Annotated in this window: 52 protein-coding genes, 3 tRNA genes and 2 pseudogenes (2 of these 57 only partly in view); 25 read left to right on the top strand and 32 right to left on the bottom strand. The window is 70.8% G+C overall.

Going from position 1 to position 56208, the window contains the following annotated elements:
• The 11 genes from ACIGYR_RS26815 to ACIGYR_RS26865 form a co-directional block, all read right to left on the bottom strand.
• Positions 1-1065: the 5' portion of a tyrosine-type recombinase/integrase gene (locus ACIGYR_RS26815; protein ID WP_399603915.1), read on the bottom strand. It extends 213 nt beyond the left edge of the window; only the first 1065 of its 1278 coding nucleotides appear in the window; its start codon is at positions 1063-1065; its stop codon lies off the left edge, out of view.
• A gap of 80 nt (positions 1066-1145) precedes the next feature.
• Positions 1146-1379 carry an excisionase family DNA-binding protein gene (locus ACIGYR_RS26820; protein WP_399603912.1) on the bottom strand — a complete coding sequence of 78 codons (234 nt, stop codon included), beginning with the start codon at positions 1377-1379 and terminating at the stop codon, positions 1146-1148.
• Between the two features lie 444 nt (positions 1380-1823).
• Positions 1824-3299: an ATP-binding protein gene (locus ACIGYR_RS26825; protein WP_399604148.1), complete on the bottom strand. Its 1476-nt coding sequence runs from the start codon at positions 3297-3299 to the stop codon at positions 1824-1826.
• Between the two features lie 2 nt (positions 3300-3301).
• Positions 3302-4180, bottom strand: a complete 879-nt coding sequence (locus ACIGYR_RS26830) for a bifunctional DNA primase/polymerase (protein ID WP_399603909.1) — start codon at positions 4178-4180, stop codon at positions 3302-3304.
• An 89-nt stretch (positions 4181-4269) separates the two neighbouring features.
• Entirely contained in the window at positions 4270-4737 is a 468-nt protein-coding gene (locus ACIGYR_RS26835) for a hypothetical protein (RefSeq protein WP_399603907.1), read from the bottom strand.
• Positions 4738-5146: 409 nt separating this feature from the next.
• Positions 5147-5464 carry a hypothetical protein gene (locus tag ACIGYR_RS26840; RefSeq protein ID WP_399603904.1) on the bottom strand — a complete coding sequence of 106 codons (318 nt, stop codon included), beginning with the start codon at positions 5462-5464 and terminating at the stop codon, positions 5147-5149.
• Positions 5465-5466: 2 nt separating this feature from the next.
• Entirely contained in the window at positions 5467-5817 is a 351-nt protein-coding gene (locus tag ACIGYR_RS26845; protein WP_399603901.1) for an RRQRL motif-containing zinc-binding protein, read from the bottom strand.
• The gene (locus tag ACIGYR_RS26850; protein ID WP_399603898.1) at positions 5814-6425 is read right to left on the bottom strand and encodes a GGDEF domain-containing protein; all 612 of its coding nucleotides are present in this window, start codon (positions 6423-6425) and stop codon (positions 5814-5816) included. Before ACIGYR_RS26850 ends, ACIGYR_RS26845 begins: the two co-directional genes overlap by 4 nt.
• Complete coding sequence (locus ACIGYR_RS26855) at positions 6422-7534, bottom strand: conjugal transfer protein (RefSeq protein WP_399603896.1); 1113 nt, start codon at positions 7532-7534, stop codon at positions 6422-6424. The genes ACIGYR_RS26850 and ACIGYR_RS26855 overlap by 4 nt, the downstream gene beginning before the upstream one ends.
• The gene (locus tag ACIGYR_RS26860) at positions 7531-7977 is read right to left on the bottom strand and encodes a Pycsar system effector family protein (protein ID WP_399603893.1); all 447 of its coding nucleotides are present in this window, start codon (positions 7975-7977) and stop codon (positions 7531-7533) included. The genes ACIGYR_RS26855 and ACIGYR_RS26860 overlap by 4 nt, the downstream gene beginning before the upstream one ends.
• Positions 7974-8237, bottom strand: coding sequence for a DUF6284 family protein (locus ACIGYR_RS26865; RefSeq protein ID WP_399603891.1), 264 nt, complete (start codon positions 8235-8237; stop codon positions 7974-7976). The genes ACIGYR_RS26860 and ACIGYR_RS26865 overlap by 4 nt, the downstream gene beginning before the upstream one ends.
• A 457-nt stretch (positions 8238-8694) precedes the next feature.
• Between ACIGYR_RS26865 and ACIGYR_RS26870 the strand changes: the two genes are divergently transcribed.
• The 7 genes from ACIGYR_RS26870 to ACIGYR_RS26900 all read left to right on the top strand — a co-directional run bounded on the left by ACIGYR_RS26870 (position 8695) and on the right by ACIGYR_RS26900 (position 14243).
• Positions 8695-9453, top strand: coding sequence for a GntR family transcriptional regulator (locus tag ACIGYR_RS26870; RefSeq protein WP_399603888.1), 759 nt, complete (start codon positions 8695-8697; stop codon positions 9451-9453).
• Positions 9450-10133 carry an AAA family ATPase gene (locus tag ACIGYR_RS26875; protein WP_399603885.1) on the top strand — a complete coding sequence of 228 codons (684 nt, stop codon included), beginning with the start codon at positions 9450-9452 and terminating at the stop codon, positions 10131-10133. Before ACIGYR_RS26870 ends, ACIGYR_RS26875 begins: the two co-directional genes overlap by 4 nt.
• A gap of 379 nt (positions 10134-10512) precedes the next feature.
• The gene (locus ACIGYR_RS26880) at positions 10513-10692 is read left to right on the top strand and encodes a hypothetical protein (protein WP_161289271.1); all 180 of its coding nucleotides are present in this window, start codon (positions 10513-10515) and stop codon (positions 10690-10692) included.
• Positions 10693-10702: 10 nt separating this feature from the next.
• Positions 10703-10996: a Dabb family protein gene (locus ACIGYR_RS26885; protein ID WP_391845740.1), complete on the top strand. Its 294-nt coding sequence runs from the start codon at positions 10703-10705 to the stop codon at positions 10994-10996.
• 175 nt (positions 10997-11171) lie between these two features.
• Positions 11172-12008 (top strand): RNA polymerase sigma factor SigF, encoded by an 837-nt coding sequence (locus ACIGYR_RS26890; RefSeq protein ID WP_399604146.1) that lies wholly within the window; start codon positions 11172-11174, stop codon positions 12006-12008.
• Between the two features lie 359 nt (positions 12009-12367).
• Complete coding sequence (locus ACIGYR_RS26895) at positions 12368-13309, top strand: RNA polymerase sigma factor SigF (RefSeq protein WP_391845742.1); 942 nt, start codon at positions 12368-12370, stop codon at positions 13307-13309.
• Positions 13310-13739: 430 nt separating this feature from the next.
• Positions 13740-14243, top strand: a complete 504-nt coding sequence (locus ACIGYR_RS26900) for a hypothetical protein (protein WP_399603881.1) — start codon at positions 13740-13742, stop codon at positions 14241-14243.
• 25 nt (positions 14244-14268) lie between these two features.
• On the opposite strand, the gene ACIGYR_RS26905 is transcribed toward ACIGYR_RS26900, so the two are convergent.
• Positions 14269-14466, bottom strand: a complete 198-nt coding sequence (locus ACIGYR_RS26905; RefSeq protein ID WP_391845746.1) for a hypothetical protein — start codon at positions 14464-14466, stop codon at positions 14269-14271.
• 216 nt (positions 14467-14682) lie between these two features.
• Between ACIGYR_RS26905 and ACIGYR_RS26910 the strand changes: the two genes are divergently transcribed.
• The 4 genes from ACIGYR_RS26910 (at position 14683) to ACIGYR_RS26925 (ending at position 19174) form a co-directional block, all read left to right on the top strand.
• On the top strand, positions 14683-15177 hold the full coding sequence (locus ACIGYR_RS26910) for a MarR family winged helix-turn-helix transcriptional regulator (RefSeq protein WP_391845748.1): 495 nt from the start codon (positions 14683-14685) through the stop codon (positions 15175-15177).
• Positions 15178-15190: 13 nt separating this feature from the next.
• Positions 15191-17728: an MFS transporter gene (locus ACIGYR_RS26915; protein ID WP_399603879.1), complete on the top strand. Its 2538-nt coding sequence runs from the start codon at positions 15191-15193 to the stop codon at positions 17726-17728.
• A 104-nt stretch (positions 17729-17832) separates the two neighbouring features.
• The gene (locus tag ACIGYR_RS26920; RefSeq protein ID WP_399603877.1) at positions 17833-18654 is read left to right on the top strand and encodes a YceI family protein; all 822 of its coding nucleotides are present in this window, start codon (positions 17833-17835) and stop codon (positions 18652-18654) included.
• 49 nt (positions 18655-18703) lie between these two features.
• Positions 18704-19174, top strand: coding sequence for a PPOX class F420-dependent oxidoreductase (locus tag ACIGYR_RS26925; RefSeq protein ID WP_391845754.1), 471 nt, complete (start codon positions 18704-18706; stop codon positions 19172-19174).
• A gap of 28 nt (positions 19175-19202) precedes the next feature.
• Here ACIGYR_RS26925 and ACIGYR_RS26930 read toward each other — a convergent pair whose 3' ends face one another.
• The 8 genes and pseudogenes from ACIGYR_RS26930 to ACIGYR_RS26965 form a co-directional block, all read right to left on the bottom strand.
• Positions 19203-19961 carry a TetR/AcrR family transcriptional regulator gene (locus ACIGYR_RS26930; RefSeq protein ID WP_399603874.1) on the bottom strand — a complete coding sequence of 253 codons (759 nt, stop codon included), beginning with the start codon at positions 19959-19961 and terminating at the stop codon, positions 19203-19205.
• 127 nt (positions 19962-20088) lie between these two features.
• A complete protein-coding gene (locus tag ACIGYR_RS26935) occupies positions 20089-21474 on the bottom strand; it encodes an MFS transporter (protein ID WP_399603871.1) in 1386 nt (461 codons plus the stop codon).
• 50 nt (positions 21475-21524) lie between these two features.
• Positions 21525-23750 carry an ArnT family glycosyltransferase gene (locus ACIGYR_RS26940; RefSeq protein WP_399603869.1) on the bottom strand — a complete coding sequence of 742 codons (2226 nt, stop codon included), beginning with the start codon at positions 23748-23750 and terminating at the stop codon, positions 21525-21527.
• Positions 23747-25262, bottom strand: a pseudogene (locus ACIGYR_RS26945) (glycosyltransferase). Before ACIGYR_RS26945 ends, ACIGYR_RS26940 begins: the two are co-directional and overlap by 4 nt.
• Positions 25263-25276: 14 nt before the next feature.
• A complete protein-coding gene (locus ACIGYR_RS26950) occupies positions 25277-26959 on the bottom strand; it encodes an ATP-binding protein (RefSeq protein WP_399603867.1) in 1683 nt (560 codons plus the stop codon).
• On the bottom strand, positions 26956-27696 hold the full coding sequence (locus ACIGYR_RS26955) for a response regulator transcription factor (protein ID WP_399603864.1): 741 nt from the start codon (positions 27694-27696) through the stop codon (positions 26956-26958). Before ACIGYR_RS26955 ends, ACIGYR_RS26950 begins: the two co-directional genes overlap by 4 nt.
• Before the next feature lie 94 nt (positions 27697-27790).
• On the bottom strand, positions 27791-28663 hold the full coding sequence (locus tag ACIGYR_RS26960) for a DUF2797 domain-containing protein (protein ID WP_399603861.1): 873 nt from the start codon (positions 28661-28663) through the stop codon (positions 27791-27793).
• Positions 28664-28844: 181 nt separating this feature from the next.
• Complete coding sequence (locus tag ACIGYR_RS26965; RefSeq protein WP_399603858.1) at positions 28845-29606, bottom strand: hypothetical protein; 762 nt, start codon at positions 29604-29606, stop codon at positions 28845-28847.
• Between the two features lie 1112 nt (positions 29607-30718).
• Between ACIGYR_RS26965 and ACIGYR_RS26970 the strand changes: the two genes are divergently transcribed.
• The gene (locus tag ACIGYR_RS26970; protein WP_399603856.1) at positions 30719-31018 is read left to right on the top strand and encodes a hypothetical protein; all 300 of its coding nucleotides are present in this window, start codon (positions 30719-30721) and stop codon (positions 31016-31018) included.
• Between the two features lie 150 nt (positions 31019-31168).
• Here ACIGYR_RS26970 and ACIGYR_RS26975 read toward each other — a convergent pair.
• Positions 31169-31241: transfer RNA gene (locus tag ACIGYR_RS26975), tRNA-Arg, on the bottom strand.
• Between the two features lie 217 nt (positions 31242-31458).
• Positions 31459-31549: transfer RNA gene (locus tag ACIGYR_RS26980), tRNA-Ser, on the bottom strand.
• A 164-nt stretch (positions 31550-31713) separates the two neighbouring features.
• On the opposite strand from ACIGYR_RS26980, the gene ACIGYR_RS26985 reads away from it, so the two are divergent.
• Together ACIGYR_RS26985 and ACIGYR_RS26990 are read left to right on the top strand one after the other, a co-directional pair.
• Positions 31714-32184 (top strand): SSI family serine proteinase inhibitor, encoded by a 471-nt coding sequence (locus tag ACIGYR_RS26985; protein WP_399603854.1) that lies wholly within the window; start codon positions 31714-31716, stop codon positions 32182-32184.
• 232 nt (positions 32185-32416) lie between these two features.
• A complete protein-coding gene (locus ACIGYR_RS26990) occupies positions 32417-37447 on the top strand; it encodes a PAS domain-containing protein (RefSeq protein ID WP_399603852.1) in 5031 nt (1676 codons plus the stop codon).
• Positions 37448-37640: 193 nt separating this feature from the next.
• On the opposite strand, the gene ACIGYR_RS26995 is transcribed toward ACIGYR_RS26990, so the two are convergent.
• The 6 genes from ACIGYR_RS26995 to ACIGYR_RS27020 all read right to left on the bottom strand — a co-directional run bounded on the left by ACIGYR_RS26995 (position 37641) and on the right by ACIGYR_RS27020 (position 43135).
• A complete protein-coding gene (locus ACIGYR_RS26995; RefSeq protein ID WP_391845796.1) occupies positions 37641-39296 on the bottom strand; it encodes a long-chain fatty acid--CoA ligase in 1656 nt (551 codons plus the stop codon).
• A 113-nt stretch (positions 39297-39409) separates the two neighbouring features.
• Positions 39410-40003 (bottom strand): SigE family RNA polymerase sigma factor, encoded by a 594-nt coding sequence (locus ACIGYR_RS27000; RefSeq protein ID WP_399603849.1) that lies wholly within the window; start codon positions 40001-40003, stop codon positions 39410-39412.
• Between the two features lie 147 nt (positions 40004-40150).
• Entirely contained in the window at positions 40151-41317 is a 1167-nt protein-coding gene (locus tag ACIGYR_RS27005) for a lipid-transfer protein (RefSeq protein WP_391845800.1), read from the bottom strand.
• The gene (locus ACIGYR_RS27010) at positions 41314-41712 is read right to left on the bottom strand and encodes a MaoC/PaaZ C-terminal domain-containing protein (RefSeq protein WP_391845802.1); all 399 of its coding nucleotides are present in this window, start codon (positions 41710-41712) and stop codon (positions 41314-41316) included. Before ACIGYR_RS27010 ends, ACIGYR_RS27005 begins: the two co-directional genes overlap by 4 nt.
• Positions 41709-42629, bottom strand: coding sequence for a bifunctional MaoC family dehydratase N-terminal/OB-fold nucleic acid binding domain-containing protein (locus ACIGYR_RS27015; protein ID WP_399603846.1), 921 nt, complete (start codon positions 42627-42629; stop codon positions 41709-41711). Before ACIGYR_RS27015 ends, ACIGYR_RS27010 begins: the two co-directional genes overlap by 4 nt.
• 194 nt (positions 42630-42823) lie before the next feature.
• Positions 42824-43135, bottom strand: a complete 312-nt coding sequence (locus ACIGYR_RS27020; protein ID WP_399603843.1) for a hypothetical protein — start codon at positions 43133-43135, stop codon at positions 42824-42826.
• A gap of 345 nt (positions 43136-43480) precedes the next feature.
• Between ACIGYR_RS27020 and ACIGYR_RS27025 the strand changes: the two are divergent.
• The 3 genes and pseudogenes from ACIGYR_RS27025 to cutA all read left to right on the top strand — a co-directional run bounded on the left by ACIGYR_RS27025 (position 43481) and on the right by cutA (position 45333).
• Positions 43481-44346: pseudogene (locus ACIGYR_RS27025) on the top strand (bifunctional DNA primase/polymerase).
• Positions 44347-44402: 56 nt separating this feature from the next.
• Positions 44403-44645: a hypothetical protein gene (locus tag ACIGYR_RS27030; RefSeq protein WP_391845812.1), complete on the top strand. Its 243-nt coding sequence runs from the start codon at positions 44403-44405 to the stop codon at positions 44643-44645.
• Between the two features lie 370 nt (positions 44646-45015).
• A complete protein-coding gene (gene cutA / locus ACIGYR_RS27035; protein WP_399603840.1) occupies positions 45016-45333 on the top strand; it encodes a divalent-cation tolerance protein CutA in 318 nt (105 codons plus the stop codon).
• Here cutA and ACIGYR_RS27040 read toward each other — a convergent pair.
• Positions 45330-46604, bottom strand: a complete 1275-nt coding sequence (locus tag ACIGYR_RS27040; protein WP_399603838.1) for a helix-turn-helix domain-containing protein — start codon at positions 46602-46604, stop codon at positions 45330-45332. The two genes, cutA and ACIGYR_RS27040, sit on opposite strands and share 4 nt — an antisense overlap.
• Positions 46605-46849: 245 nt before the next feature.
• Here ACIGYR_RS27040 and ACIGYR_RS27045 point away from each other — a divergent pair, with 245 nt between their 5' ends.
• The 3 genes from ACIGYR_RS27045 to ACIGYR_RS27055 all read left to right on the top strand — a co-directional run bounded on the left by ACIGYR_RS27045 (position 46850) and on the right by ACIGYR_RS27055 (position 48693).
• Positions 46850-47077, top strand: a complete 228-nt coding sequence (locus tag ACIGYR_RS27045; RefSeq protein WP_399603836.1) for a hypothetical protein — start codon at positions 46850-46852, stop codon at positions 47075-47077.
• 184 nt (positions 47078-47261) lie between these two features.
• Positions 47262-47627, top strand: a complete 366-nt coding sequence (locus ACIGYR_RS27050; protein WP_399603834.1) for a hypothetical protein — start codon at positions 47262-47264, stop codon at positions 47625-47627.
• A gap of 265 nt (positions 47628-47892) precedes the next feature.
• Positions 47893-48693 (top strand): hypothetical protein, encoded by an 801-nt coding sequence (locus tag ACIGYR_RS27055; RefSeq protein ID WP_399603831.1) that lies wholly within the window; start codon positions 47893-47895, stop codon positions 48691-48693.
• Between the two features lie 279 nt (positions 48694-48972).
• Here ACIGYR_RS27055 and ACIGYR_RS27060 read toward each other — a convergent pair.
• Both ACIGYR_RS27060 and ACIGYR_RS27065 read right to left on the bottom strand, forming a co-directional pair.
• Positions 48973-49061: transfer RNA gene (locus ACIGYR_RS27060), tRNA-Ser, on the bottom strand.
• A gap of 206 nt (positions 49062-49267) precedes the next feature.
• Entirely contained in the window at positions 49268-49663 is a 396-nt protein-coding gene (locus tag ACIGYR_RS27065; protein WP_399603829.1) for a hypothetical protein, read from the bottom strand.
• A 199-nt stretch (positions 49664-49862) separates the two neighbouring features.
• Here ACIGYR_RS27065 and ACIGYR_RS27070 point away from each other — a divergent pair, with 199 nt between their 5' ends.
• The 4 genes from ACIGYR_RS27070 (at position 49863) to ACIGYR_RS27085 (ending at position 53698) form a co-directional block, all read left to right on the top strand.
• The gene (locus ACIGYR_RS27070; protein ID WP_399603827.1) at positions 49863-51092 is read left to right on the top strand and encodes a helix-turn-helix domain-containing protein; all 1230 of its coding nucleotides are present in this window, start codon (positions 49863-49865) and stop codon (positions 51090-51092) included.
• Between the two features lie 55 nt (positions 51093-51147).
• Complete coding sequence (locus ACIGYR_RS27075; protein ID WP_399603824.1) at positions 51148-51588, top strand: hypothetical protein; 441 nt, start codon at positions 51148-51150, stop codon at positions 51586-51588.
• A 638-nt stretch (positions 51589-52226) separates the two neighbouring features.
• Positions 52227-53342, top strand: a complete 1116-nt coding sequence (locus tag ACIGYR_RS27080) for a hypothetical protein (RefSeq protein ID WP_399603822.1) — start codon at positions 52227-52229, stop codon at positions 53340-53342.
• Positions 53339-53698 carry an ASCH domain-containing protein gene (locus ACIGYR_RS27085; protein ID WP_399603820.1) on the top strand — a complete coding sequence of 120 codons (360 nt, stop codon included), beginning with the start codon at positions 53339-53341 and terminating at the stop codon, positions 53696-53698. Before ACIGYR_RS27080 ends, ACIGYR_RS27085 begins: the two co-directional genes overlap by 4 nt.
• A gap of 1720 nt (positions 53699-55418) precedes the next feature.
• Here ACIGYR_RS27085 and ACIGYR_RS27090 read toward each other — a convergent pair.
• The gene (locus ACIGYR_RS27090) at positions 55419-55910 is read right to left on the bottom strand and encodes a GntR family transcriptional regulator (protein WP_399603816.1); all 492 of its coding nucleotides are present in this window, start codon (positions 55908-55910) and stop codon (positions 55419-55421) included.
• Positions 55911-56079: 169 nt separating this feature from the next.
• On the opposite strand from ACIGYR_RS27090, the gene ACIGYR_RS27095 reads away from it, so the two are divergent.
• Positions 56080-56208, top strand: the beginning of a protein-coding gene (locus ACIGYR_RS27095; protein WP_399603814.1) for a hypothetical protein. 231 nt of this gene lie beyond the right edge of the window; only the first 129 of its 360 coding nucleotides appear in the window; its start codon is at positions 56080-56082; its stop codon lies off the right edge, out of view.

Below are 56208 nucleotides of genomic sequence, written 5' to 3' on the forward strand. Positions count from 1 at the left end.
GGCGGCGGTGTGGCGTGCATCGTGTAGACGGCCGTCCCGCACCCCCGCGTGGTCAAGCAGCCCCTTCCAGTCGTCGTAGTCCGTACGAGGGGACGTGCCCCGACCGGTCGGCGTCGCGAACAGCCATCCTTCGTCTGTCCAGTCGTCGCCGGCCGCCGCGCGTTCGGCCTGTTGCTTGGCCTGGTGGGTGCGCAGGAGGTCTACAAGCTGTGAGGGCAGGCCCACGGCTCGCCGACCGGCGCGAGACTTCGTGTCGGCCGTCTCCGGATTGGTCCGCTGACGTTGCGGGCAGTACCCGGCTTTCCTGCCGCACATGTCCCCGCACCCGTGGGCGTAGCGCGGCCGGCGGCGGCTCCGCCGGACCATCAGCACCCCTCGGTCAAGGTCCACATCCGACCACTTGAGGCCGAGTGCCTCGCCCTGCCGGAGGCCGAGGGCGAGCGCGACCGCCCATCGTGCGGAGTTCCGCCGGTCGTCGGCCGCTCGCAACAGCCGTTGCACCTCTTCGACGGTGTACGGCTCGATCTCCTCTTCGCTGAGGCGGGGTGCCTTGGCGAGTTGGACAGGGTTCCGGGCGAGGTGGCCACGCCGTACCGCCTCGTTCAACGCGGTCCGGAACGTGCGGTGAATCTGATGGATCGTCCCCGCCTTACGGCCGTCGGCCACCATGCGCCCGTAGAAGTTCTCGATGGACTCCGGCTTCAGCTTGTCCAGCCGGTGAGCGCCAAGGGCGGGGATCAAGTGCTTCCGCACGGCGACGCCGTACCCGACCATCGTGTTCTCGTTCACCGCGAGCGGGGCGATGTTCTCGACCCAGTGAGTGAGCCACGTCTTGACGGTCCACGGGCGACCCGCCTTCCTGATGGCCTTCGCGTCGCGCTGTCGCTCTAACTCACGGACTGCGGCGGTCACCTCAGCGCGGGTCTTGCGTTCGACGTGGCGGCGGTCCGGCTTGCCATCGTCACGGATGCCTACGGTTACGCGGCCGTGCCACTTACCGTCACTGCCCTGGTAGATGGAGCTGCGGCCGTTGGGCTGTCGGGTGCGCTTCTTGTCTTCCGCCACGGGCGGACTCCTCAGGTAGGGGTGGTTGGAAACGACCGGAGCGCCACCCCTGGTGGGGTGACGCTCCGGCGGAGGATGAGTCAGGCTGCCGGCCGCTCAGCGCGGCGGCGGGCGAGGTAGGCGGCCGGAGCGTCGGCGGGGACGCGACGGAGTCCGCCGACCATCAGGGACTCCAGCTCACCGCTGCGGATGAGGGCGAAGCAGGTGGTGCGACCGACACGGAGGCAGCGGGCAGCCTCTTCGACGGTCAGGAGAACGGGGGCCAGGTCCCTGGCCTCGGCCGGTTGGGCGATTTCCACGCTGGCGATACTCACGCGAGATCTCCTCGGGGCGGGGTGGCCTGTGCTGTCCGAAGCGGCGATTTCTGCGTCATCGCGTCACCTGCGTCGATCAGGCGTCTGGCCTGCGGGTTCTGGTGACGCAGCGGGGCGGGTCCTGCGTCACCGATGACACGGGCGCTTGTCACGGGGTGACGTTGATGACGCGGGATGACGCAGGATTCGCCGTCTGCGTCACGGCTATCGCCGCAGTTCAGCGGCCGCCTGTCGGGCCCGTGGTGACGCAGTGACGCAGATCTTCCCTACTTAGGAAAAAGAAAGGGGTGGTGTCTGTGGGTCTTTTACGTCCGCTCAAGGCTTGAAGAACGAGCCGCTTCGCGGCGCGACCTGTGCAGGGCGGCTGTCGCCGCCGAACGGCAAGAGGAGCACCCCCCCCGGCGGGGCGTGCTCCTCTTGCTTGTCCGCCCGCCGGCGGTGCGGTCAGAACGCGGTCTGCTGCTCGGGCGGCGGGGGCGGGGCCTGGCGGGTGATCTCGATGTAGCGGGCGGCGCTGGTGCGGCCCCAGTCGACCAGGACGCCCCGCGCGGCAAGGGTGGGCTGGATGCGCCTGAGCCGGTCGGAAAGCACCTTGCCGGTGGTGGGCCAGCCCTTGGGCAGGGGGCGGCATTCCTCGCCGCTGTAGAGGGTGCTGAGGGCGTGCAGCCACTCCGCCGACGTCATCCGCACGTCCTCGCCCGGGGCCAGTTCCTCGGCGCGCTTGAGGACCGTCTGTGCCAGCAGGTCGCCTTCGATCACGTCGTCGTTGAGGTCGTCCAGGCTGGCCCGGTATGCCTCCAGCGTCCCGAAGCCGGTGGCCGCGTCGAGCTGCGCGCACAGGTGCGCGAAGTCGGCCATCCGCAGATCGGTAGGGGTCTCGGCCTGCACCGCGCGGACTTTCACGGTCAGGTCGAGCAGGGAGCCGAGGACGACGGGCAGGATCTCGGCGTACTCCGCCCACAGCTCCGCTTCGGTGCGCCGCACCCGGGGGCGTTCCAGGCGCAGGGTGAGGAGCCGTTCGGCGAGGTCGGGGCGGATCACGCCGACGTCGATGCCGGTCAGCAGCATCGGGCGGCGGTAGCGGGAGCGGACGACGTCGCCGTCGGTGAACAGTGCGCGCTTGATGCTCTCGGCTCCGGTGATGACGCAGCACATGAGGTCGGACAGGTCCGGGGGCAGGTGGGAGAGGTTGTCCAGGGCGGTGATCCATCCGGCCGCGACCGCTGTGATCATGTTCTCTTCGTCCTTGGGGGCGCGGCGCAGGTCGCCGGTCATGCCCTCGATGATCCGCACGAGCATCCGGCCGCCGGTGGACTTGCCGGCGCCCTGCGGGCCGGTGAGGAACGGTGCGGGGACGGGCACGGACGGCTCCAGGCAGCCGATGAGCCACGCGATGGCGAGGGCCTCGGTCTTGGCGTCGGCGAAGTTGCACAGCCGCATGAGCAGGTCGATGCCCTTGCCGTTGGTGTCCTTGGCGGGCAGGGGGAGTTCCCCGGTGAGCTGGGTGCGCCGCCAGCACACCTCTTCGGGGTCGGGGATGCGGGTGTCCCAGCCGGTGGGGTGGATGCGGACGGATTGGCCGTCGTCGCGGCCGAGGTCGAGCCAGGTGGCCCCGTCGAAGCCGGGGGCGACGCGGATGTGGGTGGGCTGTACCTGCTCGGTGAGGGCGAGTGCCTCGATCAAGTCCAACGCCTCCTTGAGGGCGGTTCCGTTGAAGACGCCGACCCCGTCACGGAAGAGGCCGACCATGAGTTCCTGCCGGTGGCTCCCGGTCGTGCCCTGGGAGCGGATCGGGCGGGCCACGGGGTGGCCGGTGCGCTGCGCGTACACGGTCCCGTCCACGGTGCGGAAGTACCGGAAGTGGGACTGCGCGTAGTCGGTGATGACCTTGCGGGCGGGGTTCTTCTCCTCGTCGGACACGGTCACAGTCCCAACGTGGTCAGGGCGTTGGTCCACGCGTCCGTGCAGTGCCGAGGGGACTCGCCCTTGGCCTGCGCGGCGGTGAACAGCCGTCCGATGTGGGTGTCGGTGAGGCAGCCGCACCGGCCGTGCGTCGACAGCACCGCGAGGAACGTCCGGTAGACGGTCGCGTGCACCGCGCTGCGGGCCTCGGTGATGCGCTGCACGGCCATGGCGATACCGCGTTCCAGGTAGGCGGGAGTGCGGTGCGGGCACTCCCCGCCCCCGGGCCCCGCCGGCACGGTGACGGCGTGCGGCGCCGGCCTGACCGCAGGCGGCTTGCTCACCGCGAGGGCACGCACGGGGTCGGGCAAGTCGACCATGTGGCCGGTGCCGGGCCCGAGGTAGCGGGCGTATGCCATGGACGACTTGATGTCGACACCGGGCCGGACCGCGTTGCGGGACGTCATGGCGCCCCGGTAGATCCAGTGCTCACCGCGCGTCGTGGGCACGGTGCGGGTGGCGGGTAGGGCGGTGAGGGCCCATGCGATGGCGTCGGTGTCGTCCAGGTCGACCACGGTCAGTCCGGCGCCGCCGGGGTGGTAGCCGACGCACACCGCACGTCGCCAGGCCGCCGCCCACGGGGGCGAGACGATGACGGCCGGGTCGGTGGTTGCGGCGGCCCACGCGTGGCAGACGCCGGGGCACGAGCAGGGGCCGGGGGTCTTCATGTTCGGCCGGCCGCCGCACGCGTTGCCGGCACAGGCCGGGCAGTTACCAAACGGCACCTTCCCGGCCCGCAGCGGCAGCACGGGCACGCCCTTGGCGGCGAGCATGAGCGCGGTGTCCAGCACGGGCGACCGGTGGCCGGTCCCTCGCCGAACAGGGGTCAGTTGGGTCATGCTGGAAGACCTCCACAGGTCAGTCAGTGGCAGGTGGACAAGGGCGGCCCCGGTTCTTTGGCGAGATGCGGGGGCCGCCCTTGGCGTAGCTAGCCGTGGAAGTGGTTGCGCTTGATGACGGCTTTGCGGATGTTGACCGTGGTCCCGCCCCGGTGGCCGTTCGTGCTGAACACCTGCACGGCGATCCATCCGCCGAAGATGACGGCGGCGAGGGTGATGAGCTGGGTGATGAGCGCGGTGAGCGCGGTGATGAACGTGGTGAGCAGCAGCAGTCCGCCGCACACGGCGAGGAACCCGACGCCCCCGAGGGCGACGTTGACGGCCGCGCGGGAGACGGGCGGCTTGGCCGCGATCGGTTCGGGATGCATGGGGCTGATGGCGTAGCCGGTGATGACGCGCCCGTCGGGCAGGACGATGCTCGCCACGGCCGGCGCCGCGTGCGGCTGCACGGCCGCGACCGGGCCCGGGTGGACGACCGGCACGGGCGCGAGCGGGACGGGTTGGTGGACGTCGCCGGCCCGCGTCGCGGGGGCGTGGCGGGTGGGTTCGAGGTACATGCGGAATCCCTTTCGAGGCGTGTCGGGGGAGGCAGGCCCACACCCTTCGGGGGTGCGCTGCAGGGGGTGTTTCGGGGGTCTGGGCAGGTAGGCTCCCCGCCTCCCCGAAACGGTGTTTTCGCTGATCACCGTGGGGGAGGTGGTCCGGGGAGAGGGTTGGGGAGTTCTCCCCGCCTCCCCGGGTCGGACGAGGGTGCCTCCCCGCTACTCGGCGGCGGAAGCGGAACCGTCCGCGTCGCGGTTGGCGAGCGCGCGCAGGACGTGATCGCGGTGGACGACCATGACGCCGTGCGACTTCTTCGGCTCCTCGCCGTGCTGCTCCAGCAGTGCCTTGAGCCGGTCGTTGGTCCACTGGTCGCCGTAGACCTGTGCGCGTCCAGGACGGGCCTACGTGCGGTGCGCGCCATGCTCACCACCACCCCGACGACTTCTTGGCGGCCTTGGCGGCGGCGGCCTCGTTGACGACGCGCTGTCGCTCGGTGTGCAGGGCGGTGATCTCCGCGATCAGCCGCGTCTCGGCTCCCGTCCACGCGCTCTCCAACCGGGCCTCCGCGCGGCTGGTGGAGCGTCCGCGCATGACGCGGTAGCCCCCGCCGGCCATGGCGGTGACGATCGCGCGGCGTTCGGAGCTGGTCAGCGGCCACATCTCGCGTTCGCGGACCGCTTCGAGCTTGCGGTTGGCCTGCCGGATCTCCCGGTCCAGGCGGCGGGTGTCGGGCTTGCCCATAGCTAGGCACTCCTCAGCGCAAGGGAGGGTTCGGGGAAGGCACAGGGGGTGCACATGCCGAGTGAGGGCGGGATGACGTATCCCGCGTCACGGCGGCACTGGGGGCAGACGCGGCGGGCGGCGTTGGCCTTGGCCAGGGCCGCCCGCCGGGCCGGGGTCATCGGCCGGACCGGCTTGGCTAGGTCGATGCGGTACAGGTAGGCGACCAGCGGCGGGCGGCCCCGCCGTCGGGGGCGCTCCAACTGCGCCGCTACGTCCTGCCCTCCGGGCCGCAAGTTCCGGGCCCGGAGTTGGCGGCGGGTGGCGTAGCCGTCCGGGGCCAGGCGCCAGCGGTAAACGGGCAGCGTGCTCATGCCGCACCGCGCCGCCCGGGACGACGCCCGGCGACCGATTCCAGCAGCCGCCCCAGGCGGGCCCGCCGGGGCCCGGAGCGGCCTGACCGCTTCGCCGCGTACATAGCCTCATCGGCGCGGCGCAGCAGCGCGGACAGATTTTCACCCGGGTGGTCGGCGGACCGCACCCAGCCGAGGGACACGGTGGTGTGCACCTCGGGTGCGGTGTCGGCCGGCCGCGCAAGGACGCGGGCGAGGACGTCCAGCCGCTCAGCGGCCGTGCCGTCGCGGTCGACGACCACGGCGGCGAACTCATCCCCGCCCAACCGCCCGACGACACCGACGGGCATGCCGTGGGCGAGCCGGGCGGCAACCGTGGAGAGCAGCAGGTCACCTGCGGCGTGGCCGTGGGTGTCGTTGATCTGCTTGAAGTGGTCGACGTCGGCGAGCACGACCACGGCGCGCGGGTCGCGCAGCAGGCGGCGGGCCCGCCGGGTGAACGCCTCCCGGGTCCACACTCCGGTGAGCGGGTCACGCCGGGCGGTGGTCAGCCGTGCGTGCAGCCACCAGGCGTGTACCGCCCACCCGAGGGCGGGCACGGCCGGTAAGAGTGCGGCGAGGGTGCTCACGGCGTCACCGCCGTGGCGGCGCGTTCGGCGAGCAGGGCGTCACGCAGCTTGCGGGCGTTGGCGGGCGAGGTGCGCAGGGCCCGGCGGATACCCTCCCCGGTCACCTCGGCGTCCGGGAGGCCGGCCGTAGCCTTCCGCGCCTCTGCCATGAGCTGATCGGGCGTGCGGCGAGTGCGGGCCGACTTGGCGGCGACCGGGACGCGCCCCGTCGCCCGACGCGGCGGGGTCGAGGTAGCCGGGACCGAACGGGCAGGCGCGGGGGCGATCGGGACCGGCCTCACCGCCGGGACGGCGGCGCGCATCGGCTTCATGCCGCCACTCGACTTGCCGAGATCGACCGGCGCCGGGTCGGGCACCACAAGCCGCGTCAGCACGACCGTGGGCGTGCTCGATCCGGACAGGTCAGAAGTAGACCGTTCTCGACTACTTCCGGTCGATTCCTCCGCATTCGTGACTACGGCAGGGATCGAAGTGGCGGTGCCGAACATCGAGGCGAGGGCCGCGTCCGCACCGTCGGTGATCCGGGTGCGCTGGACGTCCAGCAGCCTCGATCCGAGTGCCGCGTCCCCGACGCCGACCTTGCGGGCCAGGCGCCACGACTTGCGCTCCGACCACTTCTTGACCCATCCGCTGGGGTGCTGGGTGGCGCGGGCGCGGTGGTAGGCGAGGGCCTGCACGATGTCGGCGGTGCGCCGCTCGTGTTCCGCGTCGCGGCCGTCGGTGTGCACCACGATCCGCCGCGCCAGGAACGCCATGCCCTCGGCCGAGACGGACATGCCCATCGGGGTGAGCGCGTAGACGACCGTGCGGCCCGGGTCCGGCGCGGCCATCGCCCCCATGACGGCGGCAGCGGCCGGCAGCGCCCACAGCCCGGCGCGCACGATGCGCGGCGAGGACTGGCCCAGCATCGTCAGGCCCAGCAGGACCAGGGCGAGTACGGCGGTTGCGCCCTCGCCAGCGGCGAGCGCACCGAGGGCGGTGCCCTTGCCGTAGGCGTGGCCGATGTTGCTGTAGGTGCCGATACCGCCGACCACGCCCGTGGCGAGCATCGGCACGAACGCGGCGGCCAGGACGCCGATCTGTACGCGGGTCAACTTCGTGGGGGTCATCGGGCACCCCCGGCGGTGAGCAGGGCGGCGAGGATGAGCAGGGCGCCGCCGGTCATGGTCAGGTCGACCGCGCGGCGCAGGCCCGTGAACTTGGCGACCGCGAGCCGGGACAGTCCGGCGACGTCGGCCGCGAGGTCCGAGGTGACGGCGGCGGTGATCTGTTCGGCGGTGAGAGTGGCCCACAGGGGGAAGCCGTGCCGGCCGGACAGGTTCGGGCGCACCGACCGCAGCAGCAGCCCGGCCGCACCGACCAGCAGGACCAGACCGGCACCGCCCGTGAGGATGGCGGGCCAGTTCAGCGGCAGGTCACGGGCGACCGACCACGTTCCGGCGAAGACCGCGCCGACGAACGCCAGCAGCAGCGCGGTCTTGCTGTCCGTCCGCGCGATCTCCGCCTTCACCTCGGCGTGCGCCGCGATCAGGTTTCGCTCTGTGGCGCTCATGCCGCACCCCCCGCCTGGTCAGCCACGCGGTTGACCAGCGCGACGCGGGCGGCCAGCGCCCGGCGGCGGGCCCGGCGGATGCGGCGGGCGTCCACCTCGTTCGGCGTGCGGTCCAGCGTGATGATCTGCGCGTCCAACAGCTCGACGTCGGCGAGGATGACGGGCATCTCCCGCTCGATCGCGTCCAGCTCCGCAGCCGTCGGCTCCATGAAGTCGGCGAACGCCGTGATGGCGCCCTGAAGTGTGACAACGTGGTTCATGGGTCGTGGTTCCTTCCAGCGAGGAACGGCCCGAACAGCACCCCCGGGTGGCCCCCCGGGGGTGCGCGCCGTTGAAGTCGGATGGTCCGGCTCCCCTCAGCGCTGCTCGTACGAGACGAGCAGCGGAGGCAACCGGCCGCAGCACCCGAAAGCGTTGCGGTAGGCAGTGGTCCTACAGATGTCTCCTTTGGGAACACGGGCTCCCGCTAAAGGCGTATGGAGACGTGACCTTTCGGTCTAAGCCCTCCCGAATGACAAGGGTCGGGTGCGCCCTCGGCCCGCTCTGTCCCGAGCCCCTTGACCCCGAACGGCCCATGACTCAGAGCGCGTTGAGGTCCTGCCCCCGCCATCCGGCGAACCGCCCGGCGGGCACATCCCTAAGGTTCCCTAGGGTTCCCTGCGGTGTCAAGCGGTAAGCTAGGGAACCTCAGGGAAGTCACGACAAGGAGCGGACGAAATGGCAGGCCAGGCCGACAATCGGGCGCCGTACGCGAGGATCGCCGCCCACTACACGGAGCTGATTACGTCTGGCCAGCTACAGCCAGGGGCCCTCTTGCCGAGCATCAAGAACCTCTCGGAAGAGTGGAAGGTGAGTACGGCGACAGCCGAGAAAGCCCTACGCAAGCTGCGCAACGAAGGGCTTGTCCGTGGCATCCACGGCATCGGTACCGAAGTACTGGACCAGCCGGCCCCGATGTCGTCCGGGGCGCAGCGGCAGGACCGGGGCCGCCGTACCGGGTCTAGCTGGGGGACGGGCGAGCGCTCGGACTCTCACCAGGCGGCCGTGGTGCCCGCACCCGATGACGTGGCGCAAGCGCTGGACATTCAGCCAGGCTCCGACGTGGTGCGCCGTAGCCGCGTGTACCGGGACAGGCACGGCATCGTGGCTCACAGCACGTCGTGGATTCCCGCGCGGTACGGGAAGCTGATCCCTCAGCTTGCAGCGAGCGAGCGACTGACAGGGGGAACCTCGCTTCAGCTCATTGCCCAGGCGACCGGTCACCCGATCAGCCACCGCGTCGATACCGCCTCCGCGTGCCTGCTGACGCCCGAGTACGCCCGACTCCTGGAGCTGGACCCCGACAACCCGCCGACGGACCCCGTGGTCGTGATGACAGCCAAGTTCGTGGACAGCGAGGGCAACATCGTGGAGTACGGCGTGGACCTCGGCGGTCCGGGTCGGACATGGCGCACAGAATCGGAGGTGGCGCCGTGACGGCCGTGGACGACACGCTCGTGAGCGTGCTTGAAGACCATCTGGCGGTACTGCTTACGGCTCGCAGGGCTGGCACAATCACGCCCGAAGCCGAAGCGGAGGTGGCTGCCATCTCCCGAACCATGAGGGGACCGATGCCCCCACATCCGCCGTTCTGCGTCCTTATGGCCGGACTCCCCGGCTCCGGCAAGACAACTCTGTCCCGCGCGCTCACCGCCCGTGGGTTCATACGACTGTGCCCGGACGAAGAGATGTTCCGTCGGCACGGCGTGTATGGCGTGGACTTCCCCAGGGGCGTCTTCCCCACCCTTGAGCAGCCCGTCCTCGAAGATGTGGCGGCCGACCTGCGGGAGCAGCTCAAGGCCGGGCACGACGTTGTCGTTGATCACGGCTTTTGGACGCCGGAGGACCGGGCGAAATGGCGAGCGATCGCCACGGACGCCGGCGCGACTCCCGTGCTCGTCTACCTGGCGGCCAGCCACGACGAGCTGTGGGCGAGGATCAGCAAGCGCAACGAGTTCCACGCGAACGACCCCAACTCGATCTACTTCTCCGAGAGCGACCTACAGCGGTACCGCACGCGGTTCGTCCCCCCGGAGGCAGACGAACCGCACCTGTTGTATGACGGTGACCCGGCAGCCGTGATCGCAACTCTGGAAGCCTCTCGGCCCGACACCTAGGGCGCAGACGCGCAGGTCAGCCGGACTGTGCTCCGTCTCAGTTTCCGTCTCATTCAGCCTCGTCCGGAGCCGTCCGCAGCGGTTCACCCAGCGGGCGAGCAAGCAGGAATGAACGAGGTTGAACGGCTCTGAATGGCCCTCTGACCAGCGCGAACAGACCTCGAAAGCGAGTGTGGCGCAAGTCACCGAGGGTTCAAATCCCTCCGCTACCGCTTGCAGAAAGGCCCCGCCGGTCGGCGGGGCCTTTCGCGCATCCCGGATTCGGCACGGCATAACGGCACCGCACTGACGGGCCGTTGGCCGCACCGGAAGGCCCGGAGGTTACACTCGCGGCCGGCAGCAGGGGGCCCTCGGGGCACTGGGTACAGGGGAGGCCGCGGTGACGGTGAACGCCAAGAAGATCGCCGTGTACGTGCTCGTGGTCTTCGCGCTGTACGTGATCATCACGGACCCGGCCAAGGCGGCCGACTACGTCCAGATAGGCTTCGAGGGCATATCGGACGCGGCCAGGGCCATCGGCGACTTCATGACGTGGGCCGCCAACGGAGGAAAGAGCTGAGGTACACCCCATGATCCGCCACCTGGTTCTCTTCAAGCTCAACGAGGGCGTCGAGCGCGACGATCCGCGGGTCGTGGCGGGTGTGGAGGCATTCCGGGCCCTCGACGGCCAGATCGAGGAGCTGCGCTTCTGGGAGTGCGCCTGGAACATCAGCGACCGGCCGATCGCCTACGACTTCGCGATCAACTCGGCCGTCGAGGACACCGACGCCCTCAAGCGCTATCTGGAGCATCCGGCCCACCAGGCGGGCGTGGCCCAGTGGCGCGAGTTCGCCACCTGGGTGATCGCCGACTACGAGATCTGACCCCCGCCCTCCCCGTGGCCCCCCGCCGTTCGGTGGGGGGCTCTCGTTCGTTTATACGCCCCAACTTGTCGAAACTGGGCGACAACACGGCGTTATACGGTGCTTGCACACAGTGCACATGTCTTGTGATGCTATGACCGCTTTTGACGGATGATTGACGGACGAAGAGGTGGCGTTGACCGTGTCGGCCAGTACTGCGCCGCCTCAGGAAGAGGCGGCAGCCCCGACCCCGCCGGCCCCCGAGAAGCGCCGCGGTGCGGACACCCGCGCCCTGACCCAGGTGCTGTTCACCGAACTGAAGGAGCTCACCCCGGGCACGCCGGAGCACCACCGGGTACGGGGAGCGCTGATCGAGGCGAACCTCCCGCTCGTGCGCTACGCCGCCGCCCGCTTCCGCTCCCGCAACGAGCCGATGGAGGACGTCATCCAGGTCGGCACCATCGGCCTGATCAACGCCATCGACCGTTTCGACCCGGACCGGGGCGTGCAGTTCCCGACCTTCGCGATGCCCACCGTGGTCGGCGAGATCAAGCGGTACTTCCGCGACAACGTCCGCACCGTCCACGTCCCGCGCCGGCTGCACGAGCTGTGGGTGCAGGTCAACAGCGCGACCGAGGACCTGACCACGCTCCACGGCCGCTCGCCGTCCACCGCCGAGATCGCCGAACGCCTGCGGATCAGCGAGGAGGAGGTGCTCAGCTGCATCGAGGCGGGGCGCTCCTACCACGCCACCTCGCTGGAGGCCGCCCAGGAGGGCGACGGGCTGCCCGGCCTGCTGGACCGGATCGGCTACGAGGACCCGGCCCTGGACGGCGTGGAACACCGCGACCTGGTCCGCCATCTCCTTGTCCAACTCCCCGAACGAGAACAGCGAATCCTTCTCCTGCGCTACTACAGCAATCTCACCCAGTCGCAGATCAGCGCGGAACTCGGCGTCTCCCAGATGCATGTGTCACGACTACTCGCCCGTAGCTTCCAGCGGCTGCGCTCCGCGAATCGGATCGACGCATAGTCCACCGGCATTGCGAGTGCCGGACCGAAGCACACAGGGCGTTCGGCCGATGCATAGCGGGCGCACGGAAGCACGGCCCGAACAACGCTGCATCGCAAACCCGATCGAGCGGTAACCGGCGCGAGCGAATCGCTCACCTGGGCGGATGCCGACAGTTACGGCCCGAATATCCGTCAGACCCCTTCTTTCCAGGGGCGATTCGCATCTTACGTGTCGACATGTCGGTACAGCGCGTTGCCGACATGTGACATTCTGCGGGAAGCGCGTTTGCCGTGGCTCCGGCTCCGGTATTCAGGTGAAGGCTGCGTTGCTCGAAAGATGACGCCGCCCCGACCGTCCCGCGACCCAAAGGGGGTGGCATGTCCGCAGACCAGGGCAGCTCGAAGGTGCTGACGCCCACGAAGAGCGAGGCAGCGCCCAAGGAGCTCGACGCTCTCGACGTCCTCGACGGCTTCGAGGGCGTCACGGCCCTCGAAGCCGTGCCGTCCCCGGCCGCCGAGCCGGCCGCCGAAGCTCTCCCGCCCGTGCAGTCCACGGCGAACCTCGACACCCGCACGCTGTCCCGGTCACTGTTCCTGCGTCTGGCCGCGCTGGGCGAGGACAGCCCCGAACGGGCCTACGTCCGGGACACCCTGATCGAGCTGAACCTTCCGCTGGTCCGGTACGCGGCCGCGCGTTTCCGCTCGCGCAACGAGCCGATGGAGGACATCGTCCAGGTCGGCACCATCGGCCTGATCAAGGCGATCGACCGGTTCGACTGCGAACGGGGCGTGGAGTTCCCGACATTCGCCATGCCCACCGTGGTCGGCGAGATCAAGCGGTTCTTCCGTGACACCTCCTGGTCCGTGCGGGTCCCGCGCCGGCTCCAGGAACTGCGCCTGGCCCTCACCAAGGCCAGTGACGAGCTGTCCCAGAAGCTGGACCGCTCCCCCACGGTGACGGAGCTGGCGGCCGTGCTCGGCGTCTCCGAGGAGGACGTGGTCGACGGCCTCGCGGTGGGCAACGCCTACACCGCCTCCTCCCTCGACTCCCCGGCCCCCGAGGACGACGGCGGCGAGGGCTCGCTGGCCGACCGTCTCGGCTACGAGGACACGGCCCTGGAGGGCGTGGAGTACCGCGAGTCGCTCAAGCCCCTGCTGGCCAAACTCCCGCCCCGGGAGCGGCAGATCATCATGCTGCGCTTCTTCGCCAACATGACCCAGTCGCAGATCGGCGAGGAGGTCGGCATCTCCCAGATGCACGTCTCCCGGCTGCTCACCCGGACCCTGGCCCAGCTGCGCGACGGCCTGATCTCGGACTGACCCCACGGTCTCCGGCCGGAGCCTTCTCTTCTGACGCATCGTCAGCCACACTGCCCCGATGCCACGGGAGTCAGGGACGGACCGGGCCGCTGGGACGACCCGGACGACACGTGCGACACATGCGACACGTGCGACATGGACGCGTGGCCGCCGAGGCGCCGTTACGGCAGCGTCGGCGGCCGTCGTCTGTCTGGGCGGGGTGCTGGCCGCGTGCGGAGGCGGCGGCCCGGGCGGCTACACGGCGGTCGGCGCGGGTCAGGGCGGCCCGACGGCCGTGGCGCCCACGGGGTCGGTGACTCTGGTACCGCTCGACGGAGCGCGTGGAAGCGGCACCCACAGGAGTGCCCCGCGCGGAGCCGGCTCCGCGCCGAGTCCGGCGGAAGGGACGAGTCCGGCGGATCCGTCGAGTCCGGTGGATCCGGCGAGCTCGGTGAGTGCGCCGCGCCCGGGGGGATCCCGCGCTCCCGGGCACTCCGGCGCCCAGGAGCCGTCCACCCAGGACACGCCCGGCCACAACGCGGAGCACCCCGGCCCGGGCGCCCCGGAACCAGACGGCGGCCAGGACGGTCGTACGACACCGCCGCCCACCCCACCCGGCCCGACTCCGGGCCGTACGGCACCTGCCACGCCCGCCGCTCTGTCCTGGGGCGCCCCGGCGACCGAGGGCACCGGTCAGCGCTGGTGCCAGCAGGTGACCGTCGGCTTCCACAACTCGGGAGGCACGGCCGTGCGTTCGGGCGAGGTGACGTTCGGGACGCACATCATCGGCTCGCTCGGCATCGACTGGGGGACGGTCGAGTCGACCGTGGAGCTGCCCGTGCCGCTCGCGCCGGGCGCGCGCAGGAGTCCCGCGTGGACGGTGTGCGTCGATGCCTGGCGGGTGCCGCTCGGCATGCACATCGAGACGCGGGACGTCTCCGTCGAGTGGGACTGATCCCTACTTCAGCGCGAACTGATCCCTACTTCAGCGCGAGCCAGGCGACGCCGGCCACCACGGCGAGCGCCACGAGGACCCCGATGATCAGCCCGACCCGGGGGCCGGAGGGGGCCGCCGCCTGCTGCTGCCGCCCCTGGGGGGCCTCGTCGACGAACGCGCGGAACATCTGAGTGCTGCCGGCGGGGTCGTAATTGCCCTGGGGGCCCTGGGTGTTAGCCATGCCCCGAGACCTTAGCGAAGAGGTCCCGGACGGCCCAACCTGGGGGCCGGGGGGACGACACCGGGCCGAACAGGACAGGTCACCCACCCTCACCTGCACATTTACGTTCGCAATACTTGCCTTTGCCAAGTTTTTGCGTCGGCACCCCCCGACTTGTTTACCTTCAGCAACCAAGCAGTCTTATGGTTGCCCCAAGCAACGAATACGGGAGGTGTGATGGCCGAGCAGGCGCAGTTCGAAGAGCTGGCGCGTCAGCTCAGTGCCGTCGGAGCCGTGAAACGGGACATGGGACGGATCCTGCCGCCCGACTGCCCGGCCGGCTCGGCCGCCGTGCTGACCCTGCTCGGCCGCCACGGCGACATGCGCATGAGCAAGCTCGCGGAGCTGCTCGCCGTGGACATGTCGGTGACCAGCCGGCATGTCGCGCACGTCGCCGCACGCGGCTGGATCGAGCGGCACCCGGACCCCGCGGACAAGCGCTCACGCATCCTGCGCCTGACACCCGAGGGTCTGGAGCAGCTCGACGAGCTGTCGCGGCGGACCACGCATCTGCTCGCCGAGCGGCTGGCGGACTGGACCGACGAAGAGGTCGGCCAGCTGATCCGGCTGATGTCGCGCCTGCGCGCGTCCTTCGGCGACTGCCGGTCCGCCCCGCTCCGGCTGCCCGCACCCGTAGTCGAAGAGACCACCCGTACACCCGCAAGCACGTAAGAAAAGGAAGCCCATGGCAACGACCACACCAGCCGGTGTGCGGGCTCACGCCAAGCACGGGGGAGGCTCCCACGGCGATGCCCCGATGACGCACCGGCAGATCATGGAGGCCCTGTCCGGGCTGCTGCTCGGCATGTTCGTGGCGATCCTGTCGTCCACGATCGTCTCCAACGCCCTGCCGCACATCATCGGTGACCTCGGCGGCGGCCAGTCCGCCTACACCTGGGTGGTCACCGCCGCCCTGCTGTCGATGACCGCGGCCACTCCCCTGTGGGGCAAGCTCGCCGACCTGTACAGCAAGAAGGCTCTCGTCCAGATAGCCCTGGTCATCTACGTGGTCGCCTCGATGGCGGCCGGCCTGTCGCAGAACCCGGGCATGCTGATCACCTTCCGGGTGTTCCAGGGCATCGGCGTCGGTGGTCTGTCCGCCCTGGCGCAGATCGTCATGGCGGCGATGATCTCCCCGCGCGAGCGTGGCCGCTACTCCGGCTACCTGGGCGCCACGTTCGCCGTCGCCACCGTCGGCGGCCCGCTGCTCGGCGGTGTCATCACCGACACCTCCTGGCTGGGCTGGCGCTGGTGCTTCTACGTCGGTGTCCCCTTCGCGATCATCGCGCTGATCGTGCTGCAGAAGACCCTGCACCTGCCCGTGGTCAAGCGGGACGTCAAGGTCGACTGGGGCGGCGCCACCCTCATCGCGGCCGCCGTCTCCCTGCTCCTGGTCTGGGTGACCTTCGCCGGCGACAAGTACGACTGGCTGTCCTGGCAGACCTACGCGATGGTCGGCGGTTCGATCGTCCTCGGCCTGCTGTTCGTGCTCGTCGAGTCGAAGGCGAGCGAGCCGATCATCCCGCTGCGCCTGTTCCGCAACCGCACGATCACGCTGGCGTCCCTCGCCTCGCTGTTCGTCGGCATCGCGATGTTCTCCGGCACCGTCTTCTTCAGCCAGTACTTCCAGCTGGCCCGCGACAAGTCGCCCACCATGTCGGGCGTCATGACCATCCCGATGATCGGCGGTCTGTTCATCTCCTCGACCGTCTCGGGTCAGTTCATCACCCGCACCGGCCGCTGGAAGGCGTGGCTGGTCAGCGGTGGCGTGCTGGTGACGGCCGGCCTGCTGCTGCTCGGCGGCATCCGGTACGACACGGACTACTGGAAGATGGCCATCTACATGGCCCTGCTGGGTCTCGGCATCGGCATGATGATGCAGAACCTGGTCCTCGCCACGCAGAACCAGGTGGCGCCTTCCGACCTCGGCTCGGCCAGTTCCACGGTGACCTTCTTCCGCTCCCTCGGTGGTGCGGTCGGCGTCTCGGCGCTCGGCGCGGTGATGTCCCACAAGATCACCGACTACGTCAAGGACGGCGTCGCCGACCTCAGCCCCAAGTACCAGGCGGCGCTGGCCGGGGGCTCCGGCTCCACCGACAGCATCCCGGACATGGACACGCTGCCGGCCCCGATCCGGACGCTGATGGAGAGCGCCTACGGCCACGGCATCGCGGACGTCTTCTTCATCGCCGGCTGCCTCGCGGCCCTCGCCTTCCTGATCACGCTGTTCATCAAGGAGGTTCCGTTGCGGACCAAGGGCGCGCTCGCGCAGAGCGCCGAGGGTGAGGCCCCCATGGCCGACCCGGCCGCCGCTCCCGTCGTCGCCGAGGCCCAGGCCCCGGCCGCCGAGCAGATACCGGCCGCCGTCGCCGCCGCCCCGGTGTCCGACACCGGCACGGCCACCGCCACGGCCACCCGGCCGATGACCGCCGTCGCCACGGTGGCGGAGCCCGACACCTTCGGCGGCACCCCGGTGCACGGCTTCGTCCGCGGCGCCGAGAGCGCCCCGGTCCCGCAGGCCGCGGTCACGCTGATCTCGCTGTCCGGCCGCCAGCTGGGCCGCTCGGTCGCCCAGGCCGACGGTTCCTACGCGCTGCACGCCCCCGGCACCGGTTCGTACGTGCTGATCGCCTCCGCCGACGGCTACCAGCCGCAGGCGTCCACCATCGTCGTCGGCGAGGAACCGCTGTCGTACGACATCCTGCTCAGCGGCACCAGCGGGCTGACCGGTGTCGTCCGGGCGGCCGGGAGCGCGCTGCCGGTCAAGGACGCGATGGTCATCGTCACCGATGTGCGCGGTGACCTGCTGGCCACCGCCGCCACCGGGGAGCAGGGCGACTTCGCCCTCACCGACCTGGTGCCGGGCACGGTGACCGTCGCGGTCAACGCGAGCGGGTTCCGGCCGCGCGCCCTGCCGGTCGAGGTCGGCGCCACCGGCGTCACCCGCGTCGAGGTGGACCTGGACGCCGGTGCCCGGCTCCAGGGTGTCGTCCGGTCCCCGCATGGTCTGCTGGCCGACGCCCGGGTGACCCTGGTCGACCAGGCCGGCAACGTGGTCGGCACCGCCACCACCGGTACGGACGGGGCGTACGCCTTCACCGACCTGGACGGCGGCGAGTACACCGTCATCGCGACCGGCTACCCGCCGGTGGCCACCGCGCTGACCGTGCACGGCACCGGCGTGGACGGCCACGACATCGAACTCGCCCACCCCGGCGAGTAATCCGGGCCCCGGCCCGTGGCGGCGCGCGCCCTGAGCGGAGGGTGCGCCCGCCACGGGCCGGTCTCATACGACCAATTTTTGAGCTTTTGCAGGGAGAAAACGGGATGGGACTGACCGCGAAGATCCGTACCCGGGACGGGTGGGCCGTGTCGCACGCGGTCGTCACGGTGACCGACATGACCGGTACGCAGGTGCTGCGCGCCGAGGCGGACGCCGAGGGGGCCGTACGGGATGCCACGGAGCTGCTTCCGGGGGCGTACACCGTGATCGTGACGGCGGTCGGGTACGCGCCCGCCGCGTCCAGCGCGATCGTCACCGCGAGCGGCCGGGCCGAGGTCGGCACGGTCACGCTGGCCCGGCAGGGCGGCGCCGAGCTGCCGCCGCCCGGACCCTGGACCATCGACCCGGCGCACTCCTCCGTCGCCGCGGTCGCCCAGCACCTGGGTATCTCCAGCGTGCACGGCCGGTTCACGGAGTTCGGCGGCACGATCGAGATCGCGCCCGACGACGTCACCAAGTCCCGGGTCGAGGCGGTGATCCGGGCGGCGTCGATCGACACGGGCAACGGCATGCGCGACACGCATCTGAAGTCCGGGGACTTCCTCGACGTCGAGCGGCACCCGGAGATCACGTACAGCTCCACGGGGCTGACCGCCGCCGGCTCCGACCGCTGGCGGGTGCACGGTGAGCTGTCCATGCACGGCGTCGTACGACCGGTGGACCTGGACCTGGCCTACCTCGGCACCGGCGCGGACCCGTGGGGCGGGACGAGGGCCGCGTTCCGGGCCACCGCCGAACTGCACCGCGACGACTTCGCGATGAACTACAACCAGGTTCTCCAGGCGGGCATCGCGGCCATCGGCACGACGCTGAAGGTGGAGCTGGACATCCAGGCGGTGCAGGGCCACTCGCTGCCCCAGGCGTAGGCACGACAGGGTCAGCCACAGGGGCATCCGCTGCCCCTAGGCTGACCTCATGGCACCGAACATCGCGACCAACACCCGGGTATCGCTGGACGAGCTGCTGGACTTCGTACGGCCCCGGCACCGTGCCCTGCTCATCACCCGCCGTGCCGACGGCGGCCCGCAGGCATCACCGCTGACCTGCGGGGTCGACGACTCCGGCCGGATCGTCGTCTCCACCTACCCCGAACGCGCCAAGACCCGCAACGCGGTGCGCGACCCGCGGGTGAGCCTGCTGGTGCTGAGCGACGAGTGGAACGGGCCCTGGGTGCAGATCGACGGCACCGCCGAGGTCATCCACGCCCCGGATTCCGTGGCCCCCCTGGTCGAGTACTACCGCAACATCGCCGGCGAGCACCCTGACTGGGACGAGTACCGGCGGGCGATGGTCGAGCAGGGCAAGTCGATCATCCGGGTGACACCGGAGCGGTGGGGGCCCGTGGCCACGGGCGGCTTCCCGGCCCGGCTGGCCCCGGACGACTGATCAGCACCTTCCCGGCGCCGAGGCGTGGTCAGCCGCGGGCGACCATCGCCTCGATGCCGGCGACCAGCAGGTCCAGGGCGAAGGTGAAGTCGCGTTCCAGCATCTCCGCGACCGTGTCACCGCCGCGGGCCGCCATGAGGTCCTTGGACTCCCTCATGACCTCGGCGGTCCCCGGCACCTCGTCCACCATGGTCATGGCCTCGGCGAAGTACTCGTCCGGGCTGAGCCCGGTGTCCGCGGTCCGGGCGAGGAAGTGACCCTCGATCGTGCCGTAGCCGTACACGAACTGGAAGACGGCCGAGATCGCCCCGGTCACCCCGTGCGCGGGCAGCCCCGTCCGGCGGATGACCTGCTGGACCACATGGGAGAAGGCGAGCGAGTTCGGGCCGATGTTGAGGTAGCGCCCGGCCAGCGGCGACAGCCAGGGGTGGCGCACCAGCTGTGCCCGGTGCGCCGTGGCCAGTCCCCGCAGCTGCTCCCGCCAGTCCTCGTCCGTGTTCTCCGGGTCGGGCAGCCGCAGCTCGGCATAGGTGGCGTCCAGGGCGAGTTCGAGCAGGTCGTCCTTGGTGTCCACGTACCAGTACAGGGACATCGCGGTGACGTTCAGCTCGGCGGCCAGCCGGCGCATGGAGAACTTGGCGAGCCCCTCGGCGTCCAGCAGCCGCACGGACGCCTCGGTGATCCGCTCCCGGTCGAGCCCGGAGGGCTGTCCACCGCGCCCGCCGCGGCGGGCCTTGCCCTCCCGCCACACACTGTCCCGCGCCGACCGACCCGCTGCCTTCGTCACCGACGCACCTTTCTGTCTCCGCTCACTGTCCCAACCTAAGGGGGCGCGGGAGCGTGGCCACCGCCGCGTGGGCGCGTGAAGCCACGACGAGACCGCGACCGCACGGATACCCATACCCCGCGAGCCGTCAGGCGGCCACCCGCTCCGCCCGCCGCAACAGCGCCGCTGCCGCGATTCCGCCGGCCAGCACGGCCACCGCGCCCACCAGTTGCCCGGCCCCCAGGCCGGCCGACACGGAGTGCCCCGAGGCCACGGAAGAGCTGAGCACGGCGCCCAGGACGGCGACCCCGAGACCGTTGCCGAATTCGGCGAGGGTGCCGTTGACACCGGACCCGACCCCGGCCTTCTCCGGAGGAATCGCGCTCATGACGGCGTGCGCCATCGCCGGGTTCGCGACCGCGCACCCCGCGCCGATCAGCAGCAGACCCAGCAGCGTTCCGGTGTAGCCGGCGGTGTCGACCTCGGCGATGGCCACCAGACCCGCCGCCATCAGCGTCATGCCGAGCCCGATCGACATCGGCGTACCCAGCCGGGCCGACCACTTGGCCGAAACACCCGTGAAGTTGAGCGCCACCACCGTCAGCGCCAGCGGAGCGGTCCGCAGGCCGGCCTCCAGCGGGCCATACCCGAGCACGAACTGAAGGTGCTGCGTCAGCAGGAAGAGCGCCCCGCCCATGCCGAACGTGATGAGCACGGCCCCGGCGACGGCGCCCGTGAACCGCCGGTCCCGGAAGAAGTGGAGGTCGAGCATCGGCTCGTCGATCCGGCCCTCCCACCGGGCGAAGGCGCTCAGCACCAGCACCGCCACGGCCGCCGTGACGAGCACACGCGCCGACGTCCAGCCGTGACCGGGGCCGGAGATGATCGCGTAGACGAGCGAGGCCAGGCCGATGGTGGACAGCAGCGCGCCGAGCAGGTCCGGGCGGTCGCCCCGCGGGTTCTTGGACTCGGGCACGAGCACCGCCACCGCGGCCAGGGCCAGCGCCGCGACGGGGATGTTGATCAGGAAGATCGCGCCCCACCGGAAGTGACCCAGTACGAAGCCGCCGATCAGCGGGCCGCCGGCGAAGCCCAGCGCGTTGACCGCGCTCCAGATGCCGATCGCCTTCGGCTGCTCCTCGGGGGCGAAGATCTGCATCGCCACGGCCAGCGTGGTGGTCAGCAGCAGCGCGCCGCCGATGCCCATCCCCGCCCGCGCGGCGATGAGTTGGGCGGTCGTGCCCGCGAGGCCCGCCACCAGGGAGCCGCTGCCGAACAGGGCGAGCCCCGCCACCAGCATCTTCTTACGGCCGTAGCGGTCGGCGGCGCTGCCCGCGGTGAGCAGCAGGCCGGACTGCACCAGGGAGTAGGCGTTGATCATCCACTGGATGTCCGAGGTGGCCGCGTGCAGTTCACGGGTGAGCGAGGGGATGGCCACGTTCAGGACGGTGTTGTCGAGCAGCACGGTGAGCTGCGCGAGACATATGACGCCGAGTATCAGCCAGCGCCGGGGATGGCCTTGGGAAGCGGACATGACGTACACCGTATAGTGGTGACTATACGGTGTACAACACGTGTGTTCGGTCAGCCGCTCTTCCGCTGTGTGAGGTCGTAGAACGTGGCCGATCCCACCGTCACCTTCGTGAAGGTGCTCTGCACCCATGCGCTGATCCGCGAGGCGGTACCGCTGTCGCCGCCGCCCATGCCACCGCCGGCGATGAAGTAGTGGATCCTTCCGTCCTCGACGTACTTCTTGAACTGGGCCGGCGTGGGGGACGGGTCGGTGCCGTTGAACCCACCGATCGCCATCACCGGGTCGCCCGTGCCGAGCTGGTAACCGGCCGCGTTCTGGGAGCCGACGGAGGCGGCCACCCAGGTGTAGTCCGAGGCGTTCTTCTCCAGCAGCCGCTTGGCCTCGGACGACACGCTCGCACCGTTCAGGAGGCCGCCGGCGCCTCCCGTCCCGCCCTCGCCCGTCCGGCCACCACCGGGGAAGCCGTTGCCGTTCCGCCCGCCCGGCAGGCCCGGCTGCGTCTGCGTGCCGCCGTTGCCGTTCCGCTGGTTCCCGCCCGGCGTGCCGCCGCCGAGGCCACCGCCGCCCGGGACGCCGTTGCCCGGGACGCCCTGGCCCTGCTGTCCCGGCTGCGTCTGCGTGCCGCCGTTGCCGTTCCGCTGGTTCTGGCCCGGCGTGCCGCCGCCGAAGCCGCCCCGCATGCCGCCGCCGGGGCCGCCGCCCCGGCCGCCCATCATGCCGGCGCCCGCCGGGCCGGCCGTGACGATCGAGCCGGTGTGGCCCTGCCGCAGTGTGCTCAGGGTGTACGCCGTCGGTCCGGCCAGCGCGGCCACCAGGCCCACCGCCGCCGCCCCGAGGGCGAGCCGGCGGGAGATCCGGCCCGCGAAGACCAGGCCGAACGCGGCGGCCAGCCCGCCGATCAGGACCAGCCACCTCAGCCAGGGCAGATAGCCGGACGTCCGGTCGAGCAGCACGTATCCCCAGGCCGCCGCCGCGACCACGGACGCGGCGAGCGTGATCGACGCCCACAGCTCGCGCCGCTTCTCCCACAGCAGCGCGGCGCCCATGCCGGTGACGGCCGCGAGGTAGGGGGCGAGGGCCACCGTGTAGTACTGGTGGAAGATGCCCGCCATGTAGCTGAAGACCACCATGGTCATCAGCAGCGAGCCGCCCCACACCAGGAACGAGGCGCGGGTGACGGACGTCCGCTTCAGCCTGCGCGTCGCCACCAGGCCGGCGACGAGCAGGATCAGCGCGGAGGGCAGCAGCCAGGAGATCTGGCCGCCTACCTCGGAGCCGAACATCCGGTCCCAGCCGGTCTCGCCCCACATGCCGCCGCCACCACCGCCGCGACCGCCGCCCACGCTGCCGGTCTCCTCGCCGTTGAGGCGGCCGAGGCCGTTGTAGCCGAAGGTCAGCTCCAGGAAGCTGTTGTTCTGCGAGCCGCCGATGTAGGGGCGGGAGGAGGCCGGCCACAGCTCGACGACCGCGACCCACCAGCCGCCCGAGACGACCAGCGCGAGTGTCGCCGCGGCCAGCTGCCCGCAGCGCTTGCGCACCGGCACCGGCGCGCACACCGCGTACACGAGCGCCAGCGCCGGCAGGATCAGGAACGCCTGGAGCGTCTTGGCGAGGAACGCGAAGCCGATCGCGGCGCCGGCCCACACCAGCCATTTCGTACGGCCGTCCTCCAGGGCCCGGACGACGAGGTAGCAGGCCACCGACATCAGCAGGGCCAGCATGGCGTCCGGGTTGTTGAACCGGAACATCAGCGCCGCGACCGGGGTGAGCGCGAGCACCGCACCCGCGATCAGACCGGCCGCGGGGCTGAACCGGCGGCGCACACCGGCGTGCACGACGGCGACGGTCGCCACGCCCATCAGCACCTCGGGCGCGAGGATCGCCCACGAGTTGAGGCCGAAGACGCGGACCGACAGCTCCATCGGCCACAGCGAGGCCGGCGGCTTGTCGACGGTGATGGCGTTGCCCGCGTCGAGCGAACCGAAGAAGAACGCCTTCCAGGACCGGCTGCCCGCCTGGACGGCCGCCGAGTAGAAGGAGTTGGCGTAGCCGGAGGCGCTCAGGTCGTAGAGGTAGAGCAGCAGCGTGGCGGCCAGCAGGCCGAGGAAGGCCGGGCGCACCCAGCGGGGGTCCTCGGTCCGGCCACGCCACAGGCGGCGCACGAACGGCTGCCTCGGCTCACCGGCTCCGGCACCCCGCGGGGGCGCGGCGGACGGCGGCCCCCAGACGGCCGTACCGCCCTGCGGTGTGGTCGGCGGGTCGTACTGCGTGGTCATCGGGGGTCCCCCGGGTCGGTGTCGTGAGGGCGCACCCGCTGTAGCCGCGCGGTTGCGTCCCTCCAGCTGCCGTCCGCGCCGTCACCGGCGCGGACCTGGGTGGTCTGGAACGGCTCCTGGTGCGACACCCGGCGCTGCGGGAGCGGGGCGTACGGAGCCGACGGGTCGTGGGCCGGCGGGGCCGGGGGGTGGTGGGCCGGGGCCGGGGTGCCGTGGGCCAGGGTGCCGTGGGCCGGGGTGTTGCAGGCCGGGGTGTTGTGGGCCGGAGTGCCGTGGGGTGGCGGGGCCGGGGTGTGCGCGGTGTGCACCGAGGACGGGCCGGTCTCGCTGCGGTCCGGGAAGACCCAGGCGCGGAAGAGCAGGAACCGCAGGATGGTCGCCGCGAGGTTGGCGGAGATGAGCACCGCCAGTTCGGGTCAGGGCGAGGCCGATACCGAAGACGACCAGGCCCTGCGCCTGATGCCGGACGGCCCCGCCCCGGCCGCGCACCCCGAAGGTGAGCCGGCGGTTGGCGGCCGTGTTGGCCACGGCCGAGACCAGCAGCGCGAGCGCGTTGGCGATCTGTGCCCCGCTGAACTGCCGGAAGACGCTGTACAGCAGCAGGTAGAACAGGGTGGACAGGCCACCGACCACGCAGAAACCGACCAGCTGGCGGGCCAGGCCCCCCGGCACGTCGGTCAGCTCGCGGTCGCGCGGGTCGTCACCGAACGGCCGGGTCAGCCGGTCCAGCGGCAGCGAGCCGGTGGCCAGGGCCCTGCCGACCCGCCACACGCCCTTGAGGTCGTCGGTGGCCGTCTTCACGATGTGCACGGTGGAGTCCGGGTCGTCCACCCAGTCCACCGGCACCTCGTGGATCCTCAGGCCCGCCCGCTCGGCGAGGACCAGCATCTCGGTGTCGAAGAACCAGCCGGTGTCCTCCACCAGCGGCAGCAGCACCTGCGCCACCTCCCGCCGGATCGCCTTGAAGCCGCACTGGGCGTCCGAGAAACGGGCCTGGAGGGAGCCGCGCAGGATCAGGTTGTAGGCCCGGCTGATGAACTCACGCTTGGGGCCGCGCACCACCCGGGAGCTGCGGGCCAGCCGGGAGCCGATCGCCAGGTCGGAGTGACCGGAGATCAGCGGCGCCACCAGCGGCAGCAGGGCGTTGAGGTCGGTGGACAGGTCGACGTCCATGTACGCGAGGATCGGGGCGTCCGACGCCGACCAGACGGTCCGCAGCGCCCGCCCCCGTCCCTTGCGCTCCAGGCGGGAGTTGGTCACCTCGGGCAGCTCCGCCGCCAGCCGCGCCGCCACCGGCGCGGTGGCGTCCGTGGACGCGTTGTCCGCGATCGTGATGCGGAAGGCGTACGGGAAGGTGCGCCTGAGGTGGTCGTGCAGTCTGCGGACGCACGGCTGGAGGTCCTTCTCCTCGTTGTGGACGGGGATCACTACGTCCAGGACAGGCGTTCCGGCGGCTGCGGCCGGGAGGTGCTCCCGCGCCGGCAGGGTGCCGGGAGAAGAGTCGGTTCGCATGGCACCGACTTTTCTCAAGCGCCCTGTCGCACCCATGTGGTGACACTGTGCTGCGCCTGTGAGTGCGATTGCCGGTCCCCCTCGGGCGCCGGCCGGGGGACGGCCGGGGCGAGGGCGGGCAGACGCACGGTGAACACGGTGCGGCCGGGAACGCTGTCCACGGTCACGGCACCGTCGTGCGCGGCGGCCACGGCCTGCACGATGGCGAGTCCGAGCCCCGTGGAGCCGGTCGCACGGGACCGTGCGGAGTCCCCGCGGGCGAACCGCTCGAAGACGTGCGGCAACAGCTCCGGCGCGATCCCCGGCCCGTTGTCCTCGACGTCGACGCACGTCCATGGCCCGCGCCGCTGCACGCGCGCGGTGACGGTCGTACCGGGTGGGGTGTGTTTGCGGGCGTTGCCCAGCAGATTGACCAGCACCTGCTGGATCCGTGCCGCGTCGGCCGAGACCAGGGCCGGTTCGTCGGGCAGATCGAGCCGCCAGTTGTGGTCCATGCCGGCCGCACGGGAGTCACTGACCGTGTCGACGACCAGCGGGACCAGATCGGTGTGCTCGAACTGGAGCGGGCGGCCGGCATCGAGCCGGGCGAGCAGCAGCAGGTCCTCGACGAGGAGGGTCATCCGGCCCGCCTCGGACTCGATACGGCCCAGCGCGTGCCGGGTGTCGGGACCGACCTGTTCCCGCCCGCGCCGGGTCAGCTCGGCGTAACCGCGGATGGAGGCGAGCGGTGTCCGCAGTTCGTGACTGGCGTCGGCCACGAACTGCCGGACCCGCGTCTCGCTCTGCTGCCGGGCGTGCAGGGCGCCGTGGACGTGGTCGAGCATGCGGTTGAGCGCGGCGCCGACCTGGCCGACCTCGGTGTGCGGGTCGCACTCCGCGTCCGGGACCCGTTCGCTGAGGTTCACCTCGCCGGAGTGCAGGGGGAGTTCGGAGACCCGGGTGGCGGTGGCGGCGACCTTGCGGAGGGGGCGGGTGGCGACGCCGACGATGACCGTGCCGGCGAGGGAGGCGGCGAGCAGTCCCGCGACGGTGACACAGACCTCGACGAGGATCAGGGTGTCGGTGGTGTCGTCGACGTCCTCGGTGGGCAGGGCGACGTAGTAGGCGTCACCGTCCGGGCTCTCCTTGTACTGGACGCGGTAGTCCCCGAGTCCCGGCAGCTCCACCGTGTGCTGGTGGCCGTCCCTGGACGCCTGGGCGAGCGCCCGCTGCTGCGCCGCGGTGAGGGCGACGGTGCCCATCCGGAACCCGTGGTAACTGTCGTTCAGCTGCACGGCCTTGGCCGCCCCGGCGACCGATCCGCCGCGCAGGTACGCGGCGACCGTGCCGGGCTGCGTCGGGCCGATGGTGAGCAGGCGTTCGATCCGCTCGCTCGGCGTGGTGGTGGTCCTGGCCGAGGAGCCGGGTTCCCCGGGGTCGCCCGGTGCCGTGCCGCCGGGGCTCTGCATACGGCCGCCGCCCGCGGCGCGCATGGCCATCTCGCCGACCTTGCCGTCGAGCTGGTCGTACAGATGGGTGCGCAGCGCGAGCGTGGTCACGGTGCCGATCACCGCGCACACCACGGCGATCAGCACCACGGACGCGACGACGAGCCGGGTCCGCAGGGTGCGCGGCCGTCCCTCTCCTGCTCTCGGCTTCGCTCGAGCGAGGGGACCCCCGTGCCGCTTCCGCGGACGCGGCCGTCGTCGTCCGCTCATGACACGGCGGGCTTGATCAGGTAACCGGCCCCGCGCCGAGTGTGGATCATCGGCTCCCGCCCGGCGTCGATCTTCCTTCGCAGATACGAGATGTACAGCTCGACCACGTTGGCCTGGCCGCCGAAGTCGTACGACCACACGCGGTCCAGGATCTGCGCCTTGCTGAGGACTCGCCGTGGGTTGCGCATGAGGAAGCGCAGCAGTTCGAACTCGGTGGCGGTGAGGTGGATGGACTCCCCGGCCCGCGAGACCTCGTGGCTGTCCTCGTCGAGCGTCAGGTCGCCCACGACGAGCACGGACTCCGAGCGCCGGTCGGCGGCACCGGATCGCCGGATGAGCCCCCGCAGCCGTGCCACGACCTCCTCCAGGCTGAACGGCTTGGTGACGTAGTCGTCCCCGCCGGCGGTCAGCCCGGCGATACGGTCCTCCAGCGCATCCTTGGCCGTGAGGAAGAGGACGGGCACATCGGGCAGCTCACGCCGCAGTCGGCCGAGGACGGACAGCCCGTCCATGTCCGGCAGCATCATGTCGAGCACGACGGCGTCGGGCCGGAACTGACGGGCCGTCTGGATGGCCCCCTGCCCGTCCCCCGCGCTCCTGATCTGCCAGCCCTCGTAACGAAGGGCCATGCTCAGCAGTTCGGTGATCGACAGCTCGTCGTCCACCACCAGCACTCGGACGGGGCTCCCGTCCGGCCTCAGCAGTTCGGTGCGCCCCTGGGGCGAGGTCGTGGTCATGCTGGTCACCCTGTCGGCACCCTCTGAGAAGACGCTTTCCGGAGTCTGTGTTTTCTCTGAGAAACGCACAGCAACCTCTCAGCGGTCCCCCGGGTCAGAACAGCCCGTCCGGCACCCTCCTGAACTCCCTTACCGGGAAGGTGCATTCGGCCGCCGCCGACTCCGGCGGCACCAGTTCCCAGCCGGTCATCAGCCGGGTGTCCAGGACGACCACTTTGCGTCCGCCGACCGCGAGATGGAGGTCCGGACCGGCGGCCGCGACCAGCTCACCGCGCACGGACCCGCCCGGCACCAACTCCACGACCTGGCCGAACGCCGCCGGGGCGCCCTTCAGCCCGAAAGCCCTTACGCAGTCGGTGACCTCGCAGGGCTCGGGACGGAGGGACTCCGGCCAGCCGGTGAGCGCGACGGCCCGCGCGTGCAGCTCCCGCACCTCGGCGGCGCGCTCCGCCTCCGTCCCCGGCAGCGCCGACCGCACCGCCCGCTTCTCCGCGTACGGGACGCGGTCCGGTACCCGCAGCGCGGCCCGCAGCAGCTCCTCGGTACGCCGCGCGGCCATCAGCGGGCCGGTGCCGAGCCAGCTGAAGCAGACGGCGCCCTGTTCGAGCAGCCGGGCCGGGCCGCGTTCAAGGGCGGTGATGCCGACCTTCACCATCCCCGGTCCGAACCACGCCAGATACACGCGGTACGGCCGCGGGTCGTCCGCGATGGTGTCGGCGGCGACGGAGTGCGCCCGGTCCAGCCGCGCGCACTCCTCGCACCGGGCCCCCGTGCTCCGCCCCGGCACCTCGGCCCCCACCGGACAGGCGTGCCCCCGCGCCCCCACACATGTGCGCACGCCCCCTTCCGGCACCGCGAAGGCGACCCGCTTCCCCCAGGGCAGCGCACTGCGCCGCCCGCCGTCCCACAGCAGCACCGGACCCTCCGCCGGCCAGCGCAGCCCCGAACATTTCCACACCTGTGCCATCACTCGTGAGGGTAGAGGGTGGGTACGACAACGGCCCGTGTGCGGCGGGACGGACGGCCGGCCGGACACCACTGGCTCGGTGGCGGAAAGGCCAGAGGCCCCGGATCCTCTCCGGGGCCTCTGGCCTGTGCGCACTCGGCAGGGTTCGAGCCTGCCGCCCTCGCGGTGGTGACGGTGCCGCTTACTTGACGAGCACGGCGTCGCCCACGGCGGTGGCTCCGCCGGTGGTGGAGTCGCCCGCGTAGTACCAGCGCCAGGCACCGGCGGTGTTCGCCGTCACCGTGGCCTTCAGCGCACCGCCGCTGCCGGTCTTGACCGTCTTGACCGTGGCGTAGGAACCGCCGTCGGGGCGGAACTGCAGAACCGCCGACTTTCCGGCCTGCCCGACGTACTTGTGGGTGTTCCAGTCGGCCTGGGTCAGCTTGCCGGTGACGGTGAGGGTCTTGCCCTTCACCACCGGCTCGGGGTCGGCGTCGGTCTGGGCCATGGTCGAGGCGCGCAGCACCTTGGTCGGGTACAGGCCGCCCTTGCCGACCACGTTGTCGTCGGAGTCGGCCGCCTGGAGGTAGAGGTGCCAGGTGCCGGCTACCCCGTTGCCGACGAGCGTCTTCGGGTCGATGGCCAGCTTCTGCACGCAGCGCGTGACGGTGGCGCTCAGGTCCTGGCAGGACGGCGAGCTCACGGGCCGGGCCTCGCCGCTCCACGTGTCCAGGCCACCCGCGTACAGGAACGCCTCGGAGGAGTAGAGCTTGTGGGTGTGGTTCACGGTGTAGTGCACGAGGAACTGCTTCGGCGCGACCGTACCGACGACGAGCGGCTTGCCGCTGTCGATCGCGATGCTCGAGAAAGTGAGGGGGTTCTCCTCCGCCTGGGCCGCCGGGATGACGAGCGCGGAAAGAGCGACGGCGCCGCAAAGGGCGCCCACGAAGGAGCGAATACGCATGATGGTGTCCCCACACTGAAGCCCGCCGGATGCCCCCCGAGCGGGATCTTTGATGATGTGAAGATCGTATGAGCGCCCATGATGCTCGGAACAGAGAGCAAGATCCGCTGTTACACAGCCAGGACATCAGGTGAACAGGGCACGGACATCACCGGCGGGCGGCAACCACAACGGCGGCACCTCGGCGCCCCGCCGACCCGAGACCGGGACCGGCCCGCACGCCACCGGACATCGCCGCCGAAGCAAGACCCAGAGGCCCCGGCGATCACTCCACAGGGTCCCTGAACCGATGCGCACCCGCCAGGATCACAGCGGGAGCCCTCATCGTGGGATGCCATGGGCGGCGCCGGCTGACGCGGTTGCTGTACTTCGCTGCTGTAGTGCGCCCCTGAAACGCAAGAGGCCCCAGATCTCTCTGGGGCCTCTTGCCTATGTGCACTCGGCAGGATTCGAACCTGCAACCTTCTGATCCGTAGGATCGGGCAGGCGGTTGGGCGGGGGCTCCCCTTCCCACCCGGCTGATCGCTGATGGTCGTGATCAACGGCCTCTGTGTGCCGTCGTTGCCGTCAACGTTGCCGTCAGCTCGGAACAGTGGCACCGGCTCGCAGCGTAGGCGATCGCCGACTCCCTCGTTCGTCACTACGTCACTCCGGAATTCGGCAAGAAGAAGCTGGTCCGGCTCACCGCCCGCCACATCCGCGCCTTTCTCGCGAAGACGGCCGTCACCTGCCAGTGCTGCGCGCAGGGCAAGGACAGGGCGCCGACGCCGCATGATCACGGAAGTCCTCGGCCACAGCTCGATCCGCGTGACCATGGACGTCTGCACCTTCGTCCGGCTCGACTCGCAGCGCTCGGCGTTCGACCGGGTGAGTGATGCCCTGAGGGGTGACGGCAACGATCCGGACGATGACGATGGCTCGGCCGGTGCCCTCGCAGCTGTCTATCCGCCCTTAATCCATGGATCAGCCAGGAAGCGCACGGTCAGCTGCTGTCCGAAATGCGATCACTCGTTCGCAGGACCTTGGCATATAGGGCCGATTTGGTGACAAGTCTCCCGCCAGCCGCCGGAGACGGCCAGGCAATCGCATCCCTCACACGAAGGAAGTCGACCATGAGCTTCATCCAGACCGGCAAGATCGACCTGAGGTCCGACAACCCGATCGAGACGAGCGGCGGTAACACCTCGACCTTCACGCGCGTCACGTTCCCCAGCCCGTTCCCGCCGGGTTCCAACGTCGTCGTCTTGCCGCTGACCCAGACCTTCAACGGCCCGGAGACGCCGGGCATCCGCGTCCATGACGTCACCAACACGGGCTTCCTCATCCGCCTGAACGAGGTGTACGCCGGTGCCGCCAAGAGCGACGGCAAGCACATCACCGAAACCATCGGCTGGCTGGCAGCGACCGTCTGACGCACAACGCTCTGGCCGAGCGCAGGTTCCCCTTCAAGCAGTGCCCGGCCAGAGAACTACGCGCCGACTGAGGCGGTTGCCGTCAAACACTGCCGTCAACGCAAAAACCAGAGGCCCTAAGGAGTGATCCTTAGGGCCTCTAGTCTGCTGTGCACTCGGCAGGATTCGAACCTGCAACCTTCTGATCCGTAGTCAGATGCTCTATCCGTTAAGCTACGAGTGCTTGTTCTTTTGTTTTGCCCCCGCTCCCGGCCCTTTCGGCCCGCTCGCGGCGACAGGAAGAACATTACATGACTGCCGCCGTCATGTGAAATCCGATCCCCGCACCCCTTGTGACCTGCGAAAACGCCGAAGAGCGGGGGTGCAGGACATGATCCGCGCGGGGGGGGTCGGGGAACGCCGAAGCCCCGGTCCTGGGGACCGGGGCTTCGGGATAGGGGCGGAGGCGGAGGGATTTGAACCCTCGATGGGCTTTAAGGCCCAAACCGCATTAGCAGTGCGGCGCCATAGACCGGACTAGGCGACGCCTCCAGCACAACCGCTCACGCGAGCGCGCGAGTGGTGCGTGCAGATGATGACACAGGCGAGCGCCCTGTCACCAATCGCCCCCCACGGTACTAGGCACTCGGGTCACAGGGCAAAGGGCTTCGCCCGGCGGGGCGCAACATCTCGCCCGGTCCGGCGTTGGACAGGCCATGGTCTTTGTCCTGCCGGTCACCGGGCGGCGCCTCCTCATGGCGTCCCTCGCCGCCGCCGCTTCCCTTGTCCCTCTCACCACCACCGCCGCCTCGGCCACCGGTGCCGTACCGCCGCCCGTGCGGCCCGAGGACCGGGGTGATCACCTCACCGTCGTGGTCCGGCACGCCGGCGCCGCACGGGACGGGAGGTACGAGGTGTACTGCCACCCCGACGCCGGGCACCACCCGGACGTGGCCGGGGCCTGCCGGGCGCTCGACGCGCACACGCGCTGGGGCCGGGACCCCTTCACGCCGGTGCCCCCCGGCACCACCTGCACCATGTTCTACGGCGGCCCGGCCACCGCCCGTGTCACCGGGACCTGGGCCGGACGCCCGGTCGACGCCTCGTTCGACCGCGGTGACGGGTGCGAGACCGACCGCTGGGACCGGATGGTGCCCCTCCTGCCGAAGGTGGGGGCGGGCGGGTAGCCGGCACGGGGCCCTTGGCGGAGGCACCGGTTCCGTAAAGGTCCGGCGGAGGTATCGGGGAGCCGGGGCATCGGTCACGCGTTCGCCGTCACTTCCTCGTGGGACCTCCCTCTCATCCGGCGCCCCGAGCACGACCCGAGCCTTTAGACTCCCTCGCGTGACACGTCGCGGGCCGGTTGGCAATATGGCCCGAGCGGTCGGCAAGGTGCGGTAACAGGGAGGAAGGCGTCTCGTGAGCAGCAGGCCATCCCGAGGCGCTGCTCGCCTCGCAGCCATACTCGACGCTCTGCCGGACGCGTTGGTCCTGGTCAACGCCAACGGAACCGTCGTCAACGCCAACACCATCGCGTTGGAGGCGTTCGAGGCACCGGGCACCGCGCTCGTCGGGCGCGGGCTGCTCGATCTGCTGCCGCACTTCGACTCCCGGCTCATCCCCGGCTCCATGCGACGGCCCGACCACATGGACCCCCGGGGACGCACGAAGCCGACCCGGATGGTCGCCCGGCGCACCGACGGCACCGAGTTCCCGGTCGAGGTCACCAGCGCGAACCTGGAGAACGGGCAGCAGGCGTACGACGGTTACGGCTACACCGGTGACGAGCTGCTGATGATCGTGGTCCGGGATCTGTCCGGGACCGTCGACACCGAGGCGGAGCTGGCCCGCTCGCAGCGGCAGACCGAGATGATCCTGCGGGCGGCGTCGGAGGGCGTCGTGGGCACCGACACCGACGGACGGATCGTGCTCGTCAACCCGGCCGCCGCTCAGATACTGGGTTACCGGGCCGGTGAGCTGGGCGGCAAGGAGCTGCACACGCTGGTGCTGCACTCGCGGGGCGACGGATCGCCGTTCCCGTACGAGGAGTCGCCGCTCGCCGACACCCTGCGCTCCGGGCGCAAGCACCGGGTGCGCGGGCAGGTGCTGTGGTCCAAGGGCGACCAGAAGGTGCCGGTCGACCTGACCACCGCGCCGGTGCGGGACGGGGACCAGCTCGTCGGCGCCGTGATGACCTTCACCGACCGGCGGCCCTTCGACTCCCTGGCGGAGGAGAAGGACGCGCTGGAGAAGGAGCGCGCCGAGGAACTGGAGCGGCTCTCCGAGGAGCACGCCTCCGATCTGACCGCTCTGCGCCAGCAGCACGTCACCGAGATCGAGGAACTCCGCGAGGAGCACGCGGAGGAGCTGGCCGCCGGTGAGGAGCGGTACGCCGCGCTCGCCGAGCGGGAGAAGGACCGGTACGAGGCCCTCGCCGGGCGGCACGAGCAGCTGCTGACCCTGCTCGGGCAGTCGCTGCGCGGCCCGCTGGACGAGCTGCGGCGCGAGCTGTCCGCGCTGGCGGCGGACGACGCCGGGCAGCTGTGGCCCGAGGCGAACCAGGTCCTGCACCATCTGTCGGCCGGCTACGCGCGGATCACCACCCTCATCGACAACGTCCTCGGCTATCAGCGGCTGGACGCGGGCGGCGAGGACATCACCCGTACCAAGGTGATGCTGGACGCCGTCGTCGCCGCCGGTGTGGACGGGGCCGTCGAGCTCATCGGGCCGGGGCGGGTGCAGTTCGCCGTGCACGCGCCGCCCATCGAGGCCGAGGTCGACCCGCAGCGGCTCGCCGTCGCGCTCGCGCATCTCGTGGCGGACGTCGCCGGGGTCGACGCGACCGGCAACACGCCCGTGTCGGCGGGCGGTTATCTGGACAACACCGTCGTGGTCGCCGCCGCCCAGCGCGGTGAGGTCGCGCGGATCGAGGTACGCGGGCCGTACGCCGGGGGAGACCCGGTGCACGAACCGATCGTGCGCGGGATCGTGCGCGCCCACGGGGGTGTGCTCCAGACGCACGAGGTGCCGGGCATGAGCGGCAGCGCCTACGTGCTCGAAGTGCCGCTCGGCGGCGGGGCGGGCGCGGTCGCCGCGCAGGCCCCGGACGCCGGTGCGGCGGTGGCGGACGACGCCGGGGCGGCCGAGCAGGGCGTCGGCGGCCGACGGCGGGCCCGGCGGGGCTCCACGGACGCCTTCCTGGACAGTGACGCACCCGGCACCGGTGACGCCGACGGGACGGAAGCGCCCGTGCCGACCGGCCGGCGCCGACGGCGGGCCGCCGGGCCTGCCGAGACCGCCGGGACCGCCGGGACCGCCGGGACCGCCGGGACCGCCGGGACCGCCGGGACCGCCGGGACCGCCGGGACCGCCGGGACCGCCGGGACCGCCGAGGAGGGTACGGAGATCCCGGCCGGGGCCACGGAGAGCGCGTCCGGCGGGACCGGCCGACGCCGTGGGCGGCCCGCCGAGATCGGCTCCGGCAGTGCTGACGCCGGTGACGGCGAGGGAGTGACCGAAGGCTCCGTGATGACCGCGGCCGAGCAGGGCGCGGGGGCCGCCGCCTCGGGTACGGGGCTCGGCGGCACCGTGCCGCCGCAGGGCGTGCCCGTGCCCACGGGCCGACGTGCCCGCCGCGATCCCGGTGCCCTGCAGGCCGCCCTGCCGCCGGCACTGCCCGCGGCCGGTGCGGAGCCGGTACCGGGCGCGCCGCAGGCGCTGCCGGGTGCCCCGGTGGTTCCGGCACAGGGTGGCGAGGCGGTCGCGGCCGAGGGTGCGCAGCCGACCGGACGGCGTCGGCGGGCGCTGGCCGCCGCGGCGGAGCGTGCCGCGGCGCAGGAGGCGGGCGGCGCGCGTACGGTCTTCGCCCTGCCCCCGGCCGAGGCCGACCGGTCCCCGCAGACCGCGAACCCGGCGAACGGCACGGCCGCGGGCCCGGGTACGGCTACGGCCCTGCCGATGCCCCCGGGTGTGGGTACGGCCGCGGTTCCAGGTGCCGGTATGCCCGCGGTTCCGGGCGCCGGTATGCCCACCGCCCCGGGTACCGGTATGCCCACCGTCCCGGGCGCCGGAGTCCCCGCCGCCCCAGGCACCGGTGCGTCCGTCGCTCCGGGCCCGGGTCCTGCCTCCGACGGCCGGCCGCTGGTCGTCGGTCCGCCGGCCGGTGCCGGGCCGCTGCCCGGCCAGGTGCAGGTGCCCGCGCAGCCGCCGTTGACCGTCGAGGGCGTTGCAGGGGACGACGGCCGGCACGATGCCGTACCGCTCGACCACGCCGACGACCACACCCCGCCGCAGCCTCATCCCACCAGCGCCCCGACCGGTCGGCGGCGCCGTGCCGTGGCCCAGCCGGCCGAGTCCGCCCAGGCGGTGGCGCCCGGAACCGCACCCGGGCAGACCCCACCGCAGCAGATGCCGGTGCCGGCCGCTTCCGGCCAGCTCCCGCAGGCGACGGCCGTACCGACGGTCCCCGGTCAGCAAGCCCCGGCGCACAGCGTTCCGGCGCAGGGCACCGTCGGACGGGGCATCCCCGGCCAGGCCGGGCCCGTGGCGCCCGCGGCACCTTGGGCAGCAGGGCCGGCGGGTCCCGGTGCCCAGCAGTCGGCAGCCGCGGGTCAGACCGCCGTACCCGCCCAGGGCACGGCCGGTCGGCCCGCTCCGGCCCCGGCGGCGCCGGCCTCGGCCACGCCTGTGCAGGGCAACCCCGTCCAAGGGGCGCACGTCCAAGGGGGGCACGTACAGGGCACACCCGCGCAAGGCACGCCCGCTCAAGGGGCGCCCGTACAGGGCACGCCCGTCCAGGGCACCGCGGCGCGGTCCGCGCCCGTCGATCCCGCCCGGCAGTCTCCGGCCGCACCGATTCAGGGTGCCGCCGCGCACCCCGTTCCCGCGGCTCCGCAGTCCCCGGCCGCCGCGCAGCCCGGCACCCCGCCCGCCGGTACACCGGTGGCGTCCCCGGGCGCACTGCCGTTGCCCGCCGAAGCCGGGACCGGGCAGGTGCCGGCGCAGGGGACCCCGGCCGTGCCGGGGGCGACCGGTGACGGCGCAGCGCCCGGCGTCCCGCAGCAGTGGCCCGGTGCCGGTGACACCGCCGGTGCGGGGGCCCCGGTCCCGAACCCCGCCACCCCGGAGGCCGGCACACCGGCTCCCGGCGCCCCGCTTCCCGCGGGAGCGGACGGCGGTCGGCCGAAGCGGGCCGCGCAGCCGTTGCCCGCCGAGGCCGCGGGCGGTGCGCCGGTCGACCCGGACTCCACGCAGGGGCGGGCGATCTCCGTCCGCACGCTCGGGCAGGGCGTGCCGTTCGCCCGGCAGGCCGCCCAGGTGCAGCAGCCGACGGCGACGCCGCCGCCGCACGCGCCCGGCGGTTCGGGCCGGCGGCGCAAGCTGGGCACACCCCCTGACCCGGCCACCCGTCCGGAGCCGAAGCCGGACCAGGCGGTCCGGCCGCATCCGCCGGCCGACCCGGCGCCCGCGCAGCCGTCGCTCGGTGCGCAGCCGTCTCTCGGCGGACAGCCGCCCGTGCCGCAGCCCGCGCCGGCCGGTCCGGCACCCGTGCCGCAGCCCTCGCTCGGTGGCCAGGCCCGACAGGCCCCGGGCACCGAGGGTGCCGGGCGGTCGTACGCCATAGGCGCCCCGGAGCCCGACGCCGCCGAGGGGCCGGAACCGCTGGACGGTCCCGGTGGGGCCGTGGAGGTGGCGGACACCCCGCGTCCGCAGCCGCTGGACGACGAGCTGCCCCCGGAACCGCTGGACAACCCGCGCCGGCTGCTGGTGTGGCCCGCGCCGGACGTGACGACCCAGCAGGCGCTCAGCGACCGTGGCTATCGGCCGGTCGTCGTGCACTCGCGCGAGGAGGTCGACGCGCAGATCGCGGCCTTCCCCGCCGCGCTGTTCGTGGATCCGCTGACCGGGCCCATCACGCGGACGGCTCTGCAGTCGCTGCGCCAGGCCGCCGTGGCCGCCGAGGTCCCGGTGCTGGTGACGGCCGGGCTGGGGCAGGCGACGCGCGAGGCGGCGTACGGCGCCGACCCCGCCGTACTGCTGAAGGCGCTGGCTCCCCGGGACAGCGAGCAGCATCCGCCGCGGGTGCTGCTCATCGAGGAGCACGCGGAGATCGCGTTGGCGCTGACCTCGACGCTGGAGCGGCGCGGGATGCAGGTGGCGCGGGCCGCGAGCGACAACGACGCGGTGACGCTCGCGGGGCAGTTCCGGCCGAACCTGGTGGTGATGGACCTGATGCAGGTGCACCGCCGACGGGCCGGGATCGTGGACTGGCTGCGGGCGAACGGTCTGCTCGACCGCACCCCGCTGGTCGTCTACACCGCCGCCGTCGACCAGGCCGACCTGCCCCGGCTGGCCTCGGGCGAGACGGTGCTGTTCCTCGCCGAGCGGTCCACCAGCACCGAGGTGCAGAGCCGGATCGTGGACCTGCTGGCCCGGATCGGTACCAACTAGGCACCGGCCGGGCGGGGCCGGAAGCCCTTCCCGCGGCTCGGGGCGGCTCCGGGCGGCCACGCACCCCGGGGCCGATCCCGGCACGGCCCGGGAGACCACGTACACCGGGGCCGGCCCCGGAGCCCGCCCGAAGGCGGGGCCCGCGGGACCGTACGGACGAGGGGGAGCGGACGACCCGTGCCGTCCCGCCCCGTCAGAGGCGGGTGACGTCCAGCTGGCCGTCCGCGTACTGCCGGCGCAGCACCTTCTTGTCGAACTTGCCCACGCTCGTCTTCGGCACCGACTCGACGACCGTCCAACGCTCGGGCAGCTGCCAGCGGGCGATCCTGCCCTCCTCGGCGAGGAAGGTGCGCAGGCTCTCGAAGTCGGCGCTCGAGCCCGGCCGCAGGACGACCGTGGCCAGCGGACGCTCGCCCCACTTCTCGTCGGGTACGGCGACCACGGCGGCCTCGGCGACGTCCGGGTGGGACATCAGCGCGTTCTCCAGCTCGACCGAGGAGATCCACTCGCCACCGGACTTGATGACGTCCTTGGCGCGGTCGGTGAGGGTGAGGAAGCCGTCGGGGGAGATCGTGCCGACGTCACCCGTCTTCAGCCAGCCGTCCGTGCTGAACTTGTCGTCCGGCCGCAGGGGTTCGGCGTCGGGACCGTTGTAGTAGGCGCCCGCGATCCAGGGGCCGCGCACCTCCAGCTCGCCCGCGGAGTCGCCGTCCCAGGGCAGGCGTGCGCCGCCGGGGCCGGTCAGGCGGGCCTCGACGCCCGCCGGGAAGCGGCCCTGGGTCAGGCGGTATCCGAACTCCTCGTCGGTGCCGACCGCGTGGGCCGGCGGCCGGGCCACGGTGCCCAGCGGGGAGGTCTCCGTCATGCCCCAGGCATGGCACACCCGCATGCCGAGCCGGTCGAACGCCTCCATCAGGGACGGCGGGCAGGCCGAGCCGCCGATCGTGACCTGGCCGAGGCAGGACACGTCCCGCGGGCGCGCGGTGAGTTCGCCGAGCAGACCCTGCCAGATGGTGGGCACGGCCGCCGCGTGGGTGGGCCGCTCACGCTCGATCATCTCGGCGAGCGGGGCCGGCTGGAGGAAGCGGTCCGGCATCAGCATGCTGACGCCGGTCATGAAGGTGGCGTGCGGCAGGCCCCAGGCGTTGACGTGGAACTGCGGGACGACGACGAGCGAGGTGTCCTCGTCGGACAGGCCCATCGACTGGGCCATGTTGACCTGCATGGAATGCAGGTAGATCGATCGGTGGCTGTACACCACGCCCTTGGGGTCGCCGGTCGTGCCGGAGGTGTAACACATGGCGGCGGCCCGGCGTTCGTCCAGCTCCGGCCAGTCGTAGGCGGTGGGCCGGCCCGCGATCAGTTCCTCGTACTCGTGCACCTGTGCGCCGGTGCCCGCCAGCGGGGCGCGGTCGCCGGGCCCGGACACGACGATGTGCTCCACCGTCGGCAGCTTCGGCAGCAGCGGTGCGAGCAGCGGGATCAGCGAGCCGTTGACGATGACGACCTTGTCGGTCGCGTGGTTGACGATCCACACCAACTGCTCGGCGGGCAGCCGCAGGTTGAGCGTGTGCAGCACCGCGCCCATGGACGGGATCGCGAAGTACGCCTCGACGTGCTCGGCGTTGTTCCACATGAGCGTGGCCACCCGGTCGTCGCCGGACACCCCCAGCTCGTCCCGCAGGGCGTGCGCCAGCTGGGCGGCGCGGGCCCCGACCTCGGCGAAGGTGCGCCGGTGCGGCTCGGGCTCACCGGTCCAGGTGGTCACCCGCGACGATCCGTGGACCGTGGCCCCGTGGGTCAGGATCCTGGAGATCAGCAGCGGTACGTCCTGCATGGTGCTCAGCACGGAGTCCTCCTGGGCGACATTGCCTACGCGGTGGTAGAGGTTGCGCTGATTCTGCGCACATACCACGCGGTATGTCACTAGGGAGTGCGTCACTCGGGGAAGAGGAACCGCGATCAGCCGGCCAGCACCAGGTCGGGGTCCTCGCGCAGCTTGCCCAGCGCGCGGGACACCGCCGACTTCACCGTGCCCACCGACACGCCGAGCACCTCGGCGGTCTGCGCCTCGCTGAGGTCCTCGTAGTACCGCAGGACGACCATCGCCCGCTGCCGGGCCGGCAGCCGCAGGACCGCCCGCCACATGGCGTCGTGCAGCGCCTGTCGCTCGGCCGGGTCGTCGTCGCCGTGCGCGGGCTCCGGCTCGGGCAGCTCCTCGCAGGCGAACTCGTCCACTCTGCGCTTGCGCCACTGCGAGGTCCGGGTGTTCAGCAGCGCCCGGCGCACATAGCCGTCGACCGCCCGGTGGTCCTCGATCCGCTCCCAGGCCACGTAGGTCTTGGCGAGCGCCGTCTGCAGCAGGTCCTCGGCATCGCTCGGGTTCGCGGTCAGCGAGCGCGCCGTGCGCAGCAGGACCGGCTGACGGGCCCGCACGTACGACGCGAACGACGGGTAGGCGGGGGTAGCCGCGCGCGGGCGGTGTCGAGCGTGCGGGAGGCCCTGCCGCCCGGGTGCGGCGGCGTCCGAGGCGCTGGTGCAGACGGGTGTGGTCATGCCCCTACGCTAGGAGCGGCCCGTGCCGTGGCGGATCGGCCGCAGGTCCCGAAGCGGAGTCCCCCTCAGGTTGTAGGGGTGGGGGTGGCCGCACCTCCTGAAGGTGGACTGCGGGTGCGACCCGTCTGCGGGTCGGACCCTGAGGATTCAGCCGTCCGCCGTCAGGACCAGCCCCGATGTCGGCACTCCGGTGCCGGCCGTCACCAGGGTGCGGGCCGCCCCCGGTATCTGGTTGACGGCCGTGCCCCGCAGCTGGCGGACCGCCTCCGCGATGCCGTTCATACCGTGCAGGTACGCCTCCCCGAGCTGGCCCCCGTGGGTGTTGAGCGGCAGCCGCCGCTCCGCCACGAAGTCCGCCGCCTCCCCCTTCCCGCAGAACCCGAACTCCTCCAGCTGCATCAGCACGAACGGGGTGAAGTGGTCGTACAGGATCCCCACGTCGATGTCGTCCGGGCCGAGGCCGCAGGTGCGCCACAACTGGCGGGCCACCACGCCCATCTCCGGCAGGCCGGTCAGGTCCTCCCGCTGGAAGCTGGTCATCTGCTCCTGTGCCCGGCCCGCGCCCTGGGCCGCCGCCGCGATCACGGCGGGCCGGTGCGCCAGGTCCCGGGCCCGCTCCAGGGAGGTGACGACGACCGCCTGTCCGCCGTCGGTCTCCTGACAGCAGTCCAGCAGGCGCAGCGGCTCGGCGATCCAGCGGGACGCGGCATGGTCGGCGAGGGTGATCGGACGGCCGTGGAACCAGGCGGCCGGGTTGGTCGCCGCGTACGCGCGGTCCACCACGGCCACGTGCCCGAACGCCTCCGGCGTCAGCCCGTGGGCGTGCAGATACCGCTGGGCCGCCATCGCCACCCAGGAGGCCGGGGTGAGCAGCCCGAACGGCAGCACCCAGCCGAGCGCCGCCCCCTCCGCCGACGGCTCCCGGTGCTGCACGCCCGCGCCGAACCGGCGGCCCGACCGCTCGTTGAACGCCCGGTAGCAGACCACCACCTCGGCCACGCCCGTCGCCACCGCGAGCGCCGCCTGCTGGACGGTGGCGCAGGCCGCCCCGCCGCCGTAGTGCACCCGGGAGAAGAAGGACAGCTCGCCCATCCCGCACGCCTGGGCGACGGTGATCTCCGGGCTGGTGTCCATCGTGAACGTCACCAGGCCATCCACGTCCGCCGGGGTGAGTCCCGCGTCGTCGAGCGCGGCCCGCACCGCCTCCGCCGCCAGGCGCAGTTCACTGCGCCCGGAGTCCTTGGTGAACTCGGTGGCCCCGATGCCGGCGATCGCCGCGCGTCCGCCGAGGGTGTCCCGGGTGCGCAGGCTCATGGGGCGGCCTCCTCGGCGGGGAGTGTCACGGTCACCGTGCCGGTCACGTGCGTTCCGGCCCCGTTGGCGCCGACCACCCGGACGACCGCCGTGTCACCGTCGACCTCCTCGACGCTGCCGGTCAGCACCATGGTGTCCCCCGGATGATTGGGCGCACCCAGCCTGATGGCGACGGCGCGGAGCACCGCCGTCGGGCCGAAGTGGTCCGTGACGTACCGGCCGACCAGGCCGTTCGTCGTCAGGATGTTCATGAAGACGTCCGGCGCGCCCTTCTGCCGGGCCAGCTCCGGGTCGTGGTGCACGTCCTGGTAGTCCCGGGAGGCGATCGCGCCCGCCACGATCAGCGTGCGGGTCACCGGGATCTCCAGCGCCGGCAGCCGCTCGCCCGCCCTCACCGGTCCACCGCCTGGAACACCGGCAGCGTCAGCTCCTCGTCGCAGCGCCGGAACACCAGCCGCACCGGCAGTCCGATGCGCACCTTGTCGTACGGCACCCCGGTCACGTCGCTCACCATCCGGACGCCCTCGGCCAGTTCGATCAAGCCGACCGCGTACGGGGGGTCGAAGGCCGGGAAGGGCGGGTGGTGCAGCACCACGTACGAGTGGACCGTGCCCGCGCCGCTCGCCTCCACCGTGTCCCAGTCCGGGCTGCCGCAGGCGTTGCAGCCGGGCAGCCAGGGGTGACGCAGGGTGCCGCAGGCCCTGCAACGCTGGATGAGCAGCCGGTGCTCGGCCACCCCCTGCCAGAAGCCGGCGTTGTCCCGGTTGACCACCGGGCGGGGCCGGCGGGCCCGGGGCCCCCGGGGTGCGGGGGCGTACTTGAGGATGCGGAAGCGGTGGGTGCCCACCGGCTCGCCGTCCACCCGTACCTCCATGCGGGTCGTGACGAAGTAGCCGGTACCCAGCTTGGTCGTCTTGCGGGCGGAGACCTCCTCGATCACCGTGTCGAACACGACCTCGTCGCCCGGCCGCAGGGGGCGCAGATACTCCTGCTCGCAGTCGGTGGCCACCACGGAGGTGCAGCCCGAGGCGTCCAGCAGGGCGAGGAGTTCGTCGTAGGCGCCGGTACGGCCCTGGTGTCCGCTCAGGCCGCCCATCGTCCAGACCTGGAGCATGGTGGGCGGGGCGATGGCTTCGGGGCCGGTGTAGGCGGGGTTGGTGTCGCCCAGTGCCTCGCACCAGTGCCGGATCATCGGTGTGTTCACCGGGTCCTTGCCGGCACCGGCGACGGCGGCCCGCCGCCCCTCGAACTCCTTGAGGATGACGCCCAGTTCGTCGTACGGCTGCTGATCGCATGTCTGCTGATCGCTCACGCCACCACCCCCTGGTTCCGGCCGGACACGATTTCTGACTGTCCGTCAGATACTCCGGGGTGTCAAGGCGGGCCGCCTCCACCCCTTCCGGAAAACGCCGACGCGGCGGCACCGAAGTGCCACCGCGCAGACGTGTTGCGACCCCGAAGCACACCCCGCGAGCACCCTCGTGCACGAGGGTCCCCGCCCGAAGCTCACCAGAGGTGGGTGAAGTGGATGGCGACGTTCTCGTTGCCCTGCCGGATGGCCGTGAACGCGGCGCCGTTGACCTGGGCGGTATTGCTCTGGTTCGACGCACCGGAGCCGACCGCGTTCTGGTTCGTGGTGGACGAGTTCCCGTGGTTGTTGCCGCCGACCCCGCTACCGAGGACAGCCGCCACGCCAGCGTTCGATCCGTCCCCCGCGATGGCGCCGTTGTCCGCCGACGCGACACCGGCGAAGAGAGCGGCGGCGAGCGGGAGAGCGGAGACGGCGGCGATGACGCGGGCAGTACGGATGCTTGCCATGTTGTTCCTCCAGAACCAAGCACTCAGTGAACTACGGCTTTCGTCAGGGCGGTTGGCCGACCGCCCTGACTGTCGTGAACGACGTCGCGCAACCAGAGTTGCCCACCGAATCCCCGGCGAACCACCCCGGACACCCTGATTCGCACGCAAGCGTGATGACAAGTCGATAAACCCCTATCGCCACCTTTAGCTATCTCCTCCCCAGGACGGGTCGGCGCGGGCTTCCCCACTCAAGCGATAGATGGAGTGAATCGTTCCGGCACCTTTCCGGCCGATCTGCCCCGCATCGGCGCGCCGCCGGGGGCCGCCCTTCCCTTTTTCGAACATACGTACGAACATGGAGCCATGGCCACCCCCGACCGGCAGGCCACGACGCTGGCCCTCGCACACGCCCTGTCAGCCGCCGAACGCGGCCTGGCCGTCATCCCCCTGTCCCGGACGAAACTCCCGGCCCTGCGCTCCCCGCACCGCGACGACCCGGACCCCACGCCCTGCCACGGCGAGTGCGGACGCCTCGGTCACGGCGTGTACGACGCCTCCACCGACCCGGTCCGCATCCGCGAGCTGTTCGCCGCCGCGCCCTGGGCCACCGGCTACGGCCTGGCCTGCGGGCTGCCCCCGTACCACCTGATCGGCGTCGACCTGGACACCAAGTCCGGCACCGACTCCTCGGCCGCCCTGCGCGAGCTGGCCCTGCGCCATCTGTTCACGATCCCGGAGACGGTCGTCGTGCTCACCCCCAGCGGAGGCCGCCATCTGTGGCTGACCGGCCCGCCGGACACCGTCGTACCGAACTCGGCCGGCCGGCTCGCCCCGGCATCGACATCCGGGGGGCCGGCGGCTACCTCGTGGGCCCCGGCTCCCGCACCGACCACGGCGTCTACACCGCCGCGCCCGGCACGGCCCACCTGGCGCCCGCCCCGTGCCCACCGTCCCTGCTCCGCCTCCTGCTGCCCCCGCCACGTCCCCACCACCCGGCCCCGCCCGCCTCCGGCGACCACGGCCGAGGTCTGGTCCAGTTCGTGCTCTGCGCGCACGAGGGACAGCGCAACACCCGCCTGTTCTGGGCGGCCTGCCGCGCCTACGAGAACGGCATCGGCCCCGCCCTGACGGCTCCCCTGACCGAGGCTGCCCTCCACACCGGCCTGTCGGAACGCGAGGCCCGCGCGACGATCGCGTCCGCGGCCCGGATGACGGGACACCGGCCGTGACGGTCCGCCCGGCGGCTGGACAGGCGCCGCGGCGCGATGGCTCTTACGATCCGATCGTGACGGACATACCCGACGAACTGATCAGGCTGGAACGTACCGCCGAAGAGGAACGCGCCCGCCTGGCGGGCCTCACGGGCGACGCGTACGACGAGCAGCGGCGCCGCTTCTGCACGGCCTCGGACGCGGTGCACGCGGCGATCACCGCGCGCGCCGAAGCGACGGGAGCCGACCCGCAGGAGGTCGAGCAGGCGGTGCGGCGGGCCTTGCGGCAGACACAGGAGGATCCGGCCGTCGAATAGCGGGACGACCCGACGAGCAGCGAGCCGGCCCACGGCGTCGGCATGGAGAGTTCGGGGCAGCCGCGGTACCTCACAGGCGGCGCCCCCGGCCGGTCCGAGCTGCGCCAGGCCGCACGCGAAAGGGGTACCGCTCCGGAGAGCCGCACCCCTTCCGACCCGCTGGGTCTCTGACCTCTGCGGAGGCGGTGGGATGTGAACCCACGGTGACATCGCCGCCACGACGGGGTGCAAGAGAGTGCTGCGGGAGGTGTGTTCAGCGTGCCTGACCTGCTCGTTCCCCGCCCTCCGGACCACTCACGGCCTCCGGCGGTCCACACCTGGTCCACTGGCCCCATATGGGCGCGCTGCATGGGGCGGGTACGTTGCCCTCATGGCTGACTTCGTGATCGTAATCACGACCGTGGACAATCAGGACGCTGCGCGGAAGCTGTCGCGCTCGGCGGTGGAAGCGAGCCTAGCCGCTTCTGGGCAGGTAACCGGACCCATCGAGACGACGTACCGACACCTAGGTGAAGTTTCCGATGGCACCGAGTACCAGGTGACGTTCCGTACGACCGGTGACCGGAGCGAGGCACTGGAGAAGCACCTGGTGGACAACCACCCCTACGACTCGCCAGAGGTCATCGCGTTCACGATCGACGCCGGCCGTGCCGAGTACCTGGACTGGATCACCCGAGCCACCCGCTAACCCTTCGCGCGCTCCAGTAGCGCACCGACCGGGGCGAGGGACCGGTGGGGCTCCAACCGCTTGGCCATCAGACGGGCCCGCGCCATCGGTCTGATCGACGCCAGTCCCTCGGAGAGGTCGAACACCCGCGCCGTGACCGCGGTCGAGTGCTCGACCTCTCCCGCGTCCAGGTACGCCGATGCCAGCCATGACAGGTACAGCGCCTTGTCCCGGGCCCGGGTGTCGTCGTACCGGGCCAAAGCGTCCTCCAAGGCCGGGATGGCCCGTAGCGGTCGGTGCAGCTCCGCCCAGCAGCGTCCCGTCATGATCGCGATCTCGTCGGGGTCAACCCAATACGCCCAGTCCGGACCTGGCTCGTCGCTGTGCTCGTGGATGGCCTCTTCGGCAGCGCCCAAGGCGTAGTCCGCCTCCCGGTCGTTCCCCGCAGTCGCGTGCTGCCACGCCAGCCGGTCCGACAGCAGTGCCCGCACCACGGGCGCCGTCCCCGCACCGAGTACTTCGTACGCGGCGGTGGCGAACCTGATCCCAGAGCCACCACCCACCGTCCACTCCAGGTAGGCCAGGAACGCCAGCGAGTTGCCTTCCAGGGCGGTGTCCTCTGCGGCCCGCGACGCGGCTAAGGCCGTCATGTAGTGCCCGCGGGCGCCCTCGTAGTTTCCCGCGTCGTACGCCACCCAGCCCGCAAGCTGGGCCTGTTCAGCGATGATTCCGCGCAGGCCCCGGCCTGTCGCCTCGCTGTAGACCCCTTCGTCCGCCAGCCGGATGGTGTCCTCCAGCTCTCGGACATACATCTGGTACGTGTCTCCGCCCCCTACGAAGTCGTCCAGGCGGCGGAGCCGAGCGGTGCGGTGGCTCAACTGCTTTGGGACGTCGGCCCCGATCCTCCTTCCCGACGAAAGCAGAGAAACGGGCTGTATGACGGCAATCCCGGCGCCGGCCGAAGCCGTCATGAATCCGCGGCGGTCGAACACATCGTTCTCCTGGTCGGTCTCGTCCTTCTTCTCCTGACGTCGCAGACGCCGGGCGAGAGTGACGGCCCGCCGCAGTTCCTCCTCCGGCACGCCGAACTCCGCCGACAGCAGCGCCCGCGAAGCCGGGTCCGGAAGACGCTCGTGGGTCTCCCACCGCGACACCGCACCCTGCTCCAGTGGGTACCCCCGCCGCGCGGAGAGATCAGCCGCCAGCTCCTCCTGTGTGCGCCCGCCAGCCATCCGCAGGCGCCGCAACAGCGGCCCGATCGGTTCCACGCCGTCGTTCTCGTTCGTGGTCATCATCGCCATCCCTCGGCCGTCCGCAGAGCCCGGATCCCAGCCTGGCCATAAAACCTGGCCATGTCCCCGGAATGGCCATGCCTTCTGGCCCATCCGTCCAAACGCTGACGGCAGTTGACTGGTCACAGCCGCCCGGAAAGGCGGTCTCCCCCCTCGCAGCGGGCCGAAGGGCCTTCCTCACGTCGCACCTGCGGCCCGCTGCATCCCCGGAGTGCAGTGCCCACCCAAGACCGAGGAGAGGTGCCGTGTCCCCCAAGAGCCGCCTTCGCCAGCGCCAGAGCATCCCGGGTTGGGTCAGTGAAGGCACCCGCATCCACGATCCGCTCAAAGGCCGCACCGGCATCGTGCAGTTCATCGGCGAGTTCGAGGACCCGAAGACCCGGGTGGTCATCCAGAACGCGGTCTTCGCCCGGCCGGAGGGCGGTGGGGTGGAGTGGGTGGTGGAGGATCCCTCCAGCCTGGAGCGCGCCTGACCGAACGTGCCCCGTGGGGCTGGCGTCAGGAGCTCGCCGTCCTTCTGTACGTCCTCGTCGTCAGCGTCCTGGTGATCTCCCTGGCCGTGGCCGTGGCCGGGGACCCCGGCCCCTGACCCGCGGATCTTCGCCTCGGGCTTCCTGCCTGACAGCCCCGCCTACCCGGCCCGTGCCGATTCCCCCAGTGCTCGTGCGCCTGGTCCGCGAGCACATCAAGGAGTTCGGTACCGCCGAAGACGGCCGGCTGTTCCGCGCGGTTCAGGGCGGCGGCCTGCTGTCCAAGGAGTACGGGGAGGCTTGGAGGGTGGCTCGACTCGCAGTGCTGACCGAACATGAAGCGGCTTCCCCTCTGGCTGACGTGCCGTACTCCCTGCGTCACGCTGGCGTCTCACTCTGGCTTGACTCAGGCGTCTCCCCGGCAGAAGTCGCACGCCGGGCAGGCCACAGCATCGCGGTCCTGTTCCGCTTCTACGCCGAGGCAATCCACCGCAATCAGCGGCGCGCGAACCAGCAGATAGAACGCGCGTTGGAGACGGTCGAAACAAACTGACAACCAGGCAGCCAGCCCCGCTCACTCCAAGGTTGAGGGCGAGCGGGACTTCTTCGTGTTCGCGAAGAGTACCGTTCCGCTATTACGCTTCATGACTGCATCAGTTGAAAGCCAAAACAAGTCATTGAACGGGCGACCACCCCTCAGGTTTCCCTCAACTCTTGACCTCACTGCAGGGCTGTCACAGCATGAGAGACGAGTCGAGTTTCGGCAACGAACTCCAGCAGGTCGCAGCACCACCTACACTCGGCTGCGAGGTGGGATTATGTCTACGCCTGTCGTAGAAATATTCAAGGGCGTCAGCGCCGCTCTGGATGTGGTTCAAAAGGTCCAGGCGGAGCTCAATACGATCAACACAGCGCGCTCGATTGTCATCGAATTCGACAACAACACAGATCTGCCACTGCAAATGACCGGAGACCACTTGGACCATGGCGGTTACGGCCCAACCTTGCCGCCGCACTACGCCGACCCCCACAAGGCGACCATGTGGTCAGCCGCTAGCCACGATGGCGGACTCTTCGTAGGATGCGAGGGTTCAAGCACGTGGGCCGCTGGCGGAATCCAGCTGGACATACACTGGGATAACCCGTTCATAGGGGGAAACTCCTGCACAGCCACACTATCAGGAGCGAACGCAACACGGTACACCTCCTTCGCGGAGATAAATGGAAAAGATTCGGCGAACATGCGGGTTCAATTGTTCACTTCGGGCGCCGAATTCGTGAGCCAAACTCCACCTCCAAAAGAAATGCAGTCCGGAGAAAGCGCTCAGGTCTCGCTTTCAATGAAGAATACGTCACTATACACCTGGCCGGCACGGAGCGAATTCCACTTGGGATCGCAGCCACAGGACAACACCCTTTGGGGTCTGAATCGAGTCGCCCTGGATCATGACGTGAAGCCGGACGAGGAAGTGACCTTCGAATTCTCGGTCACGGCTCCTAAGCCCCTCGAATGGCTTGGCGCCACTTGGAGCATTTTCCCCTTCGAATGGCGGATGGTGCAGGACGGGGTGACCTGGTTTGGGGAAACCTCTCCACCAATCATGGTTCAGACGCATTAGCCTAGATGCTTTCGTCCAGGCCCCGTGGAGCGAGGCCGAGGCACCAGCGAGCTTGCTTCCGACCATGAATCCGATCGTGGCAGCCTCGGGCACGGGAGACGGTCGACCGTTCCGGGCGGCCTATACGGCCCGGGATCGCCCCACATGTTGGTCCACACATGGTCCACACACACCGATCAACGACGTGGCACAGCCGGATCAAGGTGAGACAGTCTCCATGCAGAAGGGGTGCCCCTCCACGAGGGGCACCCCTTCTGACCTGCAACGCTTCTACCTGCGCGGAGGCGGTGGGATTTGAACCCACGGTGACATCGCTGCCACGACGGTTTTCAAGACCGTTCCCTTAGGCCGCTCGGGCAACCCACCTCGCTCCCGCCCACCTGGGGCGGAGCGCCTACAGCCTACCGGCCTCGGGCCTCGCGCGGGGCTCGTGGTCCACACGGGGTCCACTGGCTCCGCTCTGCCCAAGATCACCACTCGGCCGATCCCTTCCCCGAGGCTCAGGCCGACACTGCGGAAGCCTAGCGTCGTGCCGCGCTCAACCGGCGGTGACGGTCTCCGTGCCTGGATGCGGTCAGTCCAGCGGAGGGACGGCACGAGCCAGGGGCTCCGGGTCTCCGTACAGGGCGGCGTGAATCGCGGCGGCGAGTTCGCGGGCTCGTTCTTCGCTCTGCACCCCGTGCATCATGAAGTAGACCGGTCCCGTGTACGCGCCCCAGTCGACCTCGCGCCTCTCCACGAGGCGGAGGATCGCAGCCCGGATTTCCTCGTTGACCGCGTCGGCGACAGCATGGCCGGAGCCAGCAGTGAGCGTGTCCGCCTTCACGGTCCATCGCTCACCCGCTTCGGATTCGATGGCGATGAACACGGCGTGCTGCGCCATGGCGTTCCGGTACGCGTCATGGAAAGCGCCGGTGCCGGAGGCAACCGGGATGAGGTGGGCGGGACAGGGAACCGGCAGCGGCTGCACGAGGGCATCCTGACAACGGTCAGATCTATTGAGGCGCAGTGACACGGGTTCCGTCCCAGGTTAGGCACTTCCCGCCCTGGAGCACTCCACACGCGGCACGCGGCCTCGGTACCGTCAAGGGTAGAAGCCTCGACGGATGGAGCACGATGCCTCGCCGCCTGCTGGACCGCCGGCGCCTCACCTACAGGGGGGCGCGCTGATGCTGGAAGAAGCCGAAGAGATCGGCAACCGCGTACGCCGCGCCCGGCTCCGCCTGGGCAAGACACAGGCCGACCTCGCTGCCGCCCTGGGCAAGACGCAGGGCTGGGTGTCCAAGATGGAACGCGGGCTCATCGAACTGGATCGCGTCGGCCTGCTCAACCTGATCGCCTCGGAGCTGCACGTACACCCGAACGACTTGATCGGACGGCCGTACAACAGCTCTCCGGCCGAGAACCAGTGGCAGGTCTCTGCCGCAGCGATCATGCGCGAGCTGCGCCGCTACGACCTTGCGCCCGTCTTCGACGGGACACCCCGGCCCGCTCGTCAGCTGTGGCAGGAAACCACTCGGCTGCACCGCCTGCGCGATGCTGCGGCCAACACGGCCATCATGGAGGTTCTTCCCGACCTGTTCCGCGAGACGCGCGCCCTGGCCGAAGTCGCCACGGGCCACGAGCGGGAAGAGGCGTACGCGATCTACGCGGTGTGCTGCAAGTTCGCTCACACGTCCGCGCACGCCCTGGGGCACCCCGAGCTGGTCGCCATGGCATGTGAACGGGCCGCTTGGTCCGCGCGGCTGTCGGGCGACCCGGTCATGCCTGCCGTCGCCGACTGGATGCGCGTGTGGGACATGTGGGCCACGGCGGACTGGGATGACGCCATTGCCCTGTCTGACAGAGCGCTCCGCAGTGTGCAGCAGGAATACGACCGTGGTGAGCCCCTGGCCGTGCGGGCGTGGGGGTCTCTGCAACTGCGTGCGGCTGTCTCGGCTGCGCGGGGTGGTCGCAAGGCCGAAGCGAAAGACCGGATCAAGCACGCGCGGGCTGCCGCCAAGCGGATGGTGGAGACCGTCGGCCCTCCGATCTACGACCGCCACAGCCTCACCTTCTCGCCGGGCAACGTGCAGATTCATGCGATCAGCGTCGCCCTGGAGATGCACGAGCAACGCGAGGCGCTGTCGATAAACCGGCGCACGAGCAAGGACCTGATCGAGTCGCTTCCCAACTCCCGACAGGGTCACCACCACATGGACCTGGCGCGGGCCTGGCTGTGGGACGGGAACCGTGACAAGGCGCTGAAGGAGCTGGAAAAGGCGGAGCGCATCGCCCCCCAGCTCGTACGCAACCACCCCATCGCCCGGTCAACCCTGCGCAGCATCGTGTACGCCGAGCGGGCCAGTACCCGCGAGAAGCTGCGTCGCATGTCAGACCGCTTCCACCTCGACGGGTGAGGGTCGTATTCCTGCGGTTCATATTGGGCCCCGGAGATATTCCTAGCTTCGGGGCATGGCCGAACGAACCGCGAAGCAACTTCCCGCTCGTGGCGCTGAGTTAAGCGCTGGTACCCCGTTCCACCCCCGCCTCGGCGACCTGGCGCTCGACCTCGCCAAGGGCGGGAAGATCGGCGTATGCGTCGCCCTGCCGAGCGACACCTCGGCGTCGTACCAACTGCGTCCGCCGGGCGGGGGAGAAGACTGGCGTGCCAAGTCGGACGGGACCACCCTGCGCCCCGTGCCGGTCCCGGTCACGCACATCACGCCCATGCGGCGAGACGCCATCTACGACCACCGCGCCCAGCAGGCCGCGCTGCCCGTAACCGTCCACTACGAAGACGGCGGTACCTGCGAGACGGTGCTCGTGCTCACCCCGGCGCAGGTTGAGCTGTACTCCATCCAGTTCACACAGCTCATCGCCGCGAGGGAATCGGCACGGGAGCACACGCGGTGAGCCGGGCCGTGCTGACGCTCGCCCCGCCGGCCTCTGCACGTGCCCCGATGCGGTCGCCCATAGCCTTCCGCTGTGAGGCGACCGCCCACGACCTCAGCGGCTCCCGTGAGGTCCTGCTCGCCACCTACCGTGGCCGTTCCCCCCGCCTCGCCGCTCGCTGGCTCCGCGCGGAAGCTCGCCACCTCGCCCGGCTGCTGTCCCCGGCCCCTGACGCTCCGTTCCTCCGAGACGCACCCCTCACGACCGCTGGCCCGGACGCTCCTCGCCCTGACGCAGAGCTGAGTGCGTGGGCAGATGACGACCGCGCCTACGAGCACGCGTTGTGCTCCCTGGTCACGGGCCGCGCGTTCATGTTCACCGTGACGGACTCCGATGCCCGGTACTCCCTCCGCGTGTATCCGCTGCCCACCCGCCGACCTGCGCCCCCACAAACTCCCGTCCCCGCCCAGTGCCCACCCCACTCCCCGGCGGGGACGGGCCGCCACCGAAGACCACGAGGGCGGCGCACCTTCCGATGACTCCCGCCCCCGCGCTTTTCCTGGTTCCCCCCGGCGCGGGGGCGGGTTCACCACTCGACCGCTGAAGCACACCCGCCGCTCTGCGGCGCTGTCCTGCCCATCTACCGAGGGGAAGACGCGGTGACCACCTATCCCGTATCGCCGAACACCGTGCTCGCCAACGCGCTCACGAGTGCGGAAGACCTGCTCAGGCCGCACATCGTCAACGCGGAACCCGAGCGGATCGTGTTCGTGGTGGGAACGCAGATCAACGGAGCCCCGCACATCGGAACGTCCTTGGTCCAGTCGCTCACCTTCGCCACGGCAGCCCGCATCCGGGACCGGTTCGGCGTCCCGGCCGTTGTGCAGTTCGGCGCACTGGACAACGCCCCGTACGCCATCGTCACCGACAAGGAGAGCGGTCACCGCTACCAGCGCGCCTACGCTCACGCCCTCGGCGCGGCCGGCATCGCCGAGCAGATCGACAAGCTCTACCGACCGCTGTTCACCGCGCTCTCCGAGCGGCTGAAAGTGCCGTTCTCGGTCGAGACGTACACCCAGCAGCAAGCGGCCCCGCACTTCCGGCGCACCTGGCTCCGGGTGCTGCCCCGCATGGACGCTGCCCGCTGGTACCTGTCCCCGTCGTCCGGCGTGCCGCACGTTCGCGTCCCCTGCCCGCGTCCGGGCTGCGGGTGGGCCGAGAAATACGCCGAGCGGACCCGCGTACGTGACGACGGCTTCGAGCGGGCAACGATCTCGGCCGTGTGCCTTCACCACGGCGAGTACGAGGTGGTCATCGAACCGGCGGGCGGTGGCTACCTGGACCTGGCCACGCTCTACCGGAACCTGATCAAGGAACTGATGATCAGCGGGGCAGTCGGCACGCTGTACGTCATGGTGAAGGGCAGCGACTGGATGCCCGGGTGCATCCTCGTCGACGGTGCCCTACAGGCGGTCGGACTCACCCGCGGGCAGTTGCCCGCTCGGCTGTTCTGCCCCCAGGTGGTCACGGACACGGGCGCGAAGCTGTCCAAGTCCCTCATCCGCGAGGGGCGCGCACCCTTGCCGGTCGGTGCGGCCCCGTGGATGCTCGACACCCGAGAGTGGCCCGGCTCGTTGGGTGAGTACGTCGACCGCTTGCTCGGTCTGACGGACGTATTACTCGCCGACCCCCGCCACTTCTTCCGCTCGTACTCGGCCGGTGAACTCGGCCGGCTCATGTCCACCGCAACTGCTAGGAGCGTTCCCGCCCGATGACGGAAACTGCCGCCGCGCGCGTCCACGAACTGAACCTCTACCGCCGGTACTTCGACCTTGTCGCCGCTGGTCAGAAGACGATCGAGGTGCGGGTGAAGTATCCCCACCTCGAAGACCTGACCGCCGGAGACGTCATCCGCTTCCGTATCAAGGGCACGGACGAGACCTGTGACGTCCTGGTGAAGCGGGTCACGGAGTACAAGACGTTCGAGGAACTGCTCGACGGGGAGGGCCCGGCGAACGTCAACCCGGCCTCCTCCCGCGAGCAACAGCTCGCCAATATCCGTGAGATCTACCCGGCGGAGAAGGAAGCGCTCGGCGCGCTCGCCATCGAGATCGAGCTGCTGCCGAAGTAGGCCCGCCGTGCCGCCCTCGCTCCCCCGAAAGGGCGTACGGCTTCCCTGGCGCCCGTCGCTCGCCGCCCGTGCCGCGATCGACAGGCGCCCACAAAAGAGACCGGACCACCCCTCAGCCTGGACAGCGATCCGTGGTGGTCCGGTCGGGGAATCCCTGGTCAGGACCCCGGTGCCGATGGTACCGGGGTGGTCGGCGTGCCCGAACACGGGTGCGGCTGCACCCCCCCTGCTCCGAAGTGAAGTTAGAGAGGGTCACTGTTGCAGCTCGGTCGGACGCATCCCAGTTCTGACCTGCACCACCGAAAGTCAGCCACGGCGGCGGGCTCGCCGAACGAGCACCCGTCACGTGTGTCTCCAGCAACCCCCCGCCGGCCTCAGCCACGCTTCTTCCATTCGTCACGGCCCTCGACCCGGCCCCGGCCTGGGCGGTGTCGACGCGGATGCCTGACAGATGGGCTTGCCTGCAGCTGTGAAGTCCAGCGGCTGCGAAGTGGGGACCGGTCGGGCGGCAGGGCCTCGCTTGGTCGGTGTCGGCCTGGTCCTGGTGCTCGGACTGGTCGGGTTGCTTCCTGCTCTGGCTGTCCGCCTCGGCATTGCTGCGCGCTGAGCGGGTGGGGGCCGCCGGAGCGGGGCGGCAGACAGGAGCGGCGGCGGCCCATGGCCGCCCGCGCGCGCGGCCCGCCGAAGGCGGGCCGCCTTGATCCAGTAAAGAAACTCTGAACAGCTCCGCTGCGCTGGGCCCTTGGCCGGTCATACGGCCATGCGCTGTACCCGCCTCCCAATCCGTTTCGCAACTTCCGCACCGCTATGAGCCTTTACAGCCGCATTGACGTCCAATTGTTCTCGCGGTCGGCGGAAAGTATCCACAGGTCGGCCGATGCATGGTTGTGGCCTGTGGAAAAGCCGGGGGCTTACCGCAGTTCTCGTTATGTATTCGTGACCTTGGAGGTGGCCCAGTGGTAGGTGGTCTGGTCGGTTCAACGTGCTGGCCGTTTGGCGGTGCGCACGACCGTTATGCGCTCGTGACCTTGGTCGCCCCCTCCTGGTCGGTGGTGTGGTCGGGGCTGAGTGGTGAGCTGGCAGCACGGATGCCCGGCGATCTGTGCTCGGCGTCACAACAAGTCAGGGTCACACGCGACCCAAGAAACCGACCTCTATGGGCGTCGCCTCGAAACGGGCGGCGCAACATAGCCGACGATCGCCGGTTAGCCAAACCGGCGTTTCTCCGGACCATTGATGTTCCTCGGCGGACGAAGGGAGATGCGTGATGCGGTTTGCGAAGCGCTGGGGCGGTGGAACGCCGCTTTGGATTCAGGCGCAGTCTGGGCCTGGAAGTCTCGGTTCGCTTTGTCCGCCGAGTGGGCGGATGTTGGTCCTGCGTCCCGTCGCGCGGGCTGGGCAGAAAGGTTCCTGCCCGTCTGGCGGGATGTTGCTGCTCCATGCCCGCAGGGTGTCCGGTCCAGCCGGTAGATGTTGGTCGACAAATAGGAGTGCGGTTGGTCGGATGGTCCGCGCCGGCCCCGGCCTGGTCAAGAGCAAGGGCGGGAATGGCACGACGGAGAACGGGGCGATATGACCAACCGGGTAGGTGGCGAGAGGCAGGGGGTCACCATTTCCAGTCGGGAAATGGCGGAGGTGGCCGCGCTGGTGAGCGAGATGAGGGCCATGGTGGGACGGCTCAGCCATGAGGCGCGACAGATGCGGCAGGAAGTTGCGCAGCTCAGGAACGCTGCTGCTGAGCCTTCTTCAGAGCGTCGACTTCTCGGCGGAGTTCCTGATGCTCGGCGCTGAGGGCTCGAATCTCGTCCCGAAGGTCGGCCAGTAGCTTGATGAGGGGAGTCCCGGCGGTCTGATCGTCGGGCCCCCCGTCTTCTCCCTCACCCTCGGCTTCGCCGTGCGGCTCGCCCTTGGTGTTGGCGAGGTACCAGGCGGGTGGGGTGTAGTCGACAGTGAACCCGCCCGTTTGATCGCCGATATCGGCGACGAAACTGCCTCGGCCGTGGATGGTGTAGATCAGCCCTTCATCCCGCAGCACATTCAGGGCGCTTCTGGCAGTCATATTGGCGACCTTGAAGCGTTCTTGCAGCTCGCGGACGGACGGCATCTGCTGGCCGGGCTTGAAGCGACCTTGCTTGATCTCGCGCCGAAGCTCGTCGGCGGCGTGCTGGTACGGCGGCCGGCGGTCGGGCTTCTTCTCACGCGCGGGGGTCATGGGATCAGGGTAGCCACTCCTAGCTGCCCTAGCACACCCCACTGACATAGCTGTACCACTTTTCGTCGGTACCTAGCTCACCACCGTGACTTGACTGTGCTAGGTCACCGATGTTTTATAGATGTCGCTCCGCCACTCCGGCGGGCGCTACCGAAAGGACGTAACACCCATGGCCCGTATCCGTGTTGGCCTGCTCCCGTCCGCGTCGTTCATGGTCGGCAACCAGCCGGTCCCGAAGTACGCCGACGCTGAGAAGACCCAGTTCGCCGTGGACCGGGAGTCCGGCCAGAGGCTCTTC

The organism is Streptomyces sp. NPDC053076, assembly GCF_044546845.1.
Lineage (GTDB): Bacteria > Actinomycetota > Actinomycetes > Streptomycetales > Streptomycetaceae > Streptomyces.

What these genes read in the sequence shown, in the direction of transcription:
- ACIGYR_RS26830 (WP_399603909.1), bottom strand. Translation starts at nt 4,180, where the DNA reads ATGACCCAACTGACCCCTGTTCGGCGAGGGACCGGCCACCGGTCGCCC.
- ACIGYR_RS26835 (WP_399603907.1), bottom strand. Translation starts at nt 4,737, where the DNA reads ATGTACCTCGAACCCACCCGCCACGCCCCCGCGACGCGGGCCGGCGAC.
- ACIGYR_RS26840 (WP_399603904.1), bottom strand. Translation starts at nt 5,464, where the DNA reads ATGGGCAAGCCCGACACCCGCCGCCTGGACCGGGAGATCCGGCAGGCC.
- ACIGYR_RS26845 (WP_399603901.1), bottom strand. Translation starts at nt 5,817, where the DNA reads ATGAGCACGCTGCCCGTTTACCGCTGGCGCCTGGCCCCGGACGGCTAC.
- ACIGYR_RS26855 (WP_399603896.1), bottom strand. Translation starts at nt 7,534, where the DNA reads ATGACCCCCACGAAGTTGACCCGCGTACAGATCGGCGTCCTGGCCGCC.
- ACIGYR_RS26860 (WP_399603893.1), bottom strand. Translation starts at nt 7,977, where the DNA reads ATGAGCGCCACAGAGCGAAACCTGATCGCGGCGCACGCCGAGGTGAAG.
- ACIGYR_RS26865 (WP_399603891.1), bottom strand. Translation starts at nt 8,237, where the DNA reads ATGAACCACGTTGTCACACTTCAGGGCGCCATCACGGCGTTCGCCGAC.
- ACIGYR_RS26870 (WP_399603888.1), top strand. Translation starts at nt 8,695, where the DNA reads ATGGCAGGCCAGGCCGACAATCGGGCGCCGTACGCGAGGATCGCCGCC.
- ACIGYR_RS26885 (WP_391845740.1), top strand. Translation starts at nt 10,703, where the DNA reads ATGATCCGCCACCTGGTTCTCTTCAAGCTCAACGAGGGCGTCGAGCGC.
- ACIGYR_RS26895 (WP_391845742.1), top strand. Translation starts at nt 12,368, where the DNA reads ATGTCCGCAGACCAGGGCAGCTCGAAGGTGCTGACGCCCACGAAGAGC.
- ACIGYR_RS26905 (WP_391845746.1), bottom strand. Translation starts at nt 14,466, where the DNA reads ATGGCTAACACCCAGGGCCCCCAGGGCAATTACGACCCCGCCGGCAGC.
- ACIGYR_RS26910 (WP_391845748.1), top strand. Translation starts at nt 14,683, where the DNA reads ATGGCCGAGCAGGCGCAGTTCGAAGAGCTGGCGCGTCAGCTCAGTGCC.
- ACIGYR_RS26915 (WP_399603879.1), top strand. Translation starts at nt 15,191, where the DNA reads ATGGCAACGACCACACCAGCCGGTGTGCGGGCTCACGCCAAGCACGGG.
- ACIGYR_RS26920 (WP_399603877.1), top strand. Translation starts at nt 17,833, where the DNA reads ATGGGACTGACCGCGAAGATCCGTACCCGGGACGGGTGGGCCGTGTCG.
- ACIGYR_RS26925 (WP_391845754.1), top strand. Translation starts at nt 18,704, where the DNA reads ATGGCACCGAACATCGCGACCAACACCCGGGTATCGCTGGACGAGCTG.
- ACIGYR_RS26935 (WP_399603871.1), bottom strand. Translation starts at nt 21,474, where the DNA reads ATGTCCGCTTCCCAAGGCCATCCCCGGCGCTGGCTGATACTCGGCGTC.
- ACIGYR_RS26940 (WP_399603869.1), bottom strand. Translation starts at nt 23,750, where the DNA reads ATGACCACGCAGTACGACCCGCCGACCACACCGCAGGGCGGTACGGCC.
- ACIGYR_RS26950 (WP_399603867.1), bottom strand. Translation starts at nt 26,959, where the DNA reads ATGAGCGGACGACGACGGCCGCGTCCGCGGAAGCGGCACGGGGGTCCC.
- ACIGYR_RS26955 (WP_399603864.1), bottom strand. Translation starts at nt 27,696, where the DNA reads ATGACCACGACCTCGCCCCAGGGGCGCACCGAACTGCTGAGGCCGGAC.
- ACIGYR_RS26960 (WP_399603861.1), bottom strand. Translation starts at nt 28,663, where the DNA reads ATGGCACAGGTGTGGAAATGTTCGGGGCTGCGCTGGCCGGCGGAGGGT.
- ACIGYR_RS26965 (WP_399603858.1), bottom strand. Translation starts at nt 29,606, where the DNA reads ATGCGTATTCGCTCCTTCGTGGGCGCCCTTTGCGGCGCCGTCGCTCTT.
- ACIGYR_RS26970 (WP_399603856.1), top strand. Translation starts at nt 30,719, where the DNA reads ATGAGCTTCATCCAGACCGGCAAGATCGACCTGAGGTCCGACAACCCG.
- ACIGYR_RS26985 (WP_399603854.1), top strand. Translation starts at nt 31,714, where the DNA reads ATGGTCTTTGTCCTGCCGGTCACCGGGCGGCGCCTCCTCATGGCGTCC.
- ACIGYR_RS27000 (WP_399603849.1), bottom strand. Translation starts at nt 40,003, where the DNA reads ATGACCACACCCGTCTGCACCAGCGCCTCGGACGCCGCCGCACCCGGG.
- ACIGYR_RS27005 (WP_391845800.1), bottom strand. Translation starts at nt 41,317, where the DNA reads ATGAGCCTGCGCACCCGGGACACCCTCGGCGGACGCGCGGCGATCGCC.
- ACIGYR_RS27020 (WP_399603843.1), bottom strand. Translation starts at nt 43,135, where the DNA reads ATGGCAAGCATCCGTACTGCCCGCGTCATCGCCGCCGTCTCCGCTCTC.
- cutA (WP_399603840.1), top strand. Translation starts at nt 45,016, where the DNA reads ATGGCTGACTTCGTGATCGTAATCACGACCGTGGACAATCAGGACGCT.
- ACIGYR_RS27040 (WP_399603838.1), bottom strand. Translation starts at nt 46,604, where the DNA reads ATGACCACGAACGAGAACGACGGCGTGGAACCGATCGGGCCGCTGTTG.
- ACIGYR_RS27055 (WP_399603831.1), top strand. Translation starts at nt 47,893, where the DNA reads ATGTCTACGCCTGTCGTAGAAATATTCAAGGGCGTCAGCGCCGCTCTG.
- ACIGYR_RS27070 (WP_399603827.1), top strand. Translation starts at nt 49,863, where the DNA reads ATGCTGGAAGAAGCCGAAGAGATCGGCAACCGCGTACGCCGCGCCCGG.
- ACIGYR_RS27075 (WP_399603824.1), top strand. Translation starts at nt 51,148, where the DNA reads ATGGCCGAACGAACCGCGAAGCAACTTCCCGCTCGTGGCGCTGAGTTA.
- ACIGYR_RS27085 (WP_399603820.1), top strand. Translation starts at nt 53,339, where the DNA reads ATGACGGAAACTGCCGCCGCGCGCGTCCACGAACTGAACCTCTACCGC.
- ACIGYR_RS27090 (WP_399603816.1), bottom strand. Translation starts at nt 55,910, where the DNA reads ATGACCCCCGCGCGTGAGAAGAAGCCCGACCGCCGGCCGCCGTACCAG.